The following is a 57,671-nucleotide window of genomic DNA, read 5'->3' on the forward strand; positions in this document are numbered from 1 at the left end:
CGGTTTTACAGCGCGGAAGAAGTGCTCCGGTTCGTTGAGTCCACGGAGGAATCGAATGCCCATGCGAAACCGTGAGGTTGTTTCCGGACGGCTTCTACTGCCCGCCAACGGCAAGCCCGGCGGGCAGTGGGCCGATCACCGCAAAGTGATCAACGGGGTGCTGTTCCGGGCCCGTACCGGTGTGCCCTGGCCAGACCTGCCCGAACGGTACGGCCCCTGGCAGACCGTCTACGAGCGTCACCGCCGCTGGTCAGCTGACGGCACCTGGCAGCAGATCCTGACCGAGTTACAGATCGAGGCTGACGCCGCCGACCCCGACGGGGCGCTGGCCAAGGACGTCGAGAAGGAAAGCGTGCAGCGTCGGCGGGAATGGGCGGTGAGCATCGACTCCACGTCCTGCCGGGCCCACCAGCACGCGGCCGGTGCCCGCCGCCGGCCGCCGCGTGACTTCCCGCAAAAGGGGGCGGTTCGCGTGTGGAAGCCGATGGGCGTGAGGCGCTGGGACGCTCACGAGGCGGACTGACCAGCAAAATCCACCTGTTGGCCGACGACCGGGCCCGCCCGCTGACCTGGCAGACCTCCCCGGGCCAGCGGGGCGACAGCCCCATGTTCATCCCCGTGCTGGAGAGCCTGCGGATCCAGCGGCGCGGACCAGGCCGACCCCGCAGCCGGCCAGATCGCGTCCGTGGTGACAAGGCGTACTCCAGCTACGACAACCGCGCTTACCTGCGACGGCGGGGAATCAAAGCGACCATCGCCCAACCCGACGACCAGCGGGCCAAGCGCCGGCGAAAGGGGAGGGCCGGCGGACGTCCCCCGGCCTTCGACAAGGCCCAGTACCGCCACCGCAGCGCCGTCGAGCGATGCGTCAGCAAGTGGAAGCAGTACCGCGCAGTGGCCAGCAGGTACGACAAACGCGACTACATCTTCAACGGCACCCTGGCCGTTGCAGCCATCGTCATCTGGCTCCGCGACACCGTCCAAGAGCCATCAGAAACGGCCTAGACGCCCCTGGCAGCCAGGCAGCCAGGCAGCCAGGCAGGCAGTCCCTACCGGCCGTCCCCTCCGGCGCCGCGCGCCGTCAGGAGCTCCCTGGCGCGGGTGAGGGCGGAGTCGCGCCGCGCGGAGAGCTCCTCGTCGGTGAAGACCGGGGTGGAGAGGGCCGGGGGTATCCCGCCGCCGTCGAAGGTGCGGCCGTCGTCCGTCAGGAACTCCTCGTTGGGGAGGCCGAAGGACCAGCCGTTGGGGAGCCTGCGGTCCAGGATGTCGGAGAACACACCTTGGGTGTTCTCGCCGATGCGGGTGGGGGAGAGCGAGCGGCCCATCAGGGACTGGGTGAAGGTCTCGCCCGCGCTGATCGTCAGCCGCCCGGTCAGGACCGCGACCGGGCCGGTGTAGACCGGGCCCTGGTGCGGGCGGACCGTGAGGGGCTGGGGCACGGTGAACCTGCCCGGCTCGTGGGGGTGGTTGCGTGCCCGCTTGCGGTAGGCGAGGTAGCGGCGGTCGGTGAGCCGGGAGGCGATGCGCAGACCGAGGGGGTCGGAGCCGCCGCCGTTGAGCCGTACGTCGACGATGAGGCCGCGCAGGGCCGTCGGGCCCTGCGTACGGGCCTTGGTGAACACCGAGTCCAGGGCGCGGTCGAGCTCGGCGACGTCGCCGGCGTAGTCGCCCTTCTTGGTGTAGCCGGCGAACTGGGTGACGCGGAAGTAGCCGATGCGGCCGGGGAGATCGGCGTACGTCAGCTTGCCCTGGGCCCAGTGGCGCTGGACGGTGCCGGGGCCGAGATGCGCGGCGATCGCCTTGTCGACACGGGCGGTGAATTCCGGGGTGGGCAGCACCGTGCCCGGCCGCTTGCCCGCGAACCACCGGTCGGGACCCGCGATGACCCGGGTGTGCGCATCGTGCAGCGGCTCGATCATCTTGCGCAGCACCGCGAAGAGTTCGTCGTCGGTGGTCTTCGCCGTGATGCGGGGGCGGTAGCGGTCGCGGACCGCCCGCCAGTCGATCTTCTTCGCACGGAAGAAGGGGTAATTCTCGGCAAATGTCTGCCAGAAGACGTCGAAGACCGCCCGGGGATCGTGCGGCGGGCGCTTGCGGCAGCGGTCGGGCAGAGCGCCGATGCGGTGCAGGCCCCGGTGGCCGGCGCCGTCCTCGAAGGACAGCCGGGCCCGGTCGGCGCCCGACGGCGTCACCGTGAGGCGGCCCGCGTCGGGGACCGTGAAAACGCTCCGGCCGTGCCCGTCGGGGCCGCCCGTACGGGTGCCCGTGACCGAGCCGGGCAGACAGCTGAGGGTCGTGGTGTCGTACGTCCGCAGGCTGCGGCCGTGGACGGTGACGAGGGTGCCGTAGCCGTCCGTCCGCCAGACACCGTCCAGGGACGTGGACGGGGCGGAGGCCTGCGTGCCCGGCGCGGACCGGGCCGGGGCCGGAGCGCCCGGGGCCGCGCAGGCGGCGGTGGTGGTCAGGGCGGTCAGGGCGGCGAGTAGCAGGGCCGTCCCGCCGGTGCGGCGGGGGCGCCGTGGGCTGTTCATCGGGAGTACCTCTCCGGGGTCAGGCCGAGGACAGGGTTTCCGTGGCGCACATGACTGCACCTTTCGTCTCGGACCTGCCTCAGCGTGGCGTCCGGGCGTGCGCGGGCACCATGAGGAATGCCTCCGGCTTCCGGTGGGGTTTTCCGCAGTGCCGGGCGCGGGAGTCACAGGAGTCGGGGGGAGGCCGTCGCGGGGTGCCCCCCGGACCTCGTAAGGTCTTATCCGTGTTGGAGGAGATGCGGATCCGGTCCCTGGGTGTCATTGATGACGCCGTTGTCGAGCTGTCCCCGGGCTTCACGGCGGTGACCGGCGAGACGGGCGCGGGCAAGACCATGGTCGTCACCAGCCTCGGCCTGCTGCTCGGCGGGCGCGCCGACCCCGCCCTGGTGCGGATCGGCGCCAAATCGGCGGTCGTGGAGGGCAGGATCAGCGTCGGACCCCAGGCCCCCGCCGCGGTGCGGGCCGAGGAGGCCGGTGCCGAACTGGACGACGGCGCCCTCCTGATCAGCCGTACGCTCTCCGCCGAGGGCCGTTCGCGCGCCCATGTGGGCGGCCGCTCCGTACCGGTCGGACTGCTCGGGGAGCTGGCCGACGACCTGGTCGCGGTACACGGTCAGACCGACCAGCAGGGCCTGCTGCGGCCGGCCCGGCAGCGCCAGGCCCTGGACCGCTACGCCGGGGACGCGGTCGCCGTCCCGCTCGCCAAGTACACCGCCGCCCACCGCAGGCTGCGCGCCGTCGCCGCCGAGCTGGCGGAGCTGACCACCCGGGCCCGCGAGCGCTCCCAGGAAGCGGATCTGCTGCGCTTCGGTCTCGACGAGATCGCGGCCGCCGAACCGCAGCCCGGCGAGGACACCGAACTCGCCGCCGAGGCCGAGCGGCTCGGGCACGCCGAGGCGCTGGCCGGCGCCGCGACCGCCGCGCACGCTGCGCTGGCCGGCAACCCGGAGGACCCCGAGGGCGTCGACGCCACCACCCTGGTCGCCGGTGCGCACCGCGCGCTGGAGGCCGTGCGCGGCCACGACCAGGAGCTCGCCGCGCTCGCCGAGCGCCTCGGCGAGATCGGCATCCTGATGGCCGACGTGGCGGGCGAGCTCGCCGGTTACGCCGACAACCTGGACGCCGACCCGCTGCGGCTCGCCGCGGTCGAGGAACGCCGCGCCGCCCTGAACCACCTCACCCGTAAGTACGGCGAGGACATCGCGGCGGTACTGGCGTGGTCCGAGCAGAGCGCCGCCCGGCTCGGGGAACTCGACGGTGACGACGACCGGATCGGCGAGCTCACCGCCGAACGGGACGCCCTGCGCACCGAACTCGGCGAGCTGGCACAGGCGCTGACCGATGCCCGCACGGCCTCGGCGCAGCGTTTCGCCGACGCGGTGACCGCCGAACTCGCCGAACTGGCCATGCCGCACGCCCGCGTGACCGTGGACATCCGCCAGACCGAGGTCGCCGAGGACGCCGACGGCATCGAGGTCGGCGGCCGCACCGTGGCCTACGGACCGGCCGGCGCCGACGAGGTCGAACTCCTGTTGGCGCCGCACCCGGGCGCACCGCCGCGACCGATCGCCAAGGGGGCGTCCGGCGGTGAGCTCTCCAGGGTGATGCTCGCCGTCGAGGTGGTCTTCGCCGGCTCCGACCCCGTACCGACGTACCTCTTCGACGAGGTCGACGCGGGCGTCGGCGGCAAGGCGGCCGTCGAGGTCGGCCGGCGGCTGGCCAGGCTCGCGAAGTCGGCACAGGTCGTGGTCGTCACCCACCTCCCGCAGGTCGCGGCCTTCGCGGACCGCCAGCTGCTGGTCGCGAAGACCCATGACGGCTCGGTCACCAGGAGCGGGGTCACCGTCCTGGAGGGCGAGGAGCGGGTCCGCGAACTCTCCCGCATGCTGGCCGGCCAGGAGGACTCCGAAACGGCCCGCGCCCATGCGGAGGAGCTGCTGGAGACGGCGCGGTCGGGACGTTAGGGCAGGATGCCGGGCGAGGGGAGCGGGACGGTGGCAGGTGGCAAGGTGCGGGGGCGGATCCCGGCGCTGCTCGGGGCGGCAGGGGTGACGCGCGCGGTATACGGGGCGCTGAAGAGCAGGCCGCCGGGCGGGGCCGTCCTGTGGGAGCGCAAGAACCACGCCGGCCGGACCGTGCATCTGCACGCCGGACTCGCGGCGACCGCCGGTACCGCGCTGGCCGCCGCCACCGCACCGGGTCTGCCCGCCCGGGCCCGGACCGCGACGGCGCTGGCCGTACTGGCCGCCGGCGGCTGCGGGGCCTACGACGACGTCTTCGGCGCCGACGACCCCCGGCGCGGATTCCGGGCGCACCTCTCGGCGCTGCGGCACCGCGAGGTCACCAGCGGTGCGGTGAAGCTGTTCGGGATCGGCGCTGCCGGGCTGGCCGCGGGGGCCCTGCTGAAGGAGCGCCCGGCCGACAAGCTGCTGGCGGGCGTGGTGATCGCGGGCTCGGCGCATCTGGTGAACCTCCTGGACGTCCGGCCGGGCCGGGCAGTCGGCGCCGTACTGGCCGCCGGTGCGCCGGGGGTGCTGCGGAGCGGCCCGGCGGGAGCCCTGGCCGCCGCGCCCATGGGGGCCGCGGCCGCCGTCGTCGGCGACGACCTCGGGGAGCGCACGATGCTCGGGGACGCCGGGGCGCATGCGCTCGGTGCCGCTCTCGGCCTCGCCGTCGTCACGGCGAACGGCCGCCGTGGACTGGCCGCGCACGCCGCAGGGCTGATCGCCGCCGCGGCCGCGGGGGACCGCGTGAGCCGGGCGGCAGCGGCGGTCTGAGGTCTGAAGGGGTCCGCGGGGCGTGTCCCGGACAGCGGCGCGTGCGCCCGGTGGCGCGGTGGTGGGCGTACCCCGGAGGCCCGGGTCACCCGTAGGAACCGTTCATGCGCGCGGGCGGTTTGTCGCCCATGTGGGTGATCCGGTGAGCGCTGGGGTGAGACTTCCCACCGGAACGGCGGGCCGACGGTGCCGAATTGGCGTCGTCGGACTGGCATCCTGGGCGCGGTGCCCGGTTCCGGCCGCGCTCGCCGTGTGCCTGTGCCCTCATACCGGGCGGGACGGCGGTCGCCCGGTTCTGCACCGCAGTGCCCCGCAGTAGCGGACCGACCTACCGGTATGGTCCGTTCCGCCCCGACCCAGGAGCTCCGACCACGTGATCAGCACGCCGACCTCGACGCACGGGCTGTCACCGCTGCGCACGGTCCAGGTGCTGGGACACGGCAGCGCCGGCAGCGCGGCACACGTCCGCTCGCTGGCCGAAGGGCTGGTCGCGCGCGGCGTACGGGTGACCGTCTGTGCCACGCCGGAAACCGAGGAGGCCTACGACTTCACCGGCGCCGGCGCACGGTTCGTACACGTTCCTCCGCGGACGGACCCGGCGAGCATGGCCGTGCTGCGCAGCGCCTGCTGGGACGCCGACCTGGTGCATGCGCACGGCCTGCGGGCCGGGCTGCGCGCCTCGATGGCGCTGAGCGGACTGCGCGGCCCCAGGGGAGGCGGGCGGGTTCCCCTGGTGATGACCTGGCACACCAAGGCACACCTCGAGGGCGCCCGGGCCGGGCTGGTGCATCTGATGGAGCGGCGGGTGGCCCGGGCGTCCGCCGTCGTCCTGGGCGCCTGCTCCGATCTCGTGGACCGGGCGCGTGAGCGGGGCGCCCGCGACGCACGGCTCGCACCGGTCGCGATTCCCCGCCCCCGGTCCGGAGGCGGGGAGGCCGAGCCCGAGGACCACGACCGGACGCGCCACAAGGAGCGTGCCGAACTGGGCGCGGTGGACCGCCCGTTGCTGCTCGCGGTCGGCCGCCTCGACCCGAGCCAGGGCCATGACCTGCTGCTGGACGCGACACACGCCTGGTGTGCGCTCGATCCGCAGCCGCTGGTCGCCATCGCGGGGGAGGGGGAGCAACGGGCCGCGCTCCAGCGGCGGATCGACCTCGAACAGCTGCCGGTCCAGCTCCTCGGCCGCCGCGACGATGTGCCCGAACTCCTCGCCGCCGCCGATCTGGTGGCGCTTCCCAGCAAGTGGGAGGCGCGTTCGCTGATCGCCCAGGAGGCGCTGCGGGCCGGGGTGCCGCTGGTCGCCACCGACACCGGAGGCACCCGCGAACTGGTCGGCCGGGCCGCGGAGCTGGTCCCCTACGGGGACGCCGCCGCCCTGGCCCGTGCCGTACTGGCGCTGCTCGCCGACCCGGCACGCCGGGAAGCGCTCGCCGCTGCCGGCCGCCGCCAGGCCGCCGGCTGGCCGAGCGAGAACGACACGGTCACCCAGGTCCTCAGCGTTTACGACGAGTTGACGCAGCCGGGCCCGCCCGTCCAGCCCCTGTAGCCGGGCGGTACGGTCCTTGCCGTCGGACCTTGTACGGCGCGGGACAGGAGACAGGAGAGCCCTGTGACGGCTGCGGTAGCGGGTTTTGCGTTGTTCGCCCTGCTGGTGACGGTGGCTCCGGGGCCGGACACCCTCCTGGTGCTGCGCAACTGTGTGCGTGGCGGCCGGCGTACGGGTGCCGCCACCGCCCTCGGTGCCGGCGCCGGGTCGCTCGCCTGGGCGGTGGCCGCGGCCGTCGGGCTGGCGGCGGCGCTCCAGCGCTGGGACACGGCGTTCACGGTCGTACGGCTGGCGGGCGCGGCCTACCTGATGGTGCTCGGCGGACAGGCGCTGTGGGCACACCGGCGCTCCGCCGCGAAGGTCACCGGCCCCGCGCCCGCGGACCCGGTGGACCTCACCGGAGCGGACGGGCGGACCGCCCCGGTGGTCCTGGCCCCGGTAGCCGCCTTCCGGCAGGGGCTGTTGAGCTGTCTGCTCAACCCCAAGGTCGGGATCTTCTTCGTGGCCGTGGTGCCGCAGTTCCTCCCCGAGGGGCACTCGGTGCTCGGCACCACGCTGCTGCTCGGGGCCGTCGACGCGGTGATCGCCGCCGGCTGGCTGCTGCTGGTCGTGGGCTGCGCGGGGCGGGTGCTGCGCCGGCTGCGGCGGCCCCGGGTGCAGCGCAATCTGGAGCGGGCCACGGGCGGGGTGCTGGTCGCGCTCGGGATCGGGACGGCAGCCGAGACGGTCGCGGGGTAGCCCGCCCCCCAGGGGTGGCCCGTTCCGCTACGGCTTGTCCGTATGGCGTCGGGCGCGCAGGGCCAGCCGCAGGCCCAGAACCGTCTGCGGGTCGTCCAGGTCCGTGCCCAGGAGCTGGGCGATGCGGGCCAGCCGGTCGTAGAGCGTCTGGCGGTTGACGTTGAGATCACGGGCGGTCTCGGCCTTGCGGCCGGCGCTCGCCAGATACGCCTCCAGCGTGGGCAGCAGGGGCTGGCGGGCGCCGCGGTCGTGCGCGAGCAGCGGACCGATGGCGCGCTCCACGAAGTCGTTGAGCACGCCCTGTTCGCCGTGTTCGCGCATCCGCCACAGCAGCAGCTCGATATCGAGCCGGCGCGCGTCGTACCAGGGCTGTTCCGGCAGGCCCTGGGCCGCGGCCGCCGCCTCCGCGGCATGCCGCAGTCCGGGGCCGGCCGCCGCCCAGTCGCCGGCCGTACCGACGACGACCACCGGGCGGTGCGCCGTCGGACGGTCCAGGCCCGCGCGGACGACCCCCGCGCGCAGCGCCTCGGCGATCCGGTCGGCGAGCGCCGCACGGTCCTGGCCGGTGCGCAGCGCCACCAGCATCGGGACCCGGCCCTCCACGGGACGTACACCGAGGAGCACCGGCACCCCGGGGGCGGCGAGTTCCTCGCGCAGGGCTTGGGCGAGCAGGGCCCAGCTGCCGGGGGTGGGGAGCCCGGCGGGCAGCCGCATGACCACCGGGAGGACGGGTTCCGGGCCGGGGCGGAAGCCCAGCAGGCGGGCCTGGGCCGGTGCCTCGGCCGCGGAGATCCGGCCCTCCGCAAGGTCGGCGAGGAAGTCACCGCGCCCCCGGGCGGCCAGTACCTCCTCCTGACGGGACTGGAGCATGACCACGGCGAGCAGATCGGCCGCGCGCTCGGCGGCGATCCGGTGCACCGGCGCCACGGGGGTGTTGACCGGCAGCAGGACCAGGCGGGCGCGGACCGCGTCCGGGCCGTGGCCGCCGCCCGGCACGTCGATGCGTACGCCGGTGTCGCGCAGCCCCTCCCAGGCCAGCAGCGGATCGGCGTCCGCGGGGCCCCCGTCGTCGTCGCTGCCGGGGCCCGCGGCGTACAGCGGGCTGCCGTCGGGGGCCTCCAGACAGAGCGGGTTGCCGGTGAAGTCGGCGAGCAGCCGCAGCACCTCGGGCCCGCCGCCACCGCGCAGCAGCACGTCCGTGCAGCGCCGCAGGATCTCGTCGGCCCGCCGCAGCAGTGCGTAGTGGCTGTTGATGATCTCGGTGTGGATCGCTTCGGTCACCGTGACGTACGGGACCTCGCGATGCAGTTGGATCAGCGGCAGCCCGCAGTCGCGCGCGGCCTCGACCAGTGCCGAGGGCAGTGCGGCGAAACGCGAGCCCAGCTCCACGACGAGAGCGGCGATCTCGCGGTCGGCGAGCTTACGGATGAACGCGCGCTGCTCGGAAGGACGGGCGCCCAGTCCGAGTCCCGTGGTGAGCAGCAGCTCGCCCCCCTTGAGCAGCGAGGCGATATGCGGGACCTCGCCCGCGTGCACCCAGCGCACCGGGCGGTCCAGCCGGTCCCCGCCGGCCAGCACCTCCGGCAGCCCGCGCCGCAGCGCGGGCAGCTCCAGCGCCCTGCGCACCGTGATCTCGGCTTCGATCGTTGCTTCCGGCCCCATGGCCAGGACGGTACCCGCAGTCCGGCGCGGGGACGTTACCCGCAGTCCGCAGAGCGGAGCCGCACGGTCCGGGGCGCGCGCGGCCACGGGCCCGCGGTGGGTGGTCGCGCGGGCCGCGGGAGCCCGACGGGCCGCCCCGGCGTCCGCTCACCCCGACTCCCGCACCACCAGCCGCGCCGGTGTGATCACCGGTGCCAGTTCGACCGGGGCGGCCCGCCGGGCTCCCGCGGCCCGCGCCCGCGACGGCGTCCCGCCCGTCCCGCCGGCTCCGTCCTCCGCCCGGCCCGTTCCGTCGGGTGCACCCGCCCCGCCCGGCGCTCCCTCCGTCCTCCGCACCTCCAGCAGCCGCAGCAGCATCCGGGCCATCAGCCGCCCCATCTCCTCCACGTCCTGGCGGACCGTGGTCAGCGGGGGATCCGCCCAGGCGGCCGGCTCCAGATCGTCGTAGCCGACCACCGCGACGTCGTCGGGGACCCGGCGCCCGCGCGCCCGCAGGGTGCGCAGCGCGCCGCTCGCCATCAGGTCGGAGCAGACGAAGACGGCATCCAGGTCCGGTGCGGAGTCCAGGAGCCGGGCCATGGCGCGCTCACCGCCGGATGCGGTGAACCCGCCGTCCGCGAGCAGCCGGGGGTCCGGCTCCGCCGTGCCCAGTGCCTCGCAGTAGCCGTCGAGGCGGTCCATCGCGGAGGTCTGGTCCAGCGGTCCGGTGATCACGGCGATCCGGCGCCGGCCGCGGCCGAGGAGATGGCGTACGGCCTGACGGGCGCCGTCGCGGTTGTCGGTGTCCACGTACAGCGGCCGCGGGGCGCGGTCGGCACCCGCCCAGCCGGGCCGGCCGCCGTAGACGGTGGGCAGCCCGGCACGGTCGGCCATGGCGGGCAGCGGGTCGTCGGTGTGCAGCGAGAACATCAGCGCACCGTCGACATGGCCGCCCGCCAGATAGCGGCCGATCCGGTCGTAGTCGGCGCGGTGCTCGACGAACATCAGCAGAAGCTGGGTGTCGGCGGCGGCCAGTTCACGGCTGATCCCGCGCAGCTGGCGGCCGAAGAACGGGTCGGAGAAGACCCGCCTCTCCGGTTCGGCGATCACCACGGCGACCGCTCCGGTGCGGCGGGTGACCAGGGTGCGGGCCGCGCTGTTAGGTACGTAGCCCAGTTCGTGCACCGCCTGCCGGACCCGCTCCTGGACGGCCTCCCGTACGCCCGTACCGCCGTTGACCACCCGGGACACCGTCGCGCGGGAGACCCCGGCGAGCGCCGCGACCGCCTCCAGCGTCGGCCGCGGACCGTTCGGCTCACTCATCGTGCGCCTCCTCGTCGCCCACCGTGCGTCTCCTTCTCACTCACCGTGCGCCTCCTCCTCGGACACCGGGCCACCCCTTCCGGACCTACGCCCAACTGGTTTTTCCCCGCGGTGACTTGACGGTGTGCCGTCGAGTCGGCAGGGTGCACGGAGCACCGTATGAGAGCGCTCTCATACCGCATACCCCCCGCGGAGCTCCTCACTACCCCCCCCACCGTGCCGAGGAGAGAATGTCATGAGCATGAGAATGCGGTCCGGAAATCCGGCCGGAAATCGGGCCGGAAAACGGGCCGGTTACGCCAGGAGAGCAGCGCTCTTCGCCGCGAGCACCGCACTTGTCACCACCTCCGCCCTCACCCTCCCCGCAGCACCCTCGGCCTCCGCAGCGGAAGCCGCCCGCACCGCGACCACCGCCCCCGCCGCCTTCCAGGAAGTCTGGCGCACGGACTTCGACGGCGCCGCCGGATCGCGGCCGTCCGGAGACGACTGGATCACCGACACCGGGACCGGCTACCCGGGAGGCCCGGCCAACTGGGGCACCGGCGAGCGCCAGACCTACACCGACCGCCCCGACAACCTCCAGCTCGACGGCGCCGGCCACCTCAGGATCACCGCGCTGAAGGACGGCACCACCTGGACCTCGGGCCGTATCGAGTCCCGGCGCAGCGACTTCGCCGCCCCGGCGGGCGGCACGCTGCGTATCGAGGCGAGCATCCGGATGCCCGATGTCTCCGGGGACGGCGCGCTCGGCTACTGGCCGGCCTTCTGGACGCTGGGCGCCGAATACCGCGGCACCTACTGGAACTGGCCGGGCATCGGCGAGTTCGACATCATGGAGAACGTCAACGGCATCAACAAGGTCTGGGGCGTACTGCACTGCGGTGTCAACCCCGGCGGGCCGTGCAACGAGACCCAGGGCAGGGGCACTTCCCGCCCGTGCCCGGGCAGCGCCTGTCAGGCGGGATTCCACACCTACGCGCTGGAACTGGACCGCGCCGACCCGGCCGCCGAATCACTGCGCTGGTACGTCGACGGGCAGCAGTTCCACACCGTCAACGCCTCCGAGATGGACGCCGACAGCTGGGCGAAGGCCACCCACCACGGCCACTTCCTGCTGCTCAACCTCGCGATGGGCGGGGCGTTCCCCGACGGCGCGGCCGGCCGGGCGACACCCACGGACGCGACGCAGCCGGGCGGCTCCCTGCTCGTCGACAACGTTGCCGTCTCCGTACAGCAGCCCACCCGGCAGTCCTCCCTGCAACCCCCCACCCGGCAAGGAGCCACCTCGTGATCACTCGACGCAGCCTGCTCGGCGGCCTCGCCGCCGGCGCCGCCACCGCCTCCGGAATCGCCCTGGCCGGCCGCGCGGCCGGCGCACCCGCCCCGGCCCGCCGGCCCACCCCCGACGGCCGGACCGCAGCCGGCATGCCCCTGCACCTCGTCAACAACTCCGGTGCGTACGCCAATTCCTCGGTCTGGATCTATATCGTCGGCAATGACGGCACCCAGCAGGTCCACGTCACCCCGGAGGGCGAGCTCAAGCCCGTCGCCCTGGCCGACAACGGCCCGGACGGTTTCACCGACTACGCCATACCGCTCGCCGCCAACGGCACCACCACCCTCCAACTGCCCCGGATGTCCGGCCGGATCTACACCGCGCTCGGCGGCAAGCTCAAGTTCAAGGCCGTCGAGGACGGCAACGGCAAGGCGGCACTGGCCTACCCGGCGGGCTGGGTCGCGTCCGACCCCAACTACGACGTGCTCCACGACTGCGCCGAGTTCACGTACAACTCCGGCGGTATGTACTGCAACACCACCATGGTCGACATGTTCAGCGTGCCGCTCGCCATCAAGCTCACCGGCGCCAAGGACCAGACCACCGGCACGCTCAAGGACGGCGCCCGCGCCAAGGTCTTCGCCGACGTCAAGGCCGCCGAGGGCTTCGAGGCCCTGGTCATCGACGACAAGCGGGTCATCGCCCCCGGCCACGGCCTGGACAGCGGACTCTTCGCCAAGGACCACCTCGCCCCGGCCATCGACGAGGCCTGGTCCGCCTACGAGGCCAAGGACCTGACCGTGACCACCGACGCGGGTACCTTCACCGGCCGGGTCCGCGACGGCAAGCTCGTCTTCACAGGCCCGGGCACGGTCTCCTTCGACAAGCCCTCCACCCGCGACGTCCTCTTCTGCGACGGCACCCTCGCCGCCCCCAACGACGGCACCACCGGTCCGGTGGCCGCCGTCCTGGGAGCGGCCCTCAACCGCTCGACCCTGGCCTCCCAGGCGCACCAGCCCACCACCGACCCGGCCGCCTTCTACCGGCCGCGGCTGACCAACCACTACGCCAAGGCCATGCACGCCGCGACCCGGGACGGCAAGGCCTACGGCTTCGCCTTCGACGACGTCGCCGGCTTCGCCTCGTACATCGAGGACGGCGCCCCGAAGGAGCTGACCCTCACCCTGACCCCCTTCTGACGCACAGGGCGGTGCCGCCCGGCTGCCGGGCGGCACCGAAGCCTGCCGGGCGGCCGGCGCCCCGTGTGCAGATCCCCTCAGCCGTGTGCGACCTGATGCGTGACGGCCGCTGATTCGTCTGACGCCGCGAAGGAATCAGACGTACGCTCGACCCCGGTCAGATCGAGCCAGGCGGCCCCGCCCGACAGAGGGAGACACGATGAGCAAGGCCACGAGGTCGGACACGCGGTCGCCTGCGCCGCACAGGGCCGACAGCCACGATCTGATCCGCGTGCACGGCGCGCGTGTGAACAACCTCAAGGACGTCAGCGTCGATCTCCCCAAGCGCCGCCTGACGGTGTTCACCGGCGTCTCCGGCTCGGGCAAGAGCTCGCTGGTGTTCGACACGATCGCCGCGGAGTCACAGCGGCTGATCAACGAGACCTACAGCGCCTTCGTACAGGGCTTCATGCCGACCCTGGCGCGGCCCGAGGTCGACTTCCTCGACGGCCTGACCACCGCGATCATCGTGGGCCAGGAGCGGATGGGCGCCAACGCCCGCTCCACCGTCGGCACCGTGACCGACGCCAACGCGATGCTGCGCATCCTCTTCAGCCGGCTCGGGCAGCCGCACATCGGCCCGCCCAACGCGTACTCCTTCAACGTCCCCTCGGTGAAGGCCGGCGGTGCGATCACCGTCGAGCGCGGCGCCGGCCGGACAAAGGCCGAGAAGGTGACGTTCCACCGCCTCGGCGGGATGTGTCCCCGTTGCGAGGGTATGGGCTCGGTCACCGACTTCGACCTGACCGCGCTGTACGACGACAGCCTGTCGCTCAACGAGGGCGCGCTCACCATCCCCGGCTACAGCATGGACGGCTGGTACGGCCGCATCTTCCGCGGCTGCGGCTTCTTCGACCCGGACAAGCCGATCCGCAAGTACACCAAGAAGGAACTGTACGACCTGCTCCACAAGGAGCCCGCCAAGATCAAGGTCGACGGGATCAACCTGACGTACGAGGGGCTGATCCCGAAGATCCAGAAGTCGTTCCTCGCCAAGGACGTCGACGCGCTTCAGCCGCATGTCCGCGCCTTCGTGGAGCGGGCGGTGACGTTCACGACCTGCCCCGACTGCGACGGCACCCGGCTCAGCGCGGAGGCCCGGTCGTCGAAGATCGGCGGGAAGAACATCGCCGACGTCTGCGCGATGCAGATCAGCGATCTGGCCGACTGGGTCAGGGGCCTCGACGAACCTGGGGGTACCGCCCCCGCGTACGGCACGGTGGCTCCCCTGCTCACCGGGCTGCAACACCTCCTCGACTCGTTCGCGGAGATCGGGCTGGGGTACCTCTCGCTCGACCGGCCGTCGGGCACCCTCTCCGGGGGAGAGGCACAGCGCACCAAGATGATCCGCCACCTCGGCTCGTCGCTCACCGACGTCACCTATGTCTTCGACGAGCCCACGATCGGGCTGCACCCCCACGACATCCAGCGGATGAACGACCTGCTGCGGCAGCTGCGCGACAAGGGCAACACCGTCCTCGTCGTGGAGCACAAGCCGGAGGCGATCGCGATCGCCGACCACGTCGTCGACCTCGGCCCGCGCGCCGGCACCGAGGGCGGGGAAGTGGTGTTCGAAGGCACCGTCGAGGGGCTGCGCGCCAGCGACACGCTCACCGGCAGACACCTCGACGACCGCGCGGCACTCAAGAAGACGGTGCGCACGCCCACCGGCACGCTGGAGATCCGGGGCGCCGGCGCCCACAACCTTCAGGACGTCGATGTCGACATCCCGCTCGGCACGCTGGTCGTGGTCACCGGAGTGGCGGGCTCGGGCAAGAGCTCACTGATCGACGGTTCGGTGGCGGGCCGGGACGGCGTGGTGTCGGTCGACCAGACCGCGATCCGCGGCTCGCGACGGAGCAACCCGGCGACGTACACCGGCCTGCTCGACCCGGTCCGCAAGGCGTTCGCGAAGGCCAACGGCGTGAAGCCGGCGCTGTTCAGCGCCAACTCCGAGGGCGCCTGCCCCAACTGCAACGGCGCCGGCGTCCTCTACACCGACCTGGCGATGATGGCCGGTGTCGCCACCACCTGCGAGGAGTGCGAGGGCAAGCGGTTCCAGGCATCGGTCCTCGAATACCACCTCGGCGGCCGCGACATCAGCGAGGTGCTCGCGATGCCGGTGACCGAGGCCGAGGAGTTCTTCGGTGCCGGCGAGGCGCGCACGCCGGCCGCGCACCGCATCCTCGGCCGGCTCGCCGACGTCGGGCTCGGCTACCTCACCCTCGGCCAGCCGCTCACCACCCTGTCCGGCGGCGAGCGGCAGCGGCTCAAGCTGGCCACCCGCATGGCGGAGAAGGGCGGCATCTACGTCCTCGACGAGCCGACCACCGGCCTTCACCTCGCCGATGTCGAGCAGCTGCTCGGCCTGCTCGACCGGCTCGTCGACTCCGGCAAGTCGGTCATCGTCATCGAGCACCACCAGGCGGTCATGGCGCACGCCGACTGGATCATCGACCTCGGCCCCGGCGCCGGCCACGACGGCGGCCGGATCGTCTTCGAGGGCACACCCGCCGACCTCGTCGCCGCCCGCTCCACCCTCACCGGCGAGCACCTGGCGGCCTATGTCGGCGCCTGACCGAGGCCGCCGGCACCCTCGTCCGGTGCCGCGCTAACCGCCGTACGCCCCGCTGGCCGTCAGCCGCAGTGCGGTGTCGATCAGCGGGACATGGCTGAACGCCTGCGGGAAGTTGCCCACCTGGCGCTTGAGCTTGGGGTCCCACTCCTCCGCCAGCAGCCCCAGGTCGTTACGGAGCGAGAGCAGCTTCTCGAAGAGCTTGCGGGCCTCGTCCACCCGGCCGATCATCGCCAGGTCGTCGGCGAGCCAGAACGAGCAGGCCAGGAACGCCCCTTCGTCCCCCTCCAGGCCGTCCACGCCGACGCCCTCACCGGCCGTCGGGTAGCGCAGCACAAAGCCGTCCTCGGTGGACAGCTCCCGCTGGATCGCCTCGATGGTGCCGATGACGCGCTTGTCGTCCGGCGGCAGGAAGCCGACCTGCGGGATCAGCAGCAGCGAGGCGTCCAGCTCCTGCGAACCGTAGGACTGGGTGAAGGTGTTGCGCTCCTTGTCGTACCCGTTCTCGCAGACGTCCCGGTGGATCGTCTCGCGCAGGTCCTTCCAGCGCTCCAGCGGGCCGTCGACATCGCCGGACTCGATCAGCTTCACCGTGCGGTCGACCGCGACCCAGGTCATGACCTTGGAGTGGACGAAGTGCCGGCGCGGTCCGCGGACCTCCCAGATGCCCTCGTCCGGCTCGTCCCAGTGCTTCTCCACCCACTGGATCAGCTTGAGCTGGAGCAGCGAGGCGTAGTCGTTACGGGCCAGGCCCGTCATGTGTGCCAGGTGCAGCGCCTCGGTGACCTCGCCGTAGACATCGAGCTGGAGCTGTCCGGCGGCGCCGTTGCCGACCCGCACCGGACGTGAATTCTCGTACCCGGGAAGCCAGTTGAGATCGTTCTCGCCCAACTCCCGCTCACCGGCGATGCCGTACATGATCTGGAGGTTCTCCGGGTCGCCGGCGACCGCCCGCAGCAGCCACTCCCGCCAGGCCCGCGCCTCTTCGCGGTAGCCGGTGCGCAGCAGGGAGGAGAGGGTGATCGCCGCGTCGCGGAGCCAGGTGAAGCGGTAGTCCCAGTTGCGGACGCCGCCGATGCACTCCGGCAGGGAGGTGGTCGGCGCCGCCACGATCCCGCCGGTCGGCGCGTACGTCAGCGCCTTGAGCGTGATCAGCGAGCGCACCACCGCATCGCGGTAGGGGCCGTGGTAGGTGCACTGCTCGACCCACTCGCGCCAGAACTCCTCGGTGGCCTCCAGCGACCCTTCGGGGTCCGCCACGGCCGGCGGCTGGTGGTGCGAGGGCTGCCAGCTGATCGTGAAGGCGATCCGCTCGCCCGGGGAGACCGTGAAGTCGGAGAAGGTGGTCAGGTCCTTGCCGTACGTCTCGGCCTCGGTGTCCAGCCATACCGAGTCCGGGCCCGCGACCGCGACCGTACGGTCGTCGATCTTGTGCACCCAGGGGACCACCCAGCCGTAGGCGAACCGCATCCGCAGCTCCGAGCGCATCGGGACGCGTCCGCTGACGCCCTCCACGATGCGGATCACCTGCGGCGCACCGTCGCGCGGCGGCATGAAGTCGATCACCCGGACGGTACCGCGCGGGGTGTCCCACTCGGATTCGAGGACGAGCGAATCGCCCCGGTAGCGGCGGCGGTCGGCCGGCCTGGACGCGGCGCCGTTGGCAGGGCCGATCCGCCAGAAACCGTGCTCCTCCGTGCCCAGCAGCCCTGCGAAGACCGCCGGCGAGTCGAAGCGGGGCAGGCACAGCCAGTCGACCGTCCCGTCTCTGCACACTAGAGCGGCGGTTTGCATATCGCCGATAAGTGCGTAGTCCTCGATGCGCCCGGCCACGTGCATCTCCCGTCGAACTGGAGTCACGCCCCCCATGGGACGTTGTGATCTGTCCGTCCTGCCCATGAAACGTCGCCGAGCAGCGGGACCGGAAATCGGGCGGGGGTGGTGCCTTCCCGGACGGCTCGTTGCGAGTGTCCGAGCAGGATACGACGCACCGCGGCCGATGCGCGCGCCCCTGGCAAGGAGTGCGGTGCTCCGAACGGGTGGCCTCCGTCACGTGACACGGTCAAGCGGAATCGTCACACACGGTGACCGGCGAGGGGGGTGTGCGAGGATCTGGTGCGTGGCCGGGAGCGACCATGCCCCGGCGCTGATAGCCTGGTACCCCGTGGACCGGTGGGCACGAGAACCCCCGAACCGCAGCGACGGCACCCCTGAAAACCCGGACGGCGCCGCCTCGCACCTCTCCACCTCGCGACCACGGGAGCTCCCTCTTGGCCATGCCGCCCTCTGCTTCTCGAAAGAACGCAGCCACGACGACCAAGCACCTCTTCGTCACCGGGGGCGTCGCCTCCTCGCTGGGCAAGGGCCTCACCGCCTCCAGCCTGGGTGCTCTCCTGAAGGCGCGGGGCCTGCGGGTCACGATGCAGAAGCTCGACCCGTACCTGAACGTCGACCCCGGAACGATGAACCCGTTCCAGCACGGTGAGGTCTTCGTCACCAACGACGGCGCCGAGACCGACCTGGACATCGGCCACTACGAGCGGTTCCTCGACGTCGACCTCGACGGCTCGGCCAACGTCACCACCGGCCAGGTCTACAACACCGTGATCGCCAAGGAGCGCCGCGGTGAGTACCTCGGCGACACCGTGCAGGTCATCCCGCACATCACCAACGAGATCAAGCACCGCATCCGGCGGATGGCGACCGAGGACGTCGACGTCGTGATCACCGAGGTCGGCGGCACCGTCGGCGACATCGAGTCGCTGCCGTTCCTGGAGACCGTCCGCCAGGTCCGCCATGAGGTCGGCCGGGACAACGTCTTCGTCGTGCACATCTCGCTGCTCCCCTACATCGGCCCGTCCGGCGAGCTCAAGACCAAGCCGACGCAGCACTCGGTCGCGGCGCTGCGCAACATCGGTATCCAGCCCGACGCGATCGTGCTGCGCGCCGACCGCGAGGTCCCCACCGCGATCAAGCGCAAGATCTCGCTGATGTGTGACGTCGACGAGGCCGCCGTGGTCGCCGCCATCGACGCCCCGTCGATCTACGACATCCCCAAGGTGCTGCACGCCGAGGGCCTGGACGCCTACGTCGTCCGGAAGCTGGACCTGCCGTTCCGTGATGTGGACTGGACCCAGTGGGCGGACCTGCTCGACCGTGTCCACAACCCCGACCACGAGGTCAATGTCGCTCTGGTCGGCAAGTACATCGACCTGCCGGACGCCTACCTCTCGGTCACCGAGGCGCTGCGGGCCGGCGGCTTCGCCAACAAGGCCCGGGTGAAGATCAAGTGGGTCACCTCCGACGACTGCCGGACCCCGGCGGGCGCCGAGGCCCAGCTCTCCGACTGCGACGCGGTCTGCATCCCCGGCGGCTTCGGCGACCGCGGTGTGGACGGCAAGGTCGGCGCCATCACCTACGCCCGGGAGAACCGCATCCCGCTGCTCGGCCTGTGCCTGGGCCTCCAGTGCGTGGTCATCGAGGCGGCCCGCAACCTGGCCGCCATCGAGGGTGCCAACTCCACCGAGTTCGACCCGGCGACGGCCCACCCCGTCATCTCCACCATGGCCGAGCAGCTGGACATCGTCGCAGGTGAGGGCGATATGGGCGGCACGATGCGGCTGGGCATGTACCCGGCCAAGCTCGCCGAGGGCTCCATCGTCCGCGAGGTCTACGGCGACGCCCCGTACGTCGAGGAGCGCCACCGCCACCGCTACGAGGTCAACAACTCCTACCGCGGTGAGCTGGAGAAGAAGGCCGGCCTCCAGTTCTCCGGCACCTCGCCGGACAACAAGCTCGTCGAGTACGTCGAGTACCCGCGCGAGACGCACCCCTACCTCGTCGCCACCCAGGCGCACCCGGAGCTGCGCTCCCGCCCGACCCGCCCGCACCCGCTCTTCGCCGGGCTGGTGAAGGCCGCGGTCGCGCGCAAGACGGGTGCCGCGAAGTAGCCTGCCGCCCGCCGGATACGGTTGCCGGGGTACGGCCTCGCCCTGCGAGGTCGTACCCCGGTTTCCGCGTGGGTCAATGCTCAGCACAGGAGGACGCGCCATGGCGATCAAGGACACCCCCGAGGAGTGGACGGTCACCGCGACCACGACGCCGTTCACCGGGAACAAGACCAGCGTGCGCACCGACACCGTCGTCATGCCGGACGGCGCCACCGTCACCCGCGACTACCAGGTCCACCCCGGTTCCGTGGCCGTCCTCGCGCTCGACGACGAGGGCCGGGTGCTGGTGCTGCGCCAGTACCGCCACCCCGTACGCCAGCGGCTGTGGGAGATCCCGGCCGGGCTGCTCGACGTCCCCGGGGAGAACCCGCTGCACGCCGCCCAGCGCGAGCTGTACGAGGAGGCACACGTCAAGGCCGGGGACTGGCGGGTGCTGACCGATGTCTATACGACGCCGGGCGGCTGCGACGAGGCCGTACGGATCTTCCTGGCCCGCGACCTGTCCGACGCGGAGGGGGAGCGCTTCGAGGTCTCCGAGGAGGAGGCCGACATGGAGCTGGCGCGGGTGCCGCTGGACGAGCTGGTGCGCGGGGTACTCGCCGGTGAGCTGCACAACAACTGCCTGGTGGTGGGGGTGCTGGCGCTGACCGCCGCCCGGGGCGGCGCGGGCCTGGACGCCCTGCGGCCGGCCGAGGCGCCCTGGCCGGCCCGTCCCTTCGAGGCCTGAGCCGGGCCCTTCGCCACCCGATCGGTTACCGGTCGGATGATCGGCCGATCCGATCGAGTGACCCAACCGCCGTGGTCCGTACGGACCGTGACGGCCCGTGAACTACGCTCGACAACGATCCCGTCCGCGTGGCGCGGCGGGCTCGTACGCGCAGGTGGACGGGAGCGTGGCCGGTGACGGAGCAGGCGGTGGGCGGGGGACACCTCCCGCCCGGGACACAGCGGGTGCCGGCCGCGGCGCCGCCGGACCGCCGGACACCGCCTGCCCGTCCGGTCGTCCCCGCCGCCGCTCCCGCGCCGTCCGCCCTCGGGTTCTCCGGCCGCCGCCGCGAGCTCAAGGAACTGCACGCCGATATCGCCCGCGCCGGGCTGGACACCCTCTCCGGCCGCAAGGGCGCCCGCAGCCGGGTCCTGCTGATCGCCGGCCGCCCCGGCTCCGGACGTACCGCGCTCGCCGAGGAGCTGCTGCGCGAGCTGTCCGACGGCTACCCCGACGGGGTGCTGCGGGCCCGGCTGACCGGGCCGCGCGGCGAGGTCGCCGGGACCGCCCGGACCGCGCGGGACCTGCTCGCGGCGCTCGGTGCGGACGCCCCGCCGGGCGCGGACGAGGACGAGCTGACCGAGCAGCTGCGCGCGGCCCTCGCCGGGCGCCGGGCGCTGCTCTTCCTGGACGACGCCCCCGGCGCGGACGAGGTCGCACCGCTGCTCCCGGACGCCCCGGACTGCCTGGTCGTGGTGGTCTCCCAGGGGCCGCTGACCGGCATCCCGGACGTCCGGCCGTGCGCCCTGGGCGGCCTGGACAACGCGGCCTGCGTCGAGATCCTCGCCCGGTACGCCGGGCCGACCCGGATCACCGTCGACCCGCGGACCGCCGACAGCGTCGCCGAGGAGTGCGGCGGCCAGCCCGCCGCGCTGGTCCTGGCCGGTGCCTGGCTCGCCGCCCGCCCCAAGTCCTCGGTCGCCGATCTGCACCAGGCGCTGCGGGCCGTCCCGGTGCCGCCGGATCTGCCCAGCGGCGCCCACCCGCTCTTCCGCGCCTTCCACCTCGCCTACGAGGCGCTGCCGCCGCCCACCGCCCGGATACTGCGGCTGACCGCCCTGGCGCCGGCCGGCCTCGTGGATGCGCATATCGCCTCCGCGCTGGCCGGCTGTTCGGTGGCCGTGGCCGCCACCGCGCTGGGCGACTTCGCCGCGCTCGGGCTGCTCCGGCCGGTGGCCGACGAGGACGACGCGGACCGTGGCACCCGGGTGCCGGACGCCGCGCTGCACCCCAGGTACCTGCTCCCCGGCTGCCTCGATCCGCTGGTGCGCGCGCTGCTCGGTGCGCACGAGCGGCCGGCCGACATCCAGCTGGCCCGCGCCCGGATGCTGGAGCGGACGGTACGGCTGCTCCAGTCGTGCCGGGCGATGGGCGAGCCGGCCGACTCCCCGGCCCGCCACAAGGTCGCCGGGCTGCCCCGCTCGCTGCGCTTCAGCTCCCGGGGCGCCGCCGCGCACTGGCTGCACAGCCGCCGCTGCGCCCTGCTCGACGCCGCCCGGATCGCCGTCGAGGACGGTGAACTCGACACCCTGGACCGGCGGTTGATGGCCACCCTCACCCGGACGCTGCTGGTGCACGAGGGCGCAGCGGCCGCCGCCCCGGACCTGTACGCACTGCACGGGCTGGTGCTCCGGGTCGCCGAGCGGCGCGGGCTGGCGCGGGAGAAGGCCGCCGCCCTGCTGAACCTCGCCGACCTGGATGCGCAGGCGGGGCGGACCGCCCAGGCGGCCACCCGTTACCGGGGCGCGCTGGAGGCGGCACGGTCGGTGAAGGATCCGGTGGCCACCGGCCGGGCGCTGGAGTCGCTGGGCGCCTCCTACGCCGAGCTGGGCGACTGGCAGCGTGCCGCCGACTGGTACGGACGGGCGCTGGAGCTGCGGCTGGCCCGTGGCGAGCGCGCCGACGCGGCGCGGCTGCACGGCCGGATCGGCGGCGCGTACACCGCGGCGGGCCGGTGGGGCGAGGCGCTCAAGCAGTGGCGGGTGGCCGCCAGGACGTACCGCAGGCTCGGCGAGGTGGCCGGTCAGGCACGGGCGACGGGGGAGGTGGCCCGGGTGCAGGAGTGCGCGGGGCGGCCGGAGGAGGCTCTGCGGACCTGCCGTGAGGCCCTGGAGATGGCCCGCACGGCGGGCGACGGACGGCTGGAGGCGGTGCTCCAGCTACGGATTGCGGACACCCTCGACCGGCTCGGCGACCCGGCCGCGGCACGGCTCCACCGCTCCGTCGGGGAGCAGCTCCTCGAAGATCACCCGGAGTGACCTGCGAAATCGGTGGCGCTTCCGTCAGAAATTAATGCTTTGCAAGGCTAGACAACGAGAGCTCCTTCAATAGACTGGCTGGGCCGCGTACGGCGCGGTCAGTTCCGTCATGCATCGCATGAGGGGATAATTCCTCCTGCACCCTCTCTTTCAAGGACCGTGATCGACGTGAAGGTCGGCATCCCCCGCGAGGTCAAGAACAACGAGTTCCGCGTGGCCATCACGCCCGCCGGAGTCAACGAACTCGTCCGCCACGGCCACCAGGTCTTCATCGAGAAGGACGCCGGCCTCGGCTCCTCCATCACGAACGAGGAGTACGTCTCCGCCGGCGCCTCCATCCTGGACACCGCAGACGAGGTCTGGGGTACCGCTGACCTGCTGCTGAAGGTCAAGGAGCCGATCGCGGAGGAGTACCACCGCCTCCGCAAGGACCAGACGCTCTTCACCTACCTGCACCTGGCCGCTTCCAAGGAGTGCACGGACGCCCTGCTGGAGTCCGGTACCACCGCCATCGCCTACGAGACCGTCGAGACGGCCGGCCGCCAGTTGCCGCTGCTCGCCCCGATGTCCGAGGTCGCGGGCCGGATCGCCCCGCAGGTCGGCGCGTACCACCTGATGCGCCAGGCCGGCGGCCGTGGTGTGCTGCCCGGTGGTGTCCCCGGTGTCCACGCGGGCAAGGCCGTCGTCATCGGCGGTGGCGTCTCCGGCTGGAACGCCGTGCAGATCGCCGTGGGTCTCGGCTTCCACGTCACCCTGCTCGACAAGGACATCAACAAGCTCCGCGAGGCCGACAAGATCTTCGGCACCAAGGTGCAGACGATCGTCTCCAACGCCTACGAGCTGGAGAAGGCCGTCGTCGAGGCCGACCTCGTCGTCGGTGCCGTCCTGATCCCCGGCGCCAAGGCCCCGAAGCTGGTCACCAACGAGCTCGTCGCCAAGATGAAGCCCGGAAGTGTCCTTGTCGACATCGCGATCGACCAGGGCGGCTGCTTCGAGGACTCCCGTCCCACCACGCACGCCGAGCCGACCTTCGAGGTCCACAACTCGGTCTTCTACTGCGTCGCCAACATGCCCGGCGCGGTGCCGAACACCTCCACCCACGCCCTCACCAACGCCACGCTGCCCTACATCGTGGAGCTGGCGAACCGCGGCTGGGTCGAGGCGCTGCGCCGTGACCCGGCGCTGGCCAAGGGCCTGAACACGCACGACGGCAAGGTGGTTTACGGTCCGGTCGCCGAGGCGCACGGCCTGGAGACCGTCGAACTGCGCACGCTCCTCGGCTGAGACGTCAACGACACGCGTCAACGCTGAACTTCCGGCCGGGCCTTGGCGACAGGGCCCGGCCGGTCGCGTGTGCGACCTGCGGTGCGCACCATTCCGGATCGCCGGCGCTCAACTCGCCGCGAACGTAACCGTTTAACCGATTCGGGTACCCCCGAAACATCGGTCCGATACCGCTTGCGCTCTTGACATCGGGGGGTCCGGTTACCGACACATCGTGCCGGGTCCGGTGGATTGTGTTGCTGCGGACGCCCGACACGCCATAGAGTCGCCAACCGTCGGCATGGTGCCACGCTGACCTATCGATAAAGTTTCCTGGTCACATCCAAGGAGGTAAGACGACTTGTGAATGAGTCGACATTTTCTCCCGGAGGTGCTCAACCAGGAGTGGTTGCACGGGCCCAGGGTCCCTCGGGGCGCGAGGCTGTCGGCTCCGTCGCGGTCCACACCTTCGCAGCCCAACACAGCATTTCCACGACAGCCCACCAGAGCATGGACGGCCATCACGTGAACGCCATGGCCGGCGACCGGGGCAGTGGAGAACCCGCCCGTCTCGCCGACTACGACGACCTGCCCGAGGGGCACTTCTACGATCCGGACGCGGAGTACGAGCCGGACCCCGAATACGCCGCGACGCTCGCGCCGGACGCCGCGCGCCAGCGCCGCGAACGCGTCGGCCCGACCGGACGCCCGCTCCCTTACTTCCCCATTCCCGGACCGCTGTCGGACCACGGCCCGGCGAAAATCATCGCGATGTGCAACCAGAAGGGCGGGGTCGGCAAGACCACCTCGACCATCAACCTGGGCGCCGCACTCGCCGAATACGGCCGACGGGTGCTGCTCGTCGACTTCGACCCGCAGGGCGCCCTGTCGGTCGGACTCGGCGTCAACCCGATGGAGCTCGACCTGACGGTCTACAACCTGCTCATGGAGCGGGGCATGTCGGCCGACGAGGTGCTGCTGAAGACCGCGGTCCCCAACATGGACCTGCTGCCCAGCAACATCGACCTGTCCGCGGCCGAGGTGCAGTTGGTCAGCGAGGTCGCGCGCGAGTCGACCCTTCAGCGCGCCCTGAAGCCGCTGCTGGCCGACTACGACTACATCGTCATCGACTGCCAGCCCTCGCTCGGCCTGCTCACCGTCAACGCCCTGACGGCGGCTCACAAGGTCATCGTGCCGCTGGAGTGCGAGTTCTTCGCGCTGCGCGGTGTCGCGCTGCTCACCGAGACCATCGAGAAGGTCCAGGAGCGGCTCAACCCCGAGCTGGAGCTCGACGGCATCCTGGCGACGATGTACGACTCCCGTACGGTGCACAGCCGCGAGGTGCTGGCGCGCGTCGTCGAGGCCTTCGACGACCACGTCTACCACACCGTCATCGGCCGCACGGTCCGCTTCCCGGAGACCACCGTCGCGGGCGAGCCGATCACCACGTACGCCTCCAACTCCGTCGGTGCCGCCGCCTATCGCCAGCTCGCCAGGGAGGTGCTCGCCCGGTGTCACGCCGAGTGAGTCTGCCGGGAGCCGACGAACTGTTCCGCACCACCGGGGGAGGGGGGCTCCAGCCCTCCAGCCCCCGTCGTACGGCGAACGGTTCGGCGGCCGCGGCCAACGGCGAGGCGCCCCGGGTGCCGTCGCCGGCCGGCGAACCCGATCCGGCCGCGGAGGCGCCGGAGACGCCCGCCGCCGCACGGCAGCGGCGGCCCGGGAACGGCGGCTCGGACACCCCGGCAACGGCCGGTGACGGCGGACCTGCCACCCCGCCCCGGGTGCCCGCGGTCACGCCCCCGGCCGAGCACAGCGGCCGCGAGACGGACAGCGACGGCGCCAAGGGCCACCGGGCCCAGGCGAACTCCTCGGGTCAGGCCGGTCAGTCCGCCACCGACGCCGCGGCCGGCGGACAGAGCCGCCGCCGCGGTGGCCGCGGTGCCAACCGCCGCCCCAGCGGCCGGGAACGCCACGACGAGAAGATCACCGTCTATGTCTCCGCCGAGGAGCTGATGGACCTCGAGCACGCCCGCCTGGTCCTGCGCGGCGAACACGGCCTCGCCGTCGACCGCGGCCGGATCGTCCGCGAGGCGGTCGCCGTGGTCCTCGCCGACCTGGAGTCCCGCGGCGACGCCAGCATCCTGGTGCGCCGGCTGCGCGGACGTTAGCCGGGCGGCGCCTGAGGCGTGTCCGGGGCGCGTACGGGATAGCCTGCCCTTCCGGCGGGTCTTCCGCCCGTGACCAGCCCGTCGCCCCGGCGCGGGACCGCAGCACCATGGACCGCGATGCCGACGACCAACGACGATGCCCCCGCGCCCCGCGCCCGCAGACGACTCGGGCGCGGGCCGGGCGCCGGGCCGGAGGAACCGGGGACACGGGAGGCGCTTGAGGCGCCTGTGGTGCTTGAAGAGCCTGACGAGCCTTCCGTGCGTGAGGTGCCCGAGGTGCCGGCGGCGCCTGAAGTGCCTGCGGCGCCTGAGGAACCGGTGGGGCGTGAGGCGCCGTACGAGGCTGAGGTGACGGAGGCCCCCGCCGAGGTCACGGAAGCTCCCGCCGAGGGCGGGGAGGCCGGGTCTGCGGCCGAGGGCGGGGACGGGACGTTCACCCTCCGTCTCGACAACTTCGAGGGCCCCTTCGATCTCCTCCTCCAGCTGATCTCCAAGCACAAGCTGGATGTCACCGAGGTCGCGCTGTCCAAGGTGACCGACGACTTCATGGCGCACATCCGGGCCATGGGGCCGGACTGGGACCTGGACCAGACCACCGAGTTCCTGGTGGTCGCGGCGACCCTGCTGGACCTGAAGGCGGCCCGGCTGCTGCCCGCAGCCGAGGTGGAGGACGAGGCGGACCTCGCGCTCCTGGAGGCCCGCGATCTGCTCTTCGCCAGGCTGCTGCAGTACCGCGCGTACAAACGCATCGCGGACATCTTCAGCGAGCGGCTGGTGGACGAGGCGCGCCGCTACCCCCGTACGGTCGGGCTGGAGCCCCAGTACGCCGAGCTGCTGCCCGAGGTCGTCATCAGCATCGGGGCCGAGGGTTTCGCCAGGCTCGCGGTCAAGGCGATGCAGCCCAAGGCCAAACCGCAGGTCTATGTCGACCACATCCACGCCCCGCTGGTGAGCGTGCGGGAGCAGGCCGCGGTGGTGATGGCGCGGCTGCGGGAGGCGGGCGAGACCACCTTCCAGGAGCTGGTCGCGGACGCACCGGACACCCTCACCGTCGTGGCGCGCTTCCTGGCCCTTCTGGAGCTCTACCGCGAGCGGGCGGTGGCGTTGGACCAGGAGGAGGCCCTGGGCGCGCTCACGGTCCGCTGGACGGGTGCGGAGGGGGCCGCGCCACAGGTCACGGACGAGTTCGACCAGGAACCGGGGGAGCGGGCGCCCGTCGCGGCGGAACGGGCCGCGGAAGCGGAACCAGGCGAGGCAGCGGAAGAGGAGCAGGCATGAGCGGCGCGGCGGCCGGCGGCGGGACGTCCGCCGGTGGCGGGCAGGACGGCACCACCGGGACGTACGCAGCCCCCGGGGCGCCCGGCGGCCCCGAGGCGTACGACATCACGGAGGCCGGTGCGGACGACGGCGGCCCCGGGGAGCGCCCGGAGGCGCCGGCCGGGGCGCTGGGCGTGGCCGAGCTGGCGCTGAAGCCCGCGCTGGAGGCCGTCCTCATGGTCGTCGACGAGCCGGCGACCGAGGAGCACCTGGCCAGGGTGCTGCAACGGCCCCGGCGGGCGGTCGCCCTGGCACTGCGCGAGCTGTCCGACGACTACGCGCGCCAGGGCCGCGGATTCGATCTCCGCCTGGTGGCCGGCGGCTGGCGTTTCTACTCCCGCGCCGAGTACGCCGACGCCGTGGAGAGCTTCGTCCTGGACGGGCAGCAGGCCCGGCTCACCCAGGCCGCATTGGAGACTCTGGCCGTGGTCGCGTACCGTCAGCCGGTCAGCCGTTCCCGGGTCTCCGCCGTTCGCGGTGTGAACTGTGACGGCGTGATGCGCACGCTTCTCCAGCGCGGCCTGGTGGAGGAGGCGGGGACGGAACCTGAAACAGGTGCGATCCTGTACAGGACGACGAATTACTTTCTGGAGCGGATGGGCCTGCGTGGTCTGGACGAGCTCCCTGAGCTCGCACCGTTCCTCCCGGAGGCGGACGCGGTCGAGGGCGACTCGCCGGAAGGTATCCCGTCGTTCGACGTAGACGACAGCGGCGACTCTCAGACGGATCATTGATGCGAAGCAGCGGCAGGAACAACAGGGACAGCGGGCGCGGCGACTACCGCGGCGCGGGTGGGGGTACCTCCCGGCCGAAGGCTGGGGGAAAGAAGGACGAGAAGCAGCAGCGCGCCGGCCGCCCCCGTCCTGAGGAGCGCCGCTACGACGTGGGCGGAACCGGTGGCCCCGGGGGCTCCAAGGACGAGCGCGGGGGCGGTGGTGCCAAGAGCGGCGGCAGCCGTGGCGCGGCGGCCCGCGGCGGTGCCAAGGGCGGTCCCCGTACGGGCGCCGCGTCCAAGGCGGCCCGCTCCGGCGGCAAGGGCGGCGGTCCCCAGCGCGGCCGTGGCCAGGCGCCCGCCCGGCCCCGTGAGTACGACGCCCAGGTCGAGGAGCGCAACCGCGCCCGGCACAACAAGCCGCAGATCAAGACTCCCAAGACGTTCGGGGAGCAGGAGGGCGAGCGGCTCCAGAAGGTGCTGGCCAGGGCCGGTATGGGCTCGCGGCGGGCCTGCGAGGAGCTGATCGACCAGGCGCGGGTCGAGGTCAACGGCCGGATCGTCACGGAGCAGGGCGTCCGGGTCGACCCCGAGAAGGACGAGATCAAGGTCGACGGCCTGACGGTCGCCACCCAGTCGTACCTCTTCTTCGCGCTGAACAAGCCGGCCGGGGTGGTCTCCACCATGGAGGACCCGGACGGCCGCCAGTGCCTGGGCGACTACGTCACCAACCGTGAGACGCGGCTGTTCCACGTCGGCCGGCTGGACACCGAGACCGAGGGCATCATCCTGCTCACCAACCACGGTGAGCTGGCGCACCGCCTGACGCACCCGCGCTACGGCGTCAAGAAGACCTACCTGGCCGCCATCCAGGGCCCGCTCCCGCGCGACCTGGGCAAGCAGCTCAAGGACGGCATCCAGCTGGAGGACGGCTACGCGCGCGCCGACCACTTCCGGGTCGTGGAGAACACCGGCAAGAACTACCTCGTCGAGGTGAGCCTCCACGAGGGCCGTAAGCACATCGTGCGCCGGATGCTGGCCGAGGCCGGCTTCCCGGTCGACAAGCTGGTGCGGACGGCCTTCGGACCGATCTCCCTGGGCGACCAGAAGTCGGGCTGGCTGCGCCGGATGACCAACACCGAGGTCGGCATGCTGATGCGCGAGGTGGAGCTGTAGGGACCGCGAGCGGTCCGTTGCCCCGGTGGGGGTCCCCACTACACCCGCCCACCCCCCGAAGGGGGGTGGGCGGCGGGGAAAAAACAGGACGGCCGGCGCGCGCTCGTACGAAAGTGCCTTGCGCGCTGCCCCGCCACCCCTTAACGTCACTGTGACGATTAAGGGGTGGTTTTTTTCATGGGGTTCACGGGGGCAACGAGGTCCGCCGCCACGGGCGCGCTCATCGGGCTCGCGCTCGGCGATGCGCTGGGCTTTCCGACCGAGTTCAACGACGTACCGGCGATCCTCGCGAAGTGCGGGCCGTGGTGGCAGATGGCGCTGCCCGACCCCGCCTTCGTCACCGACGACACCCAGATGACGCTGGCCCTGGGGCGGGGACTGCGCACGGCCATGGAGCGCGGTGAGCTCACCGCGGCCGGCCTCGAAGCCCCGGTGCGCGCGGAGTTCGTGTCCTGGTGGCGCTCGCCCGACAACAACCGGGCCCCGGGCGGCACTTGCCTGCGCGCCTGTCAGCTGCTCAGCGACCAGGACCTTCCCTGGGTGGAGGCCACCCAGGCCGGGTCCAAGGGGTGCGGCGCCAATATGCGGGTCGCGCCCCTCGGGCTCGCGCCGGGGCTGAGCCCGCAGCAGCGCTCCGGCGCCGCCCAGCTCCAGTCCGCGCTGACCCATGGGCACCCCACCGCGCTCGCCGCGAGCGATCTGACCGCCTTCGCCGTCCGTGCGCTGGCAGAGGGCGCACGGCCCGCCGCGCTGCCCGGTCTGCTCCGTACGTACGCCCACGACCAGCGCACCGTCTACCGGGAGGACTGGCTCGGCGACCTGTGGCGGCGGGGCCAGGACCCGTCCGCGACGGCGTTCATCGCACGCGGCTGGGACGAGTGCCTGGGCGTCCTGGACCGGCTGGACGCGGCGCTCGCCGCACCGGACCCGGAGGCCGACCCGTGCGCGGCCACCGGCGCCGGATGGATCGCGGAGGAGGCGCTGGCCACCGGACTGCTGTGCTTCCTGCTCTTCCCCGACCGGCCGCTGACCGCGCTGCGCCGGGCCGCGTGCAGCTCCGGCGACTCCGACTCGATCGCCTGCCTGGCCGGCGCCTTCGCGGGCGCCCACCTGGGACCGGGCGCCTGGCCCGAGGAGTGGGCCGCCCGGATCGAGTACCGCGAGGAGCTGCTGGCACTGGGGGAGGCCTGGGATGACTGAGAACGTGACGGAGACGGGGCGGGGAGCGGGTCTCCGGGCAGCCGGGCTGCCCGCCGTCGACCTGGGGGCCGTCGTCGCGGAACAGGATGATCCGCTGGTCTTCGCGACGGTCTCCGGCGCGCATCTGTACGGCTTCCCCTCCCGCGACTCCGACGTCGACCTGCGCGGTGCGCATCTGCTGCCGCCGGCCGCGCTCGTCGGACTGCACGAGCCGGAGGAGACCCGGACCCGGATGTGGGACCGGGACCGCGTCGAGATGGACCTCGTCTCGCACGACCTGCGGAAGTTCGCCCGGCTCCTGCTGCGCCGCAACGGCTACGTACTGGAGCAGCTGCTCTCGCCCCTCGTCGTGCACACCACACAGGTGCACCAGGAGCTGATCGCGCTCGCCCCGGACCTGCTCACCGCCCACCACGCCCACCACTACCGCGGCTTCGCGCTGACCCAGTGGCGGCTCTTCGAGAAGACCGGCGAGCTGAAGCCGCTGCTGTACACCCTGCGGGTGCTGCTCACCGGTATCCATCTGATGGCCAGCGGCCGGGTACAGCCCCATCTGCCCACGTTGGTGGGCGAGTTGGCAGCGCCCGCCTACGTGCCGGAGCTGATCGCGGCCAAGGAGGCGGCCGAACACGGCGCGGCCGGTGACCTGGTGGACCCGGCACGGCTGCGTACGGACGTCGAGGCGCTGCACGCCCGGCTGGACGCCGCCCAGGCCGCGACGGCCCTGCCGGACGCCCCGGCGGCCCGCGACGCGCTGCACGACCTCATCGTCCGGGCCCGGCTGGAAGGCCTGCCCGCGGCGCGGTGAGGCCCCTGCGTGGCCGGGGCGGCGGGCGCGGCCTCAGCCGAGTGCCGACGCCCGCCGGGACCGGAACAGGAAGTCCGCCACCCGGTCCCGGTCCGGCTCGGCCGGCAGCGGCGAGCCGGACACCGCCGCTTCGGCCTCCTCGGACAGCCGCGCCATCCGCCGCTCGACCACGTCCCAGGCCACCTCGCCGCGCTTGACCGCCAGCAGCTCCTCCCGGGCCTCACCGACGTCCAGCGTGAGGACGCCCGTACGGAGCAGATCGCGGGCGCCGGCCAGCAGACGCAGCAGATGCATGGCGTGCTTCCAGCGGGGGGCGCCGTGCCGGCGCACATCGGCCCGCAGCTGCTTGAGCTGCCCGACGGCATAGCCCGTGAACGTGCGATGGGCCTGCCGGGACAGGAACGCACCGCGCAGCTCCAGCAGCTCCCGGCCGGTGGCGTCGATGCGCTCCACGTAGGGCGAGTGCAGACACTCCAGGACGGTGGGGTTGGCGCGCAGCGCCAGCTGGCAGAAGCGTTCCAGCTCCCAGGAGAACTCCTCCTCGCGCGGCCCCTCCACATGCGTCGGCGGCTTTTCCAAGCCCCAGAAGAGGCGGGTCGGCGCGAGAAACACCCCGCGCCGGTCGGTGTCGCTGCTCTCCGTCGCCAGCCCGAAGGCGCGTGAGCCCATCACACACGCATAGACGGTGTGCTCGACGACCAGCGAGTGACCTGTGGCGGCTTCCGGCATGGCGGCGATTGTGGCTGGTGGGGCGGCGCATGTCACCAGGTTTAAGCGGCGGAATGCGGGGTGGCCGGGCGGCCCGGCCACCCTCGGTGCGCGGCCGCTCGCCGCCCGCGTGGACCGCCGGCCCGGCTCATCCCGCCGTCACCCGTCGCGTACGGAATGTCAGTGCGGCTGGTTACGCTGATCAGTGCGTGCAGCAGGTGGATGACGCAGCAGACGCAGCACACGACGCAAGGGGAGCAGTGACGTGGCGGTACGAGCGGTCCGCGGGGCGGTCCAGCTGGAGCGGGACGACGCGGAGCATATGCACGAGCAGGTGGGCGAGCTGCTCACCGCCATCCTGGAGCGCAACGGGCTGCTCGCGGACGACCTGATCAGCGTGTGGTTCACGGCCACCCCCGATCTGCACAGCGACTTCCCGGCCGCCGCCGCCCGCGCCCTGGGGATCACGGACGTCCCGCTGATCTGCGCCCAGGAGCTGACGGTCGCCGGCGCCATGGAGCGGGTGGTGCGGGTGCTCGCCCACGTCGAGACCGGACTGTCCAAGGCCGGCATCGCCCATGTCTACCTCGGCGCGGCCGCGGCGCTGCGAAAGGACATCGCGCAGTGAGAACCGCACTCGTCATCGGAACGGGCCTGATCGGCACCTCCGCCGCGCTCGCGCTCGAGGCGCGCGGCGTCCAGGTCTTCCTGGAGGACCACGACCAGGCCCAGGCCCTGACGGCCGCCGCGCTCGGCGCGGGCACCGCCGAGCCGCCCCCGGAGCCGGTCGATCTGGCCATCGTGGCCGTGCCGCCCGCCCATGTCGCGGCGGCGCTCGCCGGCGCCATCCGGCGCGGGGCGGCCCGGGCGTACATCGACGTGGCCAGCGTCAAGGGCGGACCCCGCCGTGCGCTGGAGGCGATGGGCTGTGACCTGAGCAGCTACCTCGGTACGCACCCCATGGCCGGCAAGGAGCGCTCCGGCCCGCTGGCCGCCACCGCCGATCTCTTCGAGGGCCGCCCCTGGGTGCTCACCCCGACCCCGGACGGCGAAACCGAGGTGCTCAACCTCGCCCTGGAGCTGATCGCGCTGTGCCGTGCCGTCCCTGTGGTGATGGACGCGGACGCCCACGACCGCGCCGTCGCCCTGGTCTCGCACACCCCGCAGCTACTCTCCAGCCTCGTCGCCGCCCGCCTCAAGGGCGCCGACGAGACCGCCGTCCGCCTCTGTGGCCAGGGCATCCGCGATGTGACCCGGATCGCGGCCTCCGACCCCGCGATGTGGATCGACATCCTCTCCGCCAATCCCGGGCCGGTCGCCGATGTGCTGAGCGAGGTCGCCGCGGATCTGGACGAGACCGTACGGTCCCTGCGCGCCCTCGAGTCCGCCGACGAGGACAAGCGCGGCGGCGGTGCGAGCGGCATCGCGGACGTGCTCCGGCGCGGCAACGCCGGCCGCGACCGGGTCCCCGGCAAGCACGGCGCCGCCCCCGCCGCGTACGAGACCGTCGCGGTCTACATCGGCGACCAGCCCGGTGAGCTGGCCCGGATCTTCGCCGACGCCGGCCGGGCCGGGGTCAACATCGAGGACGTCCGCATCGAGCACGCCACCGGCCAGCAGGCGGGCTTCATCCAGCTCACGGTCAAGCCGCAGGCGGTGCCGGTGCTGACCGCGGAGCTGCGGGAGCGGGGGTGGTCGATCCGGCAGTGAGACCGTGGACGGCGCCGTGCGGGTGAGCCAGTAACCTTGTGCGAGGCCCTTATGGCCCTTGGACCCCCGCCCCGTGTACAAGAAAGGTGTTCGTCACCGTGGAAACCGCCGCTCGGACCGCCCCGGCAGCAGTGATTGTCGCCATCGACGGCCCCGCTGGCACGGGCAAGTCCAGCACGTCCAAGGCCGTGGCCGCCAAGCTGGGCCTCGGCTACCTCGACACCGGCGCCCAGTACCGTGCGATCACCTGGTGGATGCTGAACAACGGCATCGACGTCAAGGACGCGACGGCGGTGGCCGACGCCGCTGCCAAGCCCGTGATCGTCTCCGGCACGGACCCGGCCGCCCCGACCATCACGGTCGACGGCCTGGACGCCGCGGGCCCGATCCGCACCCAGGAGGTCACCGCCGCGGTCAGCGCCGTCAGCGCGGTCCCCGAGGTGCGGTCCCTGATCACCGACCTCCAGCGCTCCATCGCCGCCGAGGCGCCGAACGGCATCGTCGTCGAGGGCCGGGACATCGGCATCACGGTCCTGCCCGACGCCGACCTCAAGGTCTTCCTGACCGCCTCCCCCGAGGCGCGGGCAGCCCGCCGCAGCGGTGAGCTCAAGGGCAAGGAGGCCGCCGATCTGACCGCCACCCGCGAGGCGCTGATCAAGCGGGACGCCGCCGACTCCTCCCGTAAGACCTCCCCGCTGGCCAAGGCGGACGACGCCGTCGAGGTGGACACCACCGAGCTGACGCTGGAGCAGGTCATCGAGTGTGTGGTCACCCTCATCGAGGGCGTCAGCGCCGAAAAGGCGGGGCTCGCCCGGTGACCGACCCTGACAGGGTGCTGAGCACCGCGGGCGAGGCCGGGCAGCGGCCCGGCCTCCCGAGTGCGGCCGGCGCCGCCGTCGGCCGGCGGATCGGTATCGGCCTGATGTACGGGCTGTGGCGGCCGCGGGTACTGGGTGCCTGGCGGGTGCCGTCCACCGGCCCGGTGATCTTCGCCGTCAACCACTCGCACGCCATCGACGGCCCGATGCTGATGGGTACCGCGCCGCGGCCGGTGCACTTCCTGATCAAGAAGGAAGCCTTCGTCGGCCCGCTGGACCCGTTTCTGCGGGGCATCGGGCAGCTGAAGGTGGACCGCAGCACCGCCGACCGCAAGGCGATCACCGATGCGCTCGGGGTGCTGGAGCGCGGCGGCGTGCTGGGGATCTTCCCGGAGGGCACCCGCGGCGAGGGCGACTTCGCCTCGCTGCGCGCGGGCCTGGCGTACTTCGCGGTGCGCTCCGGCGCACCGGTCGTGCCGGTGGCCGTGCTCGGCAGCAAGGACCGCCACAGCCGGCTGACGTCGGCCGTGCCGCCGCTGCGGTCCCGCGTCGACGTCGTCTTCGGCGACGCCTTCGCGCCGGGCGACCGCAGCGGCCGGCGCACCCGTAAGGCGCTCGACGAGGCGACCGTACGGATCCAGGAGCGGCTGACCGCCCACCTGGCCGAGGCACGGCGCCTGACCGGGCGCTGACCCACACTTGAGTGGTGGACCGCGGACGAGCGGCCCACCGCTCACGAAGACCACGCGGCGTAGCCGCACATTGAATGCGTGAGGAACGGACTTCATGAACGACCAGATCCCCACCGGCGACGAGCACGGTGCGCTTGGCGACGCCGAGTACGCGGAGTTCATGGAGCTCGCCGCGCAGGAGGGCTTCGACCTGGAGGAGGTCGAGGGCGACATCGCCGCGGCCGGCCACGGTCCGCTGCCCGTCCTCGCCGTCATCGGCCGCCCCAATGTCGGCAAGTCGACGCTGGTGAACCGCATCATCGGCCGCCGTGAGGCGGTCGTCGAGGACAAGCCGGGCGTCACCCGCGACCGGGTCACCTACGAGGCGGACTGGAACGGCCGCCGCTTCAAGGTCGTCGACACCGGCGGCTGGGAGCAGGACGTGCTCGGCATCGACGCCTCCGTGGCGATGCAGGCCGAGTTCGCCATCGAGGCCGCGGACGCGGTCATCTTCGTCGTCGACGCCAAGGTCGGCGCGACCGACACCGACGAGGCGGTCGTCAAGCTGCTGCGCCGTGCCGGCAAGCCGGTGGTGCTGGTCGCCAACAAGGTCGACGGCCCGTCCGGCGAGGCCGACGCGGCCATGCTCTGGTCCCTGGGCCTGGGCGAGCCCTACCCGGTCTCCGCGCTGCACGGCCGGGGCACCGGCGACATGCTCGACGCCGCGCTGGAGGCGCTGCCCGAGGCTCCCGCGCAGACCTTCGGCCAGGCCGTCGGCGGCCCCCGCCGGATCGCGCTCATCGGCCGTCCGAACGTCGGCAAGTCCTCGCTGCTGAACAAGGTCGCCGGCGAGGAGCGGGTGGTGGTCAACGAACTGGCCGGCACCACCCGCGACCCGGTCGACGAGATGATCGAACTGGGCGGCAAGACCTGGAAGTTCGTGGACACCGCCGGTATCCGCCGCCGGGTGCACCTCCAGGAGGGCGCCGACTACTACGCCTCGCTGCGCACCGCGGCGGCCGTCGAGAAGGCGGAGGTCGCGGTCGTCCTGATCGACGCAGGGGAATCCATCAGCGTCCAGGACCAGCGGATCATCACGATGGCCGTGGAGGCCGGACGCGCCCTGGTCATCGCCTACAACAAGTGGGACACCCTCGACGAGGAGCGCCGCTTCTACCTGGAGCGGGAGATCGAGCGGGACCTCGTCCAGGTCCCGTGGGCGATGCGGGTCAACGTCTCCGCGCGCACCGGCCGCCACATGGAGAAGCTGGTCCCGGCGATCGAGACCGCACTGGCCGGCTGGGAGACCCGTATCCCCACCGGGCGGCTGAACGCCTTCCTCGGCGAGATCGTCGCCTCGCACCCGCACCCGATCCGCGGCGGCAAGCAGCCCCGCATCCTCTTCGGCACCCAGGCCGGCACCAAGCCCCCGCGTTTCGTCCTCTTCGCCTCCGGCTTCCTGGAGGCCGGCTACCGCCGCTTCATCGAGCGCCGGCTGCGTGAGGAGTTCAGTTTCGAGGGGACGCCGATCCACATTTCGGTGCGGGTGCGGGAGAAGCGCAGCAGGAAGAAGTAACGCCCCGGCGGGTCCCGCCGAGGCTTGCCGGCCGGACCCCGGCCCAGGATTGCCCGGCCACGCCCCGGCTCCCTGGCCCCCCGCAGGTCAGTGGCTGTGGCGCCGGGCGTCGCGTGGGGCCGGGGGAAGGGCGGGGGCGTGGCCGCGGGGGTGGTACGGCTGGCGGCCGACGACCTCCCACTGGCCCGCGGAGGCCGCCGTACGGGCCCAACTCCCGCTGCCGCGCAGTGCTTCCGGGAGCTCCGGCTCGTCCGTACGGTCCCCGGGCAGCGCCCGGAAGGAGCGGCGGTACTCGGCGTACAGCGCGTCGTAGATGGGCGTGGCGCCGCGCTCGGTCGTGTGGGTCGGTCCGCGTTCGTGCGACGGGCGCATGGCGGGGATCGGGGCGGGGTACGGGGCGCGGGAGGACGGGTCGTATGCGTGCACGTATGTGCCAACGACCTCGACGGCCGTGGGATGCGGCTTTCCGGCGGAAATGGCCGAACGCGGGGGCAGGACCGGCCGGATCGGCGGTTCTGCCCCCGCGGTCGTTACCGCTGGACCGTCAGGTGCCGGCGAGCGGCAGCGCCGCGGCGACCAGGGCGCCCTTCGCGGCTGCATCCTCCAGCGCCTGCCGCATCAGGTCCTCACGCGGCTGGTGGCCGATGGTGCCCGCGGGCGCGGCGTACATCAGCACCGCCTGGGCCTTGTTGGCCGCGGCCCGCCAGCCGTCGGAGACCGCCAGCGGCTGATGCGCCTGCCACCAGGCGGCCTGCGCGCCGGCGTTGCCCGGCTGGAGGACGGCGTGCAGCTTGCCCATGGCCAGCAGCGCCGACCAGCCCGGGTTCAGGGCGGGGAGCTGGTTCATGTCCGTCACCGGCTGGAAACCGTGCTCCATGAGGAGCGGAAGGAACTGGTCGTCCAGGCCGACCGAGCCCGGGCGGGCGATCGGGCCGTCCGGCTCGACCACCAGGGCCGGGCGCAGATCGTTCTCGACCAGCACCAGACCGCAGGTGATCCCCAGGGTCGCCTGGCGGTCGCCCACGGGGGCCGGATTGGCCTGCGCGCCGGGGGTACGGGGGGTGGCGTCCTCACCGGTGATGGAGCGCACGGCTCCCTGGAGCTGCTCCTCCGATACCGGGACGACCTGCGAGGGGATGCACGTGGCGTGGGCGAACGCGAGCACCGCGGTCTCCTCGCCCACGAACAGGACGGTGCTGGTGCGCTCCTGCTCGCTGTCTCCGGGGGTCCGGCAGGAGGTGCAGTCATAGCTGCCGGGGGCGTCGCCACCGGCCAGCAGGCGGTCGGCTTCTTCGTCGCCGATCTCGGCGCGAACGTCGTCGCTGACGTCGAGCATGCGCGGCACGGGTGGCTCCTCGATCTCTGAGCGTCTGCCGGGCGGTCTCCCGGCTCGTACAAGGACAACGGGTGACCTGCGGCCGGAGTCACGCGGCGACGGGAACAGAATCGAACCAATCCCCGCACAGCGGGAAACCACGGAAAGGCGCCTGAGAAGCGGTCACTTACCATCGGCGGGTGTGCAGAAGGTGGCGCAGTTGGCGGCGTTGTGTACACCGGAGCGGGTGGGACCGGTCCCTGGAGGGCGTGGCGCGCCGGCCGGCGGGCGGCGGCTGCCTACCGTCACCGGCTATGTCGGACAACTCTTCGGCGCCGCGGCGCCTCGTGGGATCCGCCGGGCTGCTCACCGCGGCAGCCACCGCCCTGGTCCTGGCCGTGCCCGGCGGCGCGGCCGCCGACGGGCCGCCGGGGGACGGCGCGGGCGGCGCCGCCCGCGGCGACGACAAGGCGCGGCACGCCTGCGCCGTCGACCAGTGGCCCTGGGGCTGCCTCGCCGAGTGCGAGAGCAGCGGCGACTGGCACGTCAACAGCGGCAACTCCTTCTACGGCGGCCTCCAGTTCTGGCAGCCCACCTGGGAGGAGTTCGGCGGCCTCGCCTACGCACCGCGCGCCGACCTCGCCAGCCGGGAGGAGCAGATCGACATCGCCAAGCGGGTACAGGCCGTCCAGGGCTGGGGCGCCTGGCCCGTGTGCGCCAGGCGCTACGGGCTGATCGCCCCCGAGCGGACGTATGTCGTCCGGCGTGGGGACACCCTGCGCAGCATCGCCCGCAGGTACCACGTCAAGGGCGGCTGGCGGGCGCTCTACAAGGCCAACAGACAGGCCGTGGGCGGCAACCCGAACCGGCTGGTGGACGGCCTCAGGCTGCGGCTGCCCTGAAGCGGACCGCCGGCGGCCCGGGACGGAGCAGGCTCTACGGGGGCGGACGGGATACGGGACATGGTGGTTGCCTGTCATGGCTACCGATGTCCTAACTCTTTCGGAACATCTTGGCGAAAGTGCCCAACCCGGAACCGCCTTCCGAGGTCTTTGCGTTCAGTTGAGCAGGGACCTCTTGCGCCGCCGGGGGGCGCGAGAGGTCCCTGGGGGGCGCTCGAACGACCGGAAGACCAGGGGACACGGGGACGGATGCACATCTCATTCCTGATTCACAATGCCTACGGCATCGGGGGGACGATCCGCACGACGTTCAACCTGGCCCGCACGCTCGCCGAACGGCATGACGTCGAGATCGTGTCCGTGCTGCGCCACCGCGACGCCCCGGTCTTCGACCTCGGCCCCCGCGTCGCGCTGCGCCACCTCGTGGACCTCAGGGAGTCCAGCCCCACCTTCGACGGCGCCGACCCCGCCCACGCCCGTCCCGCGAAGGTCTTCCCCGCCGCCGAGGGCCGCTTCGGGCAGTACAGCGAGCTCACCGACCGCCGGATAGCCCAGCATCTGCGCGGGGTGGAGGCGGACGTGGTGGTCGGCACCAGGCCGGGGCTCAATGTGCACATCGCCCGGCAGACCCGCCGCGGCCCGGTCCGGGTCGGCCAGGAGCATCTGACCCTGGACACCCACAGCCGGGCGCTCAAACTGGCGCTGCGCGGCGCCTATCCGCGGCTGGACGCGGTCACCACCGTCACCGAGGCCGACGCCCGCGCCTACCGCGGGACGCTCCGGCTGCCCGGCGTCCGCATCGAAGCGGTGCCCAACAGCGTGCCCGCGCCCGGCCTTCCGCCCGCCGACGGCAGCGGCAAGTGGGTCGTCGCGGCCGGCCGGCTCGCCCGGGTCAAGCGCTACGACGTGCTCATACGGGCCTTTGCGCAGGTCGTCGCCGAGCGGCCGGACTGGCGGCTGCGGATCTACGGCGGCGGCGCGGAGAAGGCCGAACTGCGCGGGCTGATAGCCGAACTCGGCCTGTACAACCACGTCTTCCTGATGGGCCCGGCCAACCCCCTGGAGACCGAGTGGGCCAAGGGCTCGATCGCCGCGGTCTCCTCCAGCCTGGAGGCCTTCGGCATGACGATCGTCGAGGCGATGCGGTGCGGGCTGCCGGTCGTGGCCACGGACTGTCCGCACGGGCCGGGCGAGATCATCGCCGACGGGGTGGACGGCAGGCTGGTGCCGGTCGGCGACCACGGGGCGCTGGCCGGCTCGCTGCTCGAACTGATCAACGACGATGCGGCCCGCAGGCGGATGGGCGCCGCCGCGCTGGTCTCGTCGGCCCGTTTCGACCCCGGCCGGGTCGCGGGCCGCTACGAGGCGCTGTTCGGCGAGTTGCTGGCGCGCCGGCGGTCCGGCCGGCTGCCCGGCAGCCTGCACCGCCTCCGGGGCGCCCTGCTCAGCGGCGCCTACGCCACCAAGGACGCGGCCCGCGCCGCGCTGGGAGGGGTGCGGGTCGCATGACCGCAGCGAGCCAATTGACCGTGACCGGAGAAGAGATGAAGGAGTCGGCCGCCATCGAGCAGGAACCCACGGTCGCGGTGAGTGCGGGGCCCCACGGCACCGAGCAGCGGGCCGAGCCGGGAAAGCGGCCGGACGGGGCGCCGGCGCCCGGCGAACTGCGCGCCGACTGCATCGCGGACTCCGCGGGCGGCCTCACCTTCGACCTGACCGCGCCCGAGGAGACCCCCGTCGCCTGGAGCGCGGCGCTGGTGCTGCGGCTGCGCGGCGGTGACGGCGCGGACGACGAGGTGCGGCTGCCGCTGGGGCCGAACGGCGCGGGACGGCTGCGCGCCGTCCTGCCCAGCACCGTCGCGCTCGCCGAGGGCCGCTGGAACGCCTATGCGGACCTCGGCGACGGCCGGGACCCGCGCCGGCTGCGGCCGGGCGTCAACGATCTGCGGTCGCTGGTGGACCGCCGGCCGCTGGCGGGCATCGGCCGGCTCGGCGTACGGATCCCGTACGCGACCAAGTTCGGCAATCTGGCGCTGCGCAGCTGGCTGCGCGGGCCGCATGCGGAGGCCGGCGACATCCTTGTGGCGCCGGACGGGATGACCGTCTCCGGGCGGCTCTACGGCGCCGTACCGGCCGCCGGTGCCCGGGCCGAGGCCCGTGTGCGGCGCAGACCCGGGACCGGGGCGGGGGAGCCGGCCACCGTCACCGTCCCGCTGACCGCCGAGGGCCCGGAGTTCACCTTCACCCTGCCCTACGCGGAGCTGGCCGGCCGCTGGGAGAGCGGCAGCGAGCCCTGGGACCTGTGGCTGCGCCCCGCCGAGGGCGCCCGCCCGGTCCGGATCGCCCGCCTCCTGGACGATGTCGCGGACAAGAAGCAGGTGTTCGCCTACCCGGCGCTCCCGGTGCCCTCCGGCAGGGGAGAGGTCAGGGTCGGCCCCTATTACACGCTCGACAACGACCTGGCCGTACGGGTGGCCGGGCCGGACGGGAGCTGACGGCGTAGCGGTCCGCGGTCCGGCGCCGCATCGAGGACCGGTGCTGTCCGCGAAGGCTGCGAGACTCGGGGCATGTTGGAGACCTCGGCACGTCTGCTGCGCCTGCTCTCACTGCTCCAGGCCCATCGCGAGTGGTCCGGCGCGGAGCTCGCGGACCGCCTCGCTGTCACCCCGCGCACGGTGCGCCGGGACGTCGACCGGCTGCGCGGGCTGGGCTACCCCGTGCACTCCGCGCCGGGGACGGCCGGCGGCTACCGGCTCGGCGCCGGGGCCCAGCTCCCGCCGCTGCTGCTGGACGACGAGGAGGCGGTGGCGGTCGCCGTCGGGCTGCGCACCGCCGCGGCCGGCGGCGTCGAGGGCATCGAGGAGACGTCCGTACGCGCGCTGGCCAAGCTGGAGCAGGTACTGCCGCACCGTCTTCAGCGCCGGGTCGGGGCGCTGAACGCCTTCACCGTCGCGCTGCCCGAGCACCGCGGCTCCCGGGTGGACCCCCAGGTCCTCACCGAGCTGGCGCACGCCTGCCGGGACTGCCGCCGGCTGCGGTTCGACTACACGACGCACGACGGCACGGTCTCCCGCCGCAGCGTCGAACCGCACCGGCTGGTCAACGTCCGGCGGTACTGGTACCTCGTCGCCTGGGACACCGACCGCGCGGACTGGCGCACCTACCGGGCGGACCGGATCGCCCCCACTCCGCCGCACGGCCCCCGCTTCACGCCCCGCCCCCCGCCCGCCGAGGACCTGGCCGGGTACGTCGCGGAGGGCATCTCCACCCGGGTGTACGCCCGGCAGGCCACCGTGCTGCTGCACGCCTCGGCGGAGCAGGCCGCGGCGCGCCTCAGCCCGGCAGCGGGGATGCTGGAGGCGGTGGACGGGCAACGGTGTCTGCTGCGCACGGGGGCGCAGAGCCTGGAGCTGATGGTGATCCACCTCGTCATGACCGGCTTCGACTTCGAGGTCCGTGAGCCGCCGGAGCTGCTGGACCGGATCCGGGAGATCAGGGACCGGCTCTCCCGGACGCTGGCCGACGGCCGGGCCGACGGCCGGGCGGGCGGGCCGTGATGACCGGATCCGGAGGGCCGGTGGCGGGCGCCGGGGGAGTGTCCGTGATCCGGCGGGCTGGGCGATGTGCGGAAAATGTGTGTGGAGTGTGTCGCCTTGGCCAATTTCCGGCCGGTCGATTCAGGGCGTCCGGTAATGGAAATCCAGCGCTGACGCCGGATTAATTCCCGGACCACCGGCCGGCCCCGATCGGCCGGGCCCGTTCCGTGTTTGATCAAGGTGGAATTCCGGCGGTTTTATTTTCCACCCGGTTGCGCCGTCACACGGCGCGTACGGGTGACGGAAGTTCCGGCGAACGACGGAACGTCCGCTGTGACACAAGTGTGACCATTGGCGGACCGGTAAGTCACCGGGGTGTGCGAGGGCGGCCCTTCCACGGGCCGGTGCGGGCGCCTACGGTGGCTGTCATGGCTGATGTACCGAACCTTCCCCCCAACCCCCAGGACGACATCGAGGCGTATGTCGGCCTCGCCCGGCAGGACGCCGAGGAGCGGGCCCGGGAGCGCGGCTGGACCACCGTCCGCTCGCTGCCGCCGGGCGCGATCATCACCATGGAGTACCTCGCGGGGCGGCTCAACTTCGAGGTGAAGGACGACACGGTGCACCGCAGTTGGCAGGGCTGAGCATGCCGAACGCCCGCCGCAGGGACGACGAAGGCCCCGGCCGCTCCAGGAGGAGTGGCCGGGGCCTTCGTCGCGGGGTGGGGTGTGCGTACCGGCCCCGCGGTCCATGGGGGCGGTCAGCCGCTCCCGTTGCGGCCGCGCCCGGAGGTCGGGCTCAGCGGCGTGGTGCGCGGGACGCGGTCCGCGTGCGGCGGCCGCCTGCTGCCCGCCGGGGTGACCGGGGTGCGCTCCGAGCGGAGGGTGTGCGGCCGCGGGGGGTGGTGCGGCCAGCCGTCCGGGGCGCGGGCGGCGGAGCGGGCGCCGGTGCCGGCACCGATGGTCTCGCGTACCAGCACCTCGCCATCGGGGGCGATGCGCTGCCGGGAGACCCCAGGGGCCAGCGAGCCGGACGGCAGCGGGCCGCGCAGCGAATCGGGGCGCAGCCGCAGCCACAGCCGCAGCAGGATGCCCATGATGCGGTCCTCCACCCAGAGGATGCCGGGCTCCAGCCACGGCATCGCCAGCAGCACCAGCAGCCCGGCGGCCCAGCCGAGCAGTACGTCGCTGACCCAGTGCGTGCCGAGGTAGACGGTGGTCATACCGACGCCCAGCGCGCCCAGCGCGGCGATCACCGACAGGGTGCGGCGGCGCAGCGGAGTGGTCGCCAGATAGGCCAGTACGCCCCAGGTGACCACGGCGTTCGCGGTGTGGCCCGAGGGGAATATGTCGCCCCCGAGCCACATCTCGTTGGAGCCGACGGTCGTCGCGTAGTGCGGGCCGAGCCGGCTCATGCCGAGCTTGGCGGCGCCCACGGTGATGTTGAGCAGCAGCAGCGAGGCCCCGAGCACCAGCAGGGGGTGGAGGTTGCGCTGCCGCCAGCAGCGCCAGCCCAGCCAGGCCGCCACCGCCACCGCGGTCGGTCCGCGCTGGCCGAGCACGACGAAGTAGTCCAGGAAGGCATGGATCTCGGGCCATTGCTTGTACGGCCTGAAGAACATGACTTGCCAGTCGAAGGTGACCAGCCATGAAGTGGCCAGCACTCCGACCACGATCGCCGCGTACACCGCCAACGTGCCGCCGAACAGCCAAAGGCGGGTCCGGGTCATCTGCGGTGGCCGGGCGCGATCGGTCGGGCGCTCCTCCATCTGGTCGAGCTTCTCATCGGTACGCACTCAATCGACGTTACCGCGTGTGATGTAGCGGCTTGGTCAAACTGTGCGCTTTGTAATGACGATGTGATGTGGAATGGGTCTCAATCGAGGCTTCGCCACAGGGATTTGGAAAGGAATTCCCAGCGATTCTCAAACCCTTCCGGGCGGCCGCGTGTCGGCCCGCTCAGCGCCTTATCTTCTTTTCTCCGGAGGAGTTTATCCGGCATTCGCCCGGGCGTTGGAGGACGTTTCCCGGAGCCGGGTCGTGCGGAGCGGGATCATCCGGTCGCCGTGGCCGAAAGATGATCATGGCGGGCCCGATCCGTTCAGCCAGAACGCCCCGTAGACCGCGGAGCCGGCCGCCACCAGCCCGATGACCACCCAGGACCGCACCGGGCGGAGCCGCGCGAGCGCCACCGCCGGCGGCAGCAGCAGCGGATAGGCCGGCATCATCAGCCGCGGCTTGGACCCGAAGTAGCCCTTGGCGGTCAGGGCGAGGAGCAGGACCACCCCGCCGTAGACCACCAGCGGCAGCGGCTGGCCCTGCCGTACGCCGCGCACGTACAGCCAGATCACCAGCCCGACGCCGATGAGCAGTCCCAGACCGGCCGGGAAGGCGGGCCCGGTCAGCTGGTGCCAGATGAAGGTGCCGAAGGCGAGACCGCCGTCGAAGCCGTTGCCCCAGCCGCCCTGGACGTCCAGATAGCCGGTGAACGAGCCCTGTTGGGCGCCCACCCACAGGAAGTAGCCGCACCAGCCGAGCGGGGCGAGCAGTACGCCGGGCAGCAGGCCGGGGTGCCTGCGGAGCCCCGCGCGCAGCCCCGCGCCACCGGCTCTTTCGCGCCACAGTGTGAACGCCGCGGTGAGCCACACCGCCGCGACCACTGCCGCACCCACCGGCCGGGTCAGCCCGGCCAGCGAGGCCAGCACCCCCGCCCACACCCAGCGCCCGGTCAGTACGGCGTAGACACCCCAGGCCGCCAGTGCGGTGAACAGTGACTCCGAGTACGCCATCGACTGCACGATCCCGACCGGCAGCGCGGCCCACAGGGCGGCCAGCGCGATCCCGGCCCGCGGCCCGTGCAGCCGCTCGCCGGTCGCGTACAGCGCCCAGGCCGCGGCCGTCGACGCCAGCCACGCCACCAGCATTCCGGCGTCCGCGGCCGACAGCGGCGAGAGCGCCGACAGCCCGCGCTCCAGCCATGGCAGCAGCGGGAAGAACGCCAGGTTGGAGTGGAGATCGCCGTTGGGCAGCTGGACCGCGTAGCCGTAGCCCTGCTCGGCGACCCGGGTGTACCAGAGCGAGTCCCAGCGGGCGGTCAGCAGCGTGTGCCAGTTCTTGCCGTTCGCCGCCGACCAGACGGCCAGCACGGCCAGGCCCAGTCCCCGGATCGCGGCGTACGCCGCCAGCGCGGGTGCGGCACGGCGCAGCGCGGCGCGTACACCGGAGCCGTCGCGCAGTATCGGGCCGGGAACGGCGGCGGAGGCAAGATCGTTCATCCGGACGATTATCCAGGTGGCCGAAGAACGCCCGCCGACCGCGGGTGGGGGAACGAATGGCCCTGCGATGAGCGTCTCATCGTGAGGTGAGCCACGCGAGCCCTTCCGGGACTCGCGTAGTCTGACGTCTCTACTCGCCTGTGCCGCCGGTTCCCCCGGGGCGTTTTTCGCGCCCTGATCCGTGGCCGCGAGAGCATGACTGGAGGTGCTGCATGTCCGGGACGACCGCGTCCGACAGGGGACGGACGGCTGGTGTTCCCCGGCTTTCAAGCGGCGGTGTGAACCGCTGGACCGTGCTGATCGTGCTCTGCGTCAGCCTGCTCTTCGTCGCGCTGGACACCACGATCCTTTACGTCGCGGTGCCGTCCGTGACCGAGGATCTGCGCCCGGGTCCGGTGGAGCTGCTCTGGATCGTCGATGTCTATCCGCTGATCGCGGCCTCGCTGCTGATCCTCTTCGGCACCCTCGGCGACCGGGTCGGCCGCCGCCGCATCCTCCTCCTCGGCTACGGACTCTTCGGCCTGGCCTCGGCCGCGGCCGCCCTCGCACCCAACCCGCAGATCCTGATGGTGGCCCGCGCCCTGCTCGGCATCGGCGGCGCGATGATCATGCCTGCCACGCTGTCGATCCTGCGGCAGGTCTTCCCCGACCGGCGTGAGCGCGCGGTGGCCATCGGCGTGTGGAGCGCGGTGGCCGCGGTCGGCGCCGCGGTCGGCCCGGTCCTCGGCGGCTTCCTCGTCGAGAACTTCTGGTGGGGCTCGGTCTTCCTCATCAACATCCCGATGATGGCCGCGATGCTGCTGATAGGCCGGTGGCTGCTGCCGGAGTCGCGCGGTGAGCGCAACGGCCCCTGGGACGTGGTCGGCGCGGTCGTCGCGGCGCTCGGTGTGCTGGGCATCGTCCTCGGCGTCAAGCGGATCGGCAGCGGCGCCGCCGTGGTCGGCCCGACCACGCTGCTGCCCATCCTCGTGGGCATCGCGCTGCTGATCGTCTTCGTACGGCGCCAGCACCGGCGCGCGCACCCGCTGATCGACATGCGGCTGTTCGCCCGGCCCGCGTTCGGCACCTCCGTCGGCTGCATCGTGCTGGCCATGCTCGCTCTGGTGGGCCTGCAACTGATCGCCGTCCAGTACCTCCAGCTGGTCCTGGGCCTCAGTCCCCTCCAGACCGGGCTGCGGATGCTGCCGCTGGTCTTCTCCGCGATGGCCGCCGGCCTCACCGGCTCGAAGATGCTCCAGGCCCTCGGCCCGCGCGCGATGGTCTCGCTGGGCTTCGTGCTGACCGCCGTCGCGGTGCTCTGTCTGACCGCGATGTCCAGCCATGACCTCCCCTGGCTGCTGGCCGGCGGCTTCATCCTGCTCGGCTTCGGCTTCCAGTCCACGCTCTTCGGGGCGTACGAGTCGATGCTCAGCGAGGCCCCCGCCGCGCAGTCCGGCGGCGCCGCCGCCATCGGCGAGACCTCCTACCAGCTCGGCGCCGGTATCGGCGTCGCCCTGCTCGGCAGCGTCATGAACGCCGCCTACGCGCCGGGCCTGGCCCGGGTCGACGGCGTCCCCGCGAAGGCCTCCGCCTCGGCCGCGCACTCCCTCGGCGAGGCCTACAAGGTGGCCGCCGGTCTGCCCGACACCGCCCGGGCCGCGCTGCGCGAGGCCGCCCGCGACTCCTTCGTCCGCGGGCTGCACATCACCCTCGTCGCCAGCGCCGTACTGCTGCTGGCCGGCGCCGCGATCGCGCTGCGGCTGCCGCGCCGGGCCGCGGAGTCATCGGAGCGGGCGGAGGCCGAGGGGGAGAGCGCCCCGGCGGGCGCCGGCCGCGGCAGCAGTGAGCCCGCCCCGGCGAGCTCCGGCCGCTGAGCCGCGGCACGGCCTCCTGACCTCGCGTGCCGCGCGGCGGTGACCCTTGCCGCGCGGCAGCGCGGGCCGTACCGTCGGACCCGCCATAACTACCGCCGCTAGTTTTACGCGCGAGCGCTGAACCCGCCGGAGGCCCGCATGTCCGCCAAGCCGTCCGCAGCTTCCTCGGATTCCTCGACGGTTCCGCCGTTCGACCCCGGTGATCCGCTGGGCATCGACGATCTGCTCACCGACGAGGACCGGGCGGTCCGCGACACCGTCCGCCAGTGGGCCGCCGACCGGATCCTGCCGCACATCGCGGAGTGGTACGAGGCCGGTGAGCTGCCCGGCATCCGCGAACTGGCCCGGGAACTCGGCTCGATCGGCGCGCTCGGCATGTCCCTGACCGGCTACGGCTGTGCCGGCGCCTCCGCCGTCCAGTACGGCCTGGCCTGCCTGGAGCTGGAGGCCGCCGACTCCGGCATCCGCTCGCTGGTCTCCGTACAGGGCTCGCTCGCCATGTACGCGATCTGGCGGTTCGGCTCCGAGGAGCAGAAGCAGCGCTGGCTGCCCGGGATGGCGGCCGGCGAGATCATCGGCTGCTTCGGCCTGACCGAGCCCGACCACGGCTCCGACCCGGCCGGGATGCGGACGTACGCCAAGCGCGACGGCACCGACTGGGTGCTGAACGGCCGCAAGATGTGGATCACCAACGGCTCGGTGGCCGGTGTCGCGGTGGTCTGGGCCCGTACCGACGAGGGCATCCGCGGCTTCGCCGTCCCCACCGGCACCCCGGGGTTCTCGGCCCCCGAGATCCGGCACAAGTGGTCCCTGCGCGCCTCGGTGACCAGCGAACTCGTGCTGGACGACGTACGGCTGCCGGCCGATGCGGTGCTGCCCGGCGTCACCGGACTGCGCGGCCCGCTCGGCTGCCTCAGCCACGCCCGTTACGGCATCGTCTGGGGCTCCATGGGCGCCGCCCGCGCCAGCTTCGAGGCGGCGCTGGACTACGCCCGCACCAGGGAGCAGTTCGGCAAGCCCATCGGCGGCTTCCAGCTCACCCAGGCCAAGCTCGCCGACATGGCCGTCGAACTGCACAAGGGGATCCTGCTGGCCCACCATCTGGGGCTGCGGATGGACGCGGGGCGGCTGCGCCCCGAGCAGATCAGCTTCGGCAAGCTGAACAACGTACGGGAGGCGATAGAGATCTGCCGCACCGCCCGGACGATCCTCGGCGCCAACGGGATCTCGCTGGAGTACCCCGTCATGCGGCATGCGACCAACCTCGAATCGGTGCTGACCTACGAGGGCACCGTCGAGATGCACCAGCTGGTGCTGGGCAAGGCGCTCACCGGTCTCGATGCCTTCCGGTGAGCGGTCCTGCCCACAGCCCTGACTGCTGCAACGGCCGGTGGGCGATCCCCGGACTGCCGGCCGGAAGCACCGGGCCCCTCAACTCTGGTTGAAGAAGCCGCCGTTGCGGTGGTCGCGGACCTCGCCGCTGAGCACCCGGTAGTCGGCGGGGGTGAGCAGGAAGACCCGGGTGGCGACCCGCTCGATCGACCCGCGCAGACCGAAGGTCAGGCCGGCCGCGAAGTCCACCACCCGCTTGGCGTCGGCGGGCTCCATGGACGTCAGATTGACGATCACCGGGACACCGTCGCGGAACAGCTCGCCGATGCCGCGGGCGTCCCGGAAGCTTTCCGGGGTGACCGTGGCGATGCGGGTGCCCTGGTCCTGGGCGGTCTCGTCGGCCACCCGGACCCGGGGGTCGGTCACCCAGGGGCTGCTGCCACCGGAGTCACCGGCATCGGGTCCCTCGGCGTAGTCGTCGTCGTAGTAGCGCTCGTCATCACTGTCGTCGACGAGGCCAAGCCAAGCACTCGCCTTGCGCACCGATCCCATTGACGCCCTCCTCTCACCCGCGGTGTCTGTGTGTCCACCCCTATCGTCGTCCATGAGGCGGAGGGTGTGCCAAGTGGATAGCCGCCGCACGGGGGGTTCGTGACACATCTGGTGCAAAGAGGGTGGCGCGTCATCACCTTGCGCGCCTGGTAAGGAAACTGACAGTACGAAGAACATTACGTTCGGTACCCGACCGGGTGATACCGGATAAGGGGCACACCCGGTCGGCACGCCGGGGTGAACGCCGGAACCGGCCCGCGCAGGGGACCAGGGCAAATGCCCACGGTCCTGGCTTCCGGCACGCAGAAGAGCCTGATGATCCGGTGAGCGGCCCGTCGGAGTGCCGCGGACGACCCGGCGGATTCCGCGCCGCGCAGCGGGTCCGGCCTCCCCCGAAAGCGCGGCACACGGATAATCGGACAACGCGGGTCCGGGGCGCGGGAGGGGCGTGCGCCCCCCACTCGAACGTGGGACGGACCGCCCGGCAGGGCGCCGGCCGAACGTGATCCCCGGCGGGCCGATCCGCGGGATCGTGAGCGCCGAGGGCTCGTACCGCCCTCTTCAGGATCCGCTCGTAAGTGCCCACCCCCTTCGGTCGGTTGACGGTGGCCCGGGTGGCGGGTGTCGACGGGCCGTCAACGTGGCTGCCGGGGCGGGGCGTTGAGGCGCGCAGTGCTATCGGCTGATGTCCGGCACAAGTCATGTGTGCGGTCCTCTTGCGCTGTGGGGGTGCGCCGCCCGAAACTCCGCTCAGCGCTTGTCAGGGGCACGACGAAAATGAACGTGCGGATTCCGCGTGCCCTTCGGCTGCGCCTCACCGGGCTGCTCACCCGCGGCCCCCGGATCCCCCTCGGAGGAATCAGTGAGGAACGAGCGCACCACCCCCCGCAGCGGCAGAGCGAGACGCACCCGGCTGACCGCCGTCGCGTCCGGACTGGTGGCCGTCGGGGCCATCGCCATCCCGACCGCCCACGCCCAGGACCCTGCCCCCGCAACCACCTTCAGCGCCGCCCAGCTCTCGGCCGCCGGTCACGCGGTACGTACCGCGGATGTCGCCGGCACCGCCTGGCGGGTCGACGGCAGGACCCACATCCTGGTCGTCACCGCCGACCGCACCGTCTCCCAGGACGAGATCGCCAGGATCGAACGGGCCGCGGGCAGCAACGCCGACGCGATCCGCATCGACCGGATCTCCGGCACCTTCCGCAAGTTCATCTCCGGCGGCGACGCCATCTACGCCCCCAGCTGGCGCTGCTCACTGGGCTTCAACGTCCGTAGCGGCAGCACCTATTACTTCCTGACGGCGGGTCACTGCACCGAAGGCAACCCGCCGTGGTACACCAACTCCTCGCGCTCCACGAGCATCGGCCCGACCACCGGCTCCAGCTTCCCGGGCAACGACTACGGCATCGTGAAGTACACCAACACCTCCCTGTCGCACCCCGGCATGGTCGGCAGCCAGGACATCACCAGCGCCGGCACCCCGAGCGTCGGCCAGTCCGTCACCCGCCGCGGCTCCACGACCGGCATCCACAGCGGCAAGGTCACCGCCCTCAACGCCACCGTCAACTACGGCGGCGGCGACATCGTCTCCGGCCTGATCCAGACCACCGTCTGCGCCGAACCCGGCGACAGCGGCGGACCCCTCTACGCGGGGACCAAAGCGCTGGGCCTGACCTCCGGCGGCAGCGGCGACTGCACATCCGGCGGCACCACGTTCTTCCAGCCCGTCACCGAGGCGCTGAGCGCGTACGGCGTGAGCGTCTACTGACGCCGGCCGGCTGAGCCGCGTACCGACGTCCTGCCGATGCCCCGGGCCCGGGGCCGGCAGTACGGGCCCCCGTCCGCCGGCGGACGGGGGCCGTCCGCGCCCGCCGCGGCCTCGACCCCTTCTCCGAGCCGGGCATACCATGGAAGACAAGCCCGATTCGGACGGCATACGGCACACATCAGGGGGCCGTGATGGTCGAAGAACTGGTGCAGGCCGCGGTGGCGGTGGGGTGCGCCGGCACGCTGTATTTCATGGCGGCCGCGCGGGTGGTCAAGCAGTACGAACGCGGTGTGGTCCTCCGGCTGGGGCGGCTGGTCTCCCCGGTGCGCGAGCCGGGCCTCAACATGATCGTTCCGGGCATCGACCGGATGCGTAAGGTCAACATGCAGATCGTCACGATGCCGGTGCCCGCCCAGGAAGGCATCACCCGCGACAACGTCACGGTCCGGGTCGACGCGGTGGTCTACTTCAAGGTCGTGGATGCCGCCGACGCGGTCGTCCGGGTCGAGGACTACCGCTTCGCGGTCTCGCAGATGGCGCAGACCTCACTGCGGTCGATCATCGGCAAGAGCGAACTCGACGATCTGCTGTCCAACCGGGAGAAGCTCAACCAGGGCCTGGAGCTGATGATGGACAGCCCGGCCATCGGCTGGGGCGTGACCGTCGACCGGGTGGAGATCAAGGACGTCTCGCTGCCGGAGACGATGAAGCGGTCGATGGCCCGCCAGGCGGAGGCCACCCGTGACCGGCGCGCCCGGGTGATCAACGCCGATGCCGAGCTCCAGGCGTCGAAGAAGCTGGCCCAGGCCGCCGCGGCGATGTCCGACCAGCCCGCGGCGCTGCAACTGCGGCTGTTGCAGACCGTGGTGGCGGTGGCCGCCGAGAAGAACTCCACCCTCGTCCTGCCCTTCCCCGTCGAGCTGCTGCGGTTCCTGGAGCGCTCCGGGCTACAGGCCGAGGCGCAGACCAGGCAGGCCGAGGCGGAGTCCGGGCAGGCCGGGGCGCAGACCGGCGTGGAGCGGCCGGCTGCCACGGCGGCCCCTGAGGAGCCCGTGGCGGAAGGGCCCACCATCGAAGGGCTCTCCTTTGACGAGCCGGCCCTCGAAGAGCCGCGGATCCGGACCGAGGATGCCGCCGGCGCGGAGGCCGACCGTGCGCTGACGCCGGAGCTGGAGGAGCTTCCCGAGGCGGAGGAGCTGCCGTAGAGCGCCTCCGCGCGCCCCTAAGAGGTCGTACGCCCGCGCCCCCTCTCTCGGAGAGGGGGCGCTTTCCGGACAGTCCCGGTCCTCACACTTCCGTGCGCCCCCGGATGCTCCGCGCGCCTCTGATGTCCGCCCTCGGGACCGGTGCGCGCGTTCACGGGTGTGATGACCGTGTGACGAAAAGGTGAACTCCCGTATGTGAGACCGGATCTCGGTCTTGTGCACGAGTGAGGCGGATGGGAATACTCGGTCCGCACGTTGGCATGGACGCGACTCCCCTGAGGCGCTGCCCGCCGGGGCGGATCGGTCCGTGCTCCGAACCTCACTCTCCGGGCCCGTGCGACTCCCCACAGTCTGGGCCCATCCCCCCACGGGAGGCTCTGAGTTGAAGCACCGACGCATACCCAACCGGCGCGCCCTGGTGGCAGGCGCGGGAGCGCTTGCGCTCGCCGCCACCGCCACCGTGACCCTCGCCAACGCCAATGCCGCCCCGGCCCCCACCCCCACGGTGGCCAAGCTGACCTCCGCCGCGGCGACCACCCTGGCATCCCAGCTCAAGACCGGCACGGCCGGCGCGTTCTACGACGCCAAGGCCAAGAAGCTGGTGGTCAACGTCGTCAGTGAAGCGGCGGCCAAGGCCGTACGGGCGAAGGGCGCCGAGGCCAGACTCGTCAAGCACACGCTGGCCCAGCTCGACGCGGCCCGGCAGACGCTGAAGACGAAGGCGACCATCCCCGGCACGTCCTGGGGCATCGACCCGCAGAGCAACAAGGTCGTGGTGACCGCCGACCGCACGGTCAAGGGCGCCAAGCTGGACCGGCTCACCAAGGTCACCGAGAGCCTCGGCGACAAGGTCGAGCTGCGCCACAGCAAGGGCACGTTCACCCCCTTCATCGGCGGTGGCGACGCGATCTGGGGGAGCGGCGCCCGCTGCTCGCTCGGCTTCAACGTCGTCAAGGACGGCAAGCCGTACTTCCTGACGGCCGGGCACTGCGGCAACGCCGTCAAGAGCTGGTCCGACCAGCAGGGCGGTTCGGAGATCGCGACCACCGAGGACTCGAAGTTCCCCGGCGACGACTACTCCCTCGCCAAGTACACGGGCGACACCGCGCACCCCAGCGAGGTCGACCTCTACAACGGCAGCAGCCAGAAGATCACCAAGGCCGCGGAGGCCACCGTCGGTGAGAAGGTGCAGCGCAGCGGCAGCACCACCCAGGTGCACGACGGCACGGTCAAGGCGCTGAACGCGAGCGTCAACTACCAGGAGGGCACGGTCGAGGGGCTGATCCAGACCGACGTCTGCGCCGAGCCCGGTGACAGCGGTGGCGCGCTCTTCGACGGCGAGACCGCCCTCGGCCTCACCTCCGGCGGCAGCGGAGACTGCTCCGGCGGCGGCGAGACCTTCTTCCAGCCGGTCCCGGAGGCCCTGGAGGCCTACGGCGCGCAGATCGGCTGACGACGCGTACGGCGCACTGTGCACGGCACCGTGCACGGCGCCGGCCCCCGGAGCTGGCGGTCCGGGGGCCGGCACCGAGGCCGCCGTGCGACGGTCCCCGGGCATCACGCTCCGATGCCCGGGGACCCGCAGCGTGCCGGCCGGGCCTCGTATCAGAACTCGAAGACCGAGTTGAGGGCGACGGTCTTCGCGCAGGAGTTGGAGAAGGTGTAGGTGTACGAGACGCGCTTGCCCTGCCACACGCCGTCGGCGGTGACGACGATCGGTGCCCACTCCTTGGTGCACGGACGCTGAGACTTGGCGCTGGTCACCGCGTTGAAGTCACCTGCCGCCGCGCGCAGTTCAGTGCAGGCGCTCTTTGCGTTCGGGTGGGTGCCCTTGGCCGTCGGTGTACAGCTGAGCGTCACGGCGCGCTGCACCGTGGCGTTCGCGCGGCTTTCGCCCTGGCCGACCGTCAGCACCAGTTCCGAGGGCGCGTAGAGCCCACCCGACCGCGCGGGCTGCGCCGGTGCGGCGGCCTGCGCGGAGGTGGCCATCGTGCCCAGAACCAGCGCCGCGCCGAGCGCGATCGCCCCAGTGGTGTACCGCATGACGAACACTCCCTTGCTCGAGGTGTGCAGATACCGGACGGGAGTCTTGCTCACCAACACCCCGAAAAGCATCTCGATCGGTCACCGGGCGATCGCTTTGAGTCGTTGGATGAAAGCTGAGGGTAATGGCGCGAACGATTCGGCGGTGACGCAAGGGGGTTGCAGCAAACCGGGGTGCGGCCAGGGCTGATGCCCCGCCCGTCATGCTGCTGGCAAGGGCCGGAACGGTCCGGAAGGAAGCGATCCGGCCGCCGACCGGTCGTTCGGGAGGGTTTCGATCTCCGCTGATTGGCTGAAGAGGGGGGCCGGAGGCACCCTCCGTCCGGCCGTGGAGTCCCGTAGCGGTAAGAGCCACCCGGCCGCCCGCCGCCTTACCGCCCCGGTCCGCTCCCCTCCGGCCGTCCGCCGTCGCGCGCGTCCGGCTCCGGTAGCGCCGCCCTCACGCTCCGTCCGGCTCCGCCAGTCCCGCTGTCAGCGCGCGCATGGCCCGCACCACGAGGGCGCCCGGCCCCTGCGGCCCGTCCGCCGGCGCGTCTCCCGCTGCCCACTCCTCCACCGCGACCCGCATCGCGGTGTTCGCGGCGGCCGCGGCCAGCCGCACCTCCAGCGGGTCCGCGCCCGTCAGCCGGGCCAGGACCGGCCGCAGCGCCTCCTCGGCATCGTGGTGGACCCGGTGCCAGACCGCCCGCAGCGCCGGATCGCCCGGCATCGCCTTCAGGAGCCCCCGGGTCCGGTCCAGCGCCTCCGCGGCGGGCTCGTCGGCGGGGGTCAGCGCCCGTCGGGCGGCCCGCTCCAGCTCCTCGCGTACGGGACGTGCGCCCGCTCCGGCCGGCGGTGCGGCCAGATCGTCGATCCACTGCCGCACCCCCGCGGCGAGCAGCGGCGCGACCGCGTCCTCCTTGGTGCGGAAGTAGCGGTAGAAGGTGCGCAGCGCGACCCCGGAGGTGCGGGCGATCTCGTCGGCGGTGACCGCGGCACCGCGCTCCGCGAACAGGTCCGCCGCGGTGCGCGCGATCTCCAGCTGGGTCTCGGCCTTGCGCCGCTCGGTCAGCGAGGGGCGGGGCGACGGTCCGGGGCGGGGCTCGGTCGGCATGGGCACAGCTTACGGAGCGCAACGCCACCTCGTCACACCGAGCACGCTTGGCACATCGTGCCACCAAGGCGTACCGTGCGCCCGGGTACGGCGTAACGGTCCGGCGCGGAAGCGGCGCCCGGCCTCCCGCCGGGAAACGGAGCAGCACCATGAACCGCTTTGCAGACCGCCGCGTCCTGATCACCGGCGCCGGCTCGGGCATCGGACAGGCCACCGTCCAGCGGATCCTCGCCGAGGGAGGCCGGGTGGTGGCGGCGGACGTCGACGCGGCCGGGCTGCGGCGCACCGCCGAACGGGCCACCGCGGACGGGGCCGCGGGACGGCTGGAGACCGCGGTGCTGGACATCGCCGACGAGGCGGCGGTGCGCTCCGGTGTCGCCGCCGCGGTGGCCGGCCTCGGCGGCCTGGACGTCCTGGTCAACGCGGCCGGCATCCTGCGCTCCTCGCACACCCACGAGACCGGCCTGGACTTCTTCAACCAGATCATCGCGGTCAATCTGACCGGCACCTTCCTGATGATCCGTGAGGCGCTGCCCGCCCTCCTCCAGGGCGAGGCGCCGGTCGTGGTCAACTTCAGCTCCACCTCCGCCTCGTTCGCGCACCCGTACATGGCGGCGTACGCGGCGAGCAAGGGCGGCATCCAGTCCATGACGCACGCCATCGCCAGTGAGTACAGCAGGCAGGGGCTGCGCGCGGTGTGTGTGGCGCCGGGCTCCATCGCCAGCGGTATGACCACAGGACGCGGGCCGGGGCTGCCCGAGGACGCCGATATGGCGCTGTTCGCCAAGCTCGCCCCGGCCATCGGTGAGGGCTTCGCGGGGCCGGAGACCGTCGCCGGTGTCATCGCGATGCTGGCCTCGCGGGACGGTGCGTTCATCACCGGCACGGAGATCCGGATCGACGGCGGCACACATATGTGATCCGCCGGGCGCCCGGCGCCTGTGTGCTCCGCCGGCGCTCGGCGGAGCACACCCGCCGGGCGCCCGCCCTCATGCCCGCAGGATCCGTGATCCCGCCTTACGCCTGCCCGGTCTCGAAGCGGCTCACCTTGCCGTCGACCACCGTGAAGCGCCAGCGCGTCCGCATCTGGCCCCAGGTGTCGTTGCGGTAGTCGGCCACCAGCGAGCGCCCGTCGTCCGACTCCGACTGCACGTCCATGTGCCCGCGGGAGCCGAAGATCTCCTCGTCGGACCAGTGCATCAGGTCCCGGTCGGAGCCGTCGTCGGACATCGTGGCGTCCGGGGTGAGGGCGGCCAGGAAGGCGTCCCGGTCGTTGGCGTTGATGGCGGTGACCAGGGCGCGTACCGCGGGGTCGGACAGCCGGGCGACGGGGAGGGTCATGGTGGTTGCTCCTTGGGGTGGTTCGGGTGGGGGGAGTGCCGTTCGGGGGTGAACGGCGGGTTCAGGCCGCCGGCGCCCGCGCGTGGGCCGTGCCCTCCTGTGCCGTCCGCTCCGTCCTGCGGAAGACCGACAGCAGCACGGTGAGCACCGTGCCGCCCACCGCCCAGGCGGCGAGCACCAGCAGGGGCCCGGTCATCGCATGGCCGCGGAAGTAGGCGAGGGAGCGCGCCGCCCAGGTCCCCGCGCCGGGTGGCAGGGCGGGGCCGATCGCCCGCCAGAAGGGCGGCAGCAAGGGGTACGGGTAGGCGCCGCCCGCGCTCGGGTTGCCGAGGATGACGATCAGCAGGATGGCCAGGCCGATGCCGAGGATGCCCAGCAGGGCCTGGCAGGCGAGGGTGGTGGCGCCCACCGCGAAGACCACCAGGGCGCCCAGTCCCCACAGTCCGAGGAAGGCGCCGGGCAGGGCGCCCAGGACCGGGCCGACGACGATCGCGCCGGCCAGTCCGGCGGCGACCGCGTACAGGGCGAGTGCGGCCAGCCGGATGACCGCCCGGTGCCCGTTGGAGGGGCGCGCCCCCGCGCTGATCGCGAGGATCGCGGCGCACAGATAGCCGCCGACGCACCAGCCGACGACGAGGTAGAAGGACGACAGGCTGCGGCTGTCGCCCTGGTCGGCGGGGGCGATGTCCACCGTGCGTACGGTGC

Annotated in this window: 49 protein-coding genes (1 of these 49 running past the window's edge); 35 read left to right on the top strand and 14 right to left on the bottom strand. The window is 72.6% G+C overall.

Features of this window, described 5'->3' with window-relative positions:
• The first annotated feature begins 55 nt into the window (after positions 1-55).
• Positions 56-1,005, top strand: a protein-coding gene (locus ACZ55A_RS24450; protein ID WP_468843803.1) for an IS5 family transposase whose coding sequence is annotated in 2 segments (ribosomal slippage) — positions 56-445 and positions 448-1,005 — 948 coding nt in all. Because the reading frame shifts where the segments join, the coding sequence is not laid out codon by codon here.
• A 44-nt stretch (positions 1,006-1,049) separates the two neighbouring features.
• Here ACZ55A_RS24450 and ACZ55A_RS24455 read toward each other — a convergent pair.
• Positions 1,050-2,531 carry a S41 family peptidase gene (locus ACZ55A_RS24455; protein WP_468843805.1) on the bottom strand — a complete coding sequence of 494 codons (1,482 nt, stop codon included), beginning with the start codon at positions 2,529-2,531 and terminating at the stop codon, positions 1,050-1,052.
• Between the two features lie 236 nt (positions 2,532-2,767).
• On the opposite strand from ACZ55A_RS24455, the gene recN reads away from it, so the two are divergent.
• The 4 genes from recN to ACZ55A_RS24475 all read left to right on the top strand — a co-directional run bounded on the left by recN (position 2,768) and on the right by ACZ55A_RS24475 (position 7,592).
• Positions 2,768-4,495 (top strand): DNA repair protein RecN, encoded by a 1,728-nt coding sequence (gene recN, locus ACZ55A_RS24460; RefSeq protein ID WP_468844221.1) that lies wholly within the window; start codon positions 2,768-2,770, stop codon positions 4,493-4,495.
• A gap of 6 nt (positions 4,496-4,501) precedes the next feature.
• A complete protein-coding gene (locus ACZ55A_RS24465; RefSeq protein ID WP_468843808.1) occupies positions 4,502-5,308 on the top strand; it encodes a hypothetical protein in 807 nt (268 codons plus the stop codon).
• A gap of 373 nt (positions 5,309-5,681) precedes the next feature.
• A complete protein-coding gene (locus ACZ55A_RS24470; RefSeq protein WP_468843810.1) occupies positions 5,682-6,854 on the top strand; it encodes a glycosyltransferase family 4 protein in 1,173 nt (390 codons plus the stop codon).
• Between the two features lie 63 nt (positions 6,855-6,917).
• Positions 6,918-7,592: a LysE family translocator gene (locus ACZ55A_RS24475; protein WP_468843813.1), complete on the top strand. Its 675-nt coding sequence runs from the start codon at positions 6,918-6,920 to the stop codon at positions 7,590-7,592.
• A gap of 27 nt (positions 7,593-7,619) precedes the next feature.
• Here ACZ55A_RS24475 and ACZ55A_RS24480 read toward each other — a convergent pair whose 3' ends face one another.
• On the bottom strand, positions 7,620-9,254 hold the full coding sequence (locus ACZ55A_RS24480; protein WP_468843816.1) for a PucR family transcriptional regulator: 1,635 nt from the start codon (positions 9,252-9,254) through the stop codon (positions 7,620-7,622).
• A 147-nt stretch (positions 9,255-9,401) separates the two neighbouring features.
• The gene (locus ACZ55A_RS24485) at positions 9,402-10,556 is read right to left on the bottom strand and encodes a LacI family DNA-binding transcriptional regulator (protein ID WP_468843818.1); all 1,155 of its coding nucleotides are present in this window, start codon (positions 10,554-10,556) and stop codon (positions 9,402-9,404) included.
• Between the two features lie 235 nt (positions 10,557-10,791).
• Here ACZ55A_RS24485 and ACZ55A_RS24490 point away from each other — a divergent pair, with 235 nt between their 5' ends.
• The 3 genes from ACZ55A_RS24490 (at position 10,792) to ACZ55A_RS24500 (ending at position 15,648) form a co-directional block, all read left to right on the top strand.
• Complete coding sequence (locus ACZ55A_RS24490) at positions 10,792-11,847, top strand: glycoside hydrolase family 16 protein (protein WP_468843820.1); 1,056 nt, start codon at positions 10,792-10,794, stop codon at positions 11,845-11,847.
• Positions 11,844-13,031, top strand: a complete 1,188-nt coding sequence (locus ACZ55A_RS24495; protein ID WP_468843822.1) for a beta-1,3-glucanase family protein — start codon at positions 11,844-11,846, stop codon at positions 13,029-13,031. Before ACZ55A_RS24490 ends, ACZ55A_RS24495 begins: the two co-directional genes overlap by 4 nt.
• Positions 13,032-13,230: 199 nt before the next feature.
• Positions 13,231-15,648, top strand: coding sequence for an ATP-binding cassette domain-containing protein (locus ACZ55A_RS24500; RefSeq protein ID WP_468843825.1), 2,418 nt, complete (start codon positions 13,231-13,233; stop codon positions 15,646-15,648).
• 33 nt (positions 15,649-15,681) lie between these two features.
• Here ACZ55A_RS24500 and ACZ55A_RS24505 read toward each other — a convergent pair whose 3' ends face one another.
• Complete coding sequence (locus ACZ55A_RS24505; RefSeq protein WP_468844223.1) at positions 15,682-17,484, bottom strand: glycoside hydrolase family 15 protein; 1,803 nt, start codon at positions 17,482-17,484, stop codon at positions 15,682-15,684.
• A gap of 437 nt (positions 17,485-17,921) precedes the next feature.
• On the opposite strand from ACZ55A_RS24505, the gene ACZ55A_RS24510 reads away from it, so the two are divergent.
• From ACZ55A_RS24510 to ACZ55A_RS24560, 11 genes are all read left to right on the top strand, one after another.
• Positions 17,922-19,595, top strand: a complete 1,674-nt coding sequence (locus ACZ55A_RS24510; RefSeq protein WP_468843828.1) for a CTP synthase — start codon at positions 17,922-17,924, stop codon at positions 19,593-19,595.
• A 100-nt stretch (positions 19,596-19,695) separates the two neighbouring features.
• On the top strand, positions 19,696-20,322 hold the full coding sequence (locus ACZ55A_RS24515) for an NUDIX domain-containing protein (protein WP_468843831.1): 627 nt from the start codon (positions 19,696-19,698) through the stop codon (positions 20,320-20,322).
• A gap of 173 nt (positions 20,323-20,495) precedes the next feature.
• Positions 20,496-22,619, top strand: coding sequence for a tetratricopeptide repeat protein (locus tag ACZ55A_RS24520; RefSeq protein WP_468843834.1), 2,124 nt, complete (start codon positions 20,496-20,498; stop codon positions 22,617-22,619).
• A 168-nt stretch (positions 22,620-22,787) separates the two neighbouring features.
• Positions 22,788-23,903, top strand: a complete 1,116-nt coding sequence (ald, locus tag ACZ55A_RS24525; RefSeq protein WP_468844226.1) for an alanine dehydrogenase — start codon at positions 22,788-22,790, stop codon at positions 23,901-23,903.
• Positions 23,904-24,392: 489 nt separating this feature from the next.
• Positions 24,393-25,409, top strand: a complete 1,017-nt coding sequence (locus ACZ55A_RS24530; RefSeq protein ID WP_018087947.1) for a ParA family protein — start codon at positions 24,393-24,395, stop codon at positions 25,407-25,409.
• On the top strand, positions 25,394-26,053 hold the full coding sequence (locus tag ACZ55A_RS24535) for a hypothetical protein (RefSeq protein WP_468843837.1): 660 nt from the start codon (positions 25,394-25,396) through the stop codon (positions 26,051-26,053). The genes ACZ55A_RS24530 and ACZ55A_RS24535 overlap by 16 nt, the downstream gene beginning before the upstream one ends.
• Positions 26,054-26,170: 117 nt before the next feature.
• Complete coding sequence (locus tag ACZ55A_RS24540) at positions 26,171-27,331, top strand: segregation and condensation protein A (protein ID WP_468843839.1); 1,161 nt, start codon at positions 26,171-26,173, stop codon at positions 27,329-27,331.
• On the top strand, positions 27,328-28,104 hold the full coding sequence (gene scpB / locus ACZ55A_RS24545; RefSeq protein WP_468843841.1) for an SMC-Scp complex subunit ScpB: 777 nt from the start codon (positions 27,328-27,330) through the stop codon (positions 28,102-28,104). The genes ACZ55A_RS24540 and scpB overlap by 4 nt, the downstream gene beginning before the upstream one ends.
• Positions 28,104-29,258, top strand: coding sequence for a pseudouridine synthase (locus ACZ55A_RS24550; RefSeq protein WP_468843843.1), 1,155 nt, complete (start codon positions 28,104-28,106; stop codon positions 29,256-29,258). Before scpB ends, ACZ55A_RS24550 begins: the two co-directional genes overlap by 1 nt.
• A gap of 177 nt (positions 29,259-29,435) precedes the next feature.
• Positions 29,436-30,458 carry an ADP-ribosylglycohydrolase family protein gene (locus ACZ55A_RS24555; protein WP_468843846.1) on the top strand — a complete coding sequence of 341 codons (1,023 nt, stop codon included), beginning with the start codon at positions 29,436-29,438 and terminating at the stop codon, positions 30,456-30,458.
• The gene (locus tag ACZ55A_RS24560) at positions 30,451-31,266 is read left to right on the top strand and encodes a nucleotidyltransferase domain-containing protein (protein WP_468843848.1); all 816 of its coding nucleotides are present in this window, start codon (positions 30,451-30,453) and stop codon (positions 31,264-31,266) included. The genes ACZ55A_RS24555 and ACZ55A_RS24560 overlap by 8 nt, the downstream gene beginning before the upstream one ends.
• Before the next feature lie 33 nt (positions 31,267-31,299).
• Here the strand turns inward: ACZ55A_RS24560 and ACZ55A_RS24565 are convergent, their stop codons facing one another.
• Positions 31,300-31,995, bottom strand: a complete 696-nt coding sequence (locus ACZ55A_RS24565) for a nucleotidyltransferase domain-containing protein (RefSeq protein WP_468843850.1) — start codon at positions 31,993-31,995, stop codon at positions 31,300-31,302.
• 244 nt (positions 31,996-32,239) lie between these two features.
• On the opposite strand from ACZ55A_RS24565, the gene aroH reads away from it, so the two are divergent.
• The 5 genes from aroH (at position 32,240) to der (ending at position 36,749) form a co-directional block, all read left to right on the top strand.
• On the top strand, positions 32,240-32,602 hold the full coding sequence (gene aroH, locus ACZ55A_RS24570) for a chorismate mutase (protein WP_468843853.1): 363 nt from the start codon (positions 32,240-32,242) through the stop codon (positions 32,600-32,602).
• Entirely contained in the window at positions 32,599-33,684 is a 1,086-nt protein-coding gene (locus ACZ55A_RS24575) for a prephenate dehydrogenase (RefSeq protein ID WP_468843856.1), read from the top strand. The genes aroH and ACZ55A_RS24575 overlap by 4 nt, the downstream gene beginning before the upstream one ends.
• A gap of 86 nt (positions 33,685-33,770) precedes the next feature.
• On the top strand, positions 33,771-34,502 hold the full coding sequence (gene cmk / locus ACZ55A_RS24580) for a (d)CMP kinase (protein WP_468843859.1): 732 nt from the start codon (positions 33,771-33,773) through the stop codon (positions 34,500-34,502).
• A 104-nt stretch (positions 34,503-34,606) separates the two neighbouring features.
• Positions 34,607-35,194 (top strand): lysophospholipid acyltransferase family protein, encoded by a 588-nt coding sequence (locus tag ACZ55A_RS24585; protein WP_468844229.1) that lies wholly within the window; start codon positions 34,607-34,609, stop codon positions 35,192-35,194.
• A gap of 94 nt (positions 35,195-35,288) precedes the next feature.
• A complete protein-coding gene (gene der, locus ACZ55A_RS24590; protein WP_468843861.1) occupies positions 35,289-36,749 on the top strand; it encodes a ribosome biogenesis GTPase Der in 1,461 nt (486 codons plus the stop codon).
• An 87-nt stretch (positions 36,750-36,836) separates the two neighbouring features.
• Here der and ACZ55A_RS24595 read toward each other — a convergent pair whose 3' ends face one another.
• Positions 36,837-37,175 (bottom strand): hypothetical protein, encoded by a 339-nt coding sequence (locus ACZ55A_RS24595; protein WP_468843864.1) that lies wholly within the window; start codon positions 37,173-37,175, stop codon positions 36,837-36,839.
• 118 nt (positions 37,176-37,293) lie between these two features.
• On the bottom strand, positions 37,294-38,094 hold the full coding sequence (locus tag ACZ55A_RS24600) for a hypothetical protein (protein ID WP_468843866.1): 801 nt from the start codon (positions 38,092-38,094) through the stop codon (positions 37,294-37,296).
• Positions 38,095-38,378: 284 nt separating this feature from the next.
• Here ACZ55A_RS24600 and ACZ55A_RS24605 point away from each other — a divergent pair, with 284 nt between their 5' ends.
• The 5 genes from ACZ55A_RS24605 (at position 38,379) to ACZ55A_RS24625 (ending at position 43,146) form a co-directional block, all read left to right on the top strand.
• Positions 38,379-38,966 carry a transglycosylase family protein gene (locus ACZ55A_RS24605; protein ID WP_468843868.1) on the top strand — a complete coding sequence of 196 codons (588 nt, stop codon included), beginning with the start codon at positions 38,379-38,381 and terminating at the stop codon, positions 38,964-38,966.
• Positions 38,967-39,215: 249 nt separating this feature from the next.
• Positions 39,216-40,475 carry a glycosyltransferase gene (locus ACZ55A_RS24610; protein ID WP_468843871.1) on the top strand — a complete coding sequence of 420 codons (1,260 nt, stop codon included), beginning with the start codon at positions 39,216-39,218 and terminating at the stop codon, positions 40,473-40,475.
• Positions 40,472-41,461 (top strand): hypothetical protein, encoded by a 990-nt coding sequence (locus ACZ55A_RS24615; RefSeq protein ID WP_468843873.1) that lies wholly within the window; start codon positions 40,472-40,474, stop codon positions 41,459-41,461. The genes ACZ55A_RS24610 and ACZ55A_RS24615 overlap by 4 nt, the downstream gene beginning before the upstream one ends.
• Before the next feature lie 72 nt (positions 41,462-41,533).
• On the top strand, positions 41,534-42,523 hold the full coding sequence (locus tag ACZ55A_RS24620; RefSeq protein WP_468843876.1) for a helix-turn-helix transcriptional regulator: 990 nt from the start codon (positions 41,534-41,536) through the stop codon (positions 42,521-42,523).
• A 407-nt stretch (positions 42,524-42,930) separates the two neighbouring features.
• Positions 42,931-43,146: an I78 family peptidase inhibitor gene (locus ACZ55A_RS24625; protein ID WP_468843879.1), complete on the top strand. Its 216-nt coding sequence runs from the start codon at positions 42,931-42,933 to the stop codon at positions 43,144-43,146.
• A gap of 116 nt (positions 43,147-43,262) precedes the next feature.
• Here ACZ55A_RS24625 and ACZ55A_RS24630 read toward each other — a convergent pair whose 3' ends face one another.
• Complete coding sequence (locus ACZ55A_RS24630) at positions 43,263-44,297, bottom strand: phosphatase PAP2 family protein (protein ID WP_468843882.1); 1,035 nt, start codon at positions 44,295-44,297, stop codon at positions 43,263-43,265.
• Positions 44,298-44,582: 285 nt separating this feature from the next.
• Positions 44,583-45,776 (bottom strand): hypothetical protein, encoded by a 1,194-nt coding sequence (locus ACZ55A_RS24635; RefSeq protein WP_468843884.1) that lies wholly within the window; start codon positions 45,774-45,776, stop codon positions 44,583-44,585.
• Positions 45,777-45,988: 212 nt separating this feature from the next.
• Between ACZ55A_RS24635 and ACZ55A_RS24640 the strand changes: the two genes are divergently transcribed.
• Entirely contained in the window at positions 45,989-47,629 is a 1,641-nt protein-coding gene (locus ACZ55A_RS24640; protein ID WP_468843887.1) for an MFS transporter, read from the top strand.
• A 138-nt stretch (positions 47,630-47,767) separates the two neighbouring features.
• A complete protein-coding gene (locus tag ACZ55A_RS24645; protein ID WP_468843889.1) occupies positions 47,768-48,982 on the top strand; it encodes an acyl-CoA dehydrogenase family protein in 1,215 nt (404 codons plus the stop codon).
• A gap of 78 nt (positions 48,983-49,060) precedes the next feature.
• On the opposite strand, the gene ACZ55A_RS24650 is transcribed toward ACZ55A_RS24645, so the two are convergent.
• Positions 49,061-49,513, bottom strand: coding sequence for a cell division protein SepF (locus tag ACZ55A_RS24650; RefSeq protein WP_468843891.1), 453 nt, complete (start codon positions 49,511-49,513; stop codon positions 49,061-49,063).
• An 862-nt stretch (positions 49,514-50,375) separates the two neighbouring features.
• Here ACZ55A_RS24650 and ACZ55A_RS24655 point away from each other — a divergent pair.
• The 3 genes from ACZ55A_RS24655 (at position 50,376) to ACZ55A_RS24665 (ending at position 53,942) form a co-directional block, all read left to right on the top strand.
• A complete protein-coding gene (locus ACZ55A_RS24655; RefSeq protein ID WP_468843893.1) occupies positions 50,376-51,284 on the top strand; it encodes a S1 family peptidase in 909 nt (302 codons plus the stop codon).
• A gap of 191 nt (positions 51,285-51,475) precedes the next feature.
• Positions 51,476-52,489, top strand: a complete 1,014-nt coding sequence (locus tag ACZ55A_RS24660; RefSeq protein WP_468843896.1) for a slipin family protein — start codon at positions 51,476-51,478, stop codon at positions 52,487-52,489.
• Positions 52,490-52,871: 382 nt separating this feature from the next.
• Entirely contained in the window at positions 52,872-53,942 is a 1,071-nt protein-coding gene (locus ACZ55A_RS24665) for a S1 family peptidase (protein ID WP_468843898.1), read from the top strand.
• Positions 53,943-54,094: 152 nt separating this feature from the next.
• On the opposite strand, the gene ACZ55A_RS24670 is transcribed toward ACZ55A_RS24665, so the two are convergent.
• Together ACZ55A_RS24670 and ACZ55A_RS24675 are read right to left on the bottom strand one after the other, a co-directional pair.
• Positions 54,095-54,532 (bottom strand): subtilase-type protease inhibitor, encoded by a 438-nt coding sequence (locus ACZ55A_RS24670; RefSeq protein ID WP_468843900.1) that lies wholly within the window; start codon positions 54,530-54,532, stop codon positions 54,095-54,097.
• 439 nt (positions 54,533-54,971) lie between these two features.
• Positions 54,972-55,625 (bottom strand): TetR/AcrR family transcriptional regulator, encoded by a 654-nt coding sequence (locus tag ACZ55A_RS24675; RefSeq protein ID WP_468843902.1) that lies wholly within the window; start codon positions 55,623-55,625, stop codon positions 54,972-54,974.
• 149 nt (positions 55,626-55,774) lie between these two features.
• On the opposite strand from ACZ55A_RS24675, the gene ACZ55A_RS24680 reads away from it, so the two are divergent.
• Positions 55,775-56,545, top strand: a complete 771-nt coding sequence (locus ACZ55A_RS24680) for an SDR family NAD(P)-dependent oxidoreductase (RefSeq protein WP_468843904.1) — start codon at positions 55,775-55,777, stop codon at positions 56,543-56,545.
• A 97-nt stretch (positions 56,546-56,642) separates the two neighbouring features.
• Here the strand turns inward: ACZ55A_RS24680 and ACZ55A_RS24685 are convergent, their stop codons facing one another.
• Entirely contained in the window at positions 56,643-56,966 is a 324-nt protein-coding gene (locus ACZ55A_RS24685; RefSeq protein ID WP_468843907.1) for a nuclear transport factor 2-like protein, read from the bottom strand.
• Positions 56,967-57,027: 61 nt separating this feature from the next.
• Positions 57,028-57,671, bottom strand: the 3' portion of a protein-coding gene (locus tag ACZ55A_RS24690; RefSeq protein ID WP_468843909.1) for a DUF3533 domain-containing protein. 424 nt of this gene lie beyond the right edge of the window; only the last 644 of its 1,068 coding nucleotides appear in the window; its start codon lies beyond the right edge, outside the window; it ends in the stop codon at positions 57,028-57,030.

The sequence above is a fragment of the Streptomyces sp. NPDC034111 genome, from assembly GCF_055575375.1.

Bases quoted from the DNA above. Each gene is read 5' to 3' on its own strand.
- ACZ55A_RS24455 (WP_468843805.1), bottom strand. From the start codon at position 2,531: ATGAACAGCCCACGGCGCCCCCGCCGCACCGGCGGGACGGCCCTGCTA.
- recN (WP_468844221.1), top strand. From the start codon at position 2,768: ATGCGGATCCGGTCCCTGGGTGTCATTGATGACGCCGTTGTCGAGCTG.
- ACZ55A_RS24465 (WP_468843808.1), top strand. From the start codon at position 4,502: ATGCCGGGCGAGGGGAGCGGGACGGTGGCAGGTGGCAAGGTGCGGGGG.
- ACZ55A_RS24480 (WP_468843816.1), bottom strand. From the start codon at position 9,254: ATGGGGCCGGAAGCAACGATCGAAGCCGAGATCACGGTGCGCAGGGCG.
- ACZ55A_RS24485 (WP_468843818.1), bottom strand. From the start codon at position 10,556: ATGAGTGAGCCGAACGGTCCGCGGCCGACGCTGGAGGCGGTCGCGGCG.
- ACZ55A_RS24490 (WP_468843820.1), top strand. From the start codon at position 10,792: ATGAGCATGAGAATGCGGTCCGGAAATCCGGCCGGAAATCGGGCCGGA.
- ACZ55A_RS24500 (WP_468843825.1), top strand. From the start codon at position 13,231: ATGAGCAAGGCCACGAGGTCGGACACGCGGTCGCCTGCGCCGCACAGG.
- ACZ55A_RS24505 (WP_468844223.1), bottom strand. From the start codon at position 17,484: ATGCACGTGGCCGGGCGCATCGAGGACTACGCACTTATCGGCGATATG.
- ACZ55A_RS24510 (WP_468843828.1), top strand. From the start codon at position 17,922: ATGCCGCCCTCTGCTTCTCGAAAGAACGCAGCCACGACGACCAAGCAC.
- ACZ55A_RS24515 (WP_468843831.1), top strand. From the start codon at position 19,696: ATGGCGATCAAGGACACCCCCGAGGAGTGGACGGTCACCGCGACCACG.
- ACZ55A_RS24530 (WP_018087947.1), top strand. From the start codon at position 24,393: ATGGACGGCCATCACGTGAACGCCATGGCCGGCGACCGGGGCAGTGGA.
- ACZ55A_RS24540 (WP_468843839.1), top strand. From the start codon at position 26,171: ATGCCGACGACCAACGACGATGCCCCCGCGCCCCGCGCCCGCAGACGA.
- scpB (WP_468843841.1), top strand. From the start codon at position 27,328: ATGAGCGGCGCGGCGGCCGGCGGCGGGACGTCCGCCGGTGGCGGGCAG.
- ACZ55A_RS24550 (WP_468843843.1), top strand. From the start codon at position 28,104: ATGCGAAGCAGCGGCAGGAACAACAGGGACAGCGGGCGCGGCGACTAC.
- ACZ55A_RS24555 (WP_468843846.1), top strand. From the start codon at position 29,436: ATGGGGTTCACGGGGGCAACGAGGTCCGCCGCCACGGGCGCGCTCATC.
- ACZ55A_RS24560 (WP_468843848.1), top strand. From the start codon at position 30,451: ATGACTGAGAACGTGACGGAGACGGGGCGGGGAGCGGGTCTCCGGGCA.
- ACZ55A_RS24565 (WP_468843850.1), bottom strand. From the start codon at position 31,995: ATGCCGGAAGCCGCCACAGGTCACTCGCTGGTCGTCGAGCACACCGTC.
- ACZ55A_RS24585 (WP_468844229.1), top strand. From the start codon at position 34,607: ATGTACGGGCTGTGGCGGCCGCGGGTACTGGGTGCCTGGCGGGTGCCG.
- der (WP_468843861.1), top strand. From the start codon at position 35,289: ATGAACGACCAGATCCCCACCGGCGACGAGCACGGTGCGCTTGGCGAC.
- ACZ55A_RS24605 (WP_468843868.1), top strand. From the start codon at position 38,379: ATGTCGGACAACTCTTCGGCGCCGCGGCGCCTCGTGGGATCCGCCGGG.
- ACZ55A_RS24610 (WP_468843871.1), top strand. From the start codon at position 39,216: ATGCACATCTCATTCCTGATTCACAATGCCTACGGCATCGGGGGGACG.
- ACZ55A_RS24615 (WP_468843873.1), top strand. From the start codon at position 40,472: ATGACCGCAGCGAGCCAATTGACCGTGACCGGAGAAGAGATGAAGGAG.
- ACZ55A_RS24620 (WP_468843876.1), top strand. From the start codon at position 41,534: ATGTTGGAGACCTCGGCACGTCTGCTGCGCCTGCTCTCACTGCTCCAG.
- ACZ55A_RS24625 (WP_468843879.1), top strand. From the start codon at position 42,931: ATGGCTGATGTACCGAACCTTCCCCCCAACCCCCAGGACGACATCGAG.
- ACZ55A_RS24635 (WP_468843884.1), bottom strand. From the start codon at position 45,776: ATGAACGATCTTGCCTCCGCCGCCGTTCCCGGCCCGATACTGCGCGAC.
- ACZ55A_RS24640 (WP_468843887.1), top strand. From the start codon at position 45,989: ATGTCCGGGACGACCGCGTCCGACAGGGGACGGACGGCTGGTGTTCCC.
- ACZ55A_RS24645 (WP_468843889.1), top strand. From the start codon at position 47,768: ATGTCCGCCAAGCCGTCCGCAGCTTCCTCGGATTCCTCGACGGTTCCG.
- ACZ55A_RS24650 (WP_468843891.1), bottom strand. From the start codon at position 49,513: ATGGGATCGGTGCGCAAGGCGAGTGCTTGGCTTGGCCTCGTCGACGAC.
- ACZ55A_RS24660 (WP_468843896.1), top strand. From the start codon at position 51,476: ATGGTCGAAGAACTGGTGCAGGCCGCGGTGGCGGTGGGGTGCGCCGGC.
- ACZ55A_RS24670 (WP_468843900.1), bottom strand. From the start codon at position 54,532: ATGCGGTACACCACTGGGGCGATCGCGCTCGGCGCGGCGCTGGTTCTG.
- ACZ55A_RS24675 (WP_468843902.1), bottom strand. From the start codon at position 55,625: ATGCCGACCGAGCCCCGCCCCGGACCGTCGCCCCGCCCCTCGCTGACC.
- ACZ55A_RS24680 (WP_468843904.1), top strand. From the start codon at position 55,775: ATGAACCGCTTTGCAGACCGCCGCGTCCTGATCACCGGCGCCGGCTCG.
- ACZ55A_RS24685 (WP_468843907.1), bottom strand. From the start codon at position 56,966: ATGACCCTCCCCGTCGCCCGGCTGTCCGACCCCGCGGTACGCGCCCTG.